This is a genomic window from Klebsiella electrica, assembly GCF_006711645.1.
GTDB lineage: Bacteria > Pseudomonadota > Gammaproteobacteria > Enterobacterales > Enterobacteriaceae > Klebsiella > Klebsiella electrica.
In genome coordinates this window covers 2,699,486-2,755,221 of the sequence record NZ_CP041247.1, presented here as the reverse complement: position 1 = coordinate 2,755,221, position 55,736 = coordinate 2,699,486, and the positions used below count along the sequence as shown (strand labels likewise).

Here is a 55,736-nt window from a genome sequence, read left to right as displayed (position 1 = left end):
TAAAAACCCGCTCGAACGGCAGGTCCTGAATTTACCTGCGGGCTATTTTGGCATGGTGCTGGGCACCATCGGCATGGGCTTCGCGTGGCGCTATGCCAGCACCCTCTGGCCGGTGAGTCGGGCTATCGGCGATGGTCTGGTGGCGCTGGCGACGATGATTTGGGCGCTGCTGACGATAGCGTTTATCTCCCGGGTGATTCGCTTTCCGGGGAGTGTGCTGCGGGAGATGCGCCACCCGGTGGCCAGCAGTTTTGTCAGCCTGTTTCCCGCCACCACGATGCTGGTGGCTATCGGTTTCGTGCCGTGGTTTCGTCCGCTCTCGCTGCTGCTGTTCGGCATTGGCGTGGTACTCCAGTTGAGCTATTCCGCCTGGCAGAGCGCCGGATTATGGCGCGGCACACACCCGGGTGACGCCACCACGCCGGGACTCTATTTACCGACGGTGGCAAACAACTTCATCAGCGCGATGGTCTGCGGGGCGCTCGGCTTTAACGACGCCGGGCTGGTGTTTCTCGGCGCCGGGATCTTCTCGTGGTTGAGCCTGGAGCCGGTGATTCTGCAACGACTGCGCAGCCATGGCGAGCTGCCCGCCGCGATGCGGACCTCGCTGGGTATCCAGCTGGCGCCGGCGCTGGTGGCCTGTAGCGCCTGGCTCAGCGTTAACGGCGCAGAGGCGGATACCTTCGCCAAACTGCTGTTTGGCTACGGACTCCTGCAACTGCTGTTTATGCTCCGTCTGATGCCGTGGTATCTCCGGCAGCCGTTCAATGCCTCCTTCTGGAGCTTTTCATTTGGTATTTCCGCACTGGCCAGCACCGGGCTGCATCTTGGATACAGCCAGCCGAACGGCTTTTTCCATTACTTATCAATCCCGTTGTTTATCTTTACCAATCTGATTATTGGCCTGCTGTTGCTACGCACGTTTCTGCTGCTGATGCGGGGGAAATTACTGATCCGCGTCGACCGGGCCACATTATTCAACACTAAGGACTCACCATGACTATCCGTGACGAAAACTATTTTACTGATAAATACGGACTGACCCGTACCCACTCGGAAGTGCTCTATGCCGCGACCCAGGTGCCGCCGGGAACGGCGCTGGATCTGGGGTGTGGCAACGGGCGCAATAGCCTCTATCTGGCGGCGAACGGCTTTGAGGTGACGGCGTGGGATAAAAACCCGATGAGCATCAAGAATCTGGAGAACATTCGCGCGCAGGAAAATCTGACCAATCTCCAGGCGGCGGTCAAGGATCTGAATAGCTTAAGCTTCGACGGTGAATATGACTTTATTCTCTCCACCGTGGTGCTGATGTTCCTTGAAGCGAAAACCATTCCGGGACTCATCGCCAATATGCAGCGTTGTACCAGACCGGGCGGCTACAACCTGATCGTGGCGGCGATGGACACCGACGATTATCCCTGCACCGTAGGGTTCCCGTTTGCCTTTAAACCTGAGGAACTGCGGCGCTACTACGCCGGCTGGTCGTTCCTCAGGTACAACGAAGAGGTGGGCGAACTGCATCGCACCGATGCCAACGGCAACCGTATCAAACTGCGTTTTGCCACCATGCTGGCGCAAAAACCGGCTTAACGGGCCGCCAGCAGACAGAGTTGTAACGCGGTATGGTACGACGCTTCAAAGGCGCGCAATGGCAAAAACTCAAATTTCGAGTGGAAGTTATGCGCGCCGGTGAAGAAGTTGGGCGTCAGCAGGCCTTTTGCCGAGAGCGCCGCACCATCGGTACCGCCGCGCATCGGCGTCGGCTTCGGCGTCACGCCAATGCTTTCCATGGCTTCGAACATCAGGTCAATGGCCCGCCGATCGTCGCCGATGGCATTGCTGATGTTGCTGTAGGTGTCGCTAAGCGAAAACTCGACGCTGGCCGTCGGGTATTGCGCGGCAATTTTTTCGGCGACGTCGCCAATCTGCCGTTTACGGCGTAAAAAACTCTCGCTGTCGAAATCACGAATGCTGGCCTGCAGCAGAGCGCTGTTTTGATCGCCCTGAATGCCATTGAACCAGACGTAACCTTCGCGTCCGGCGGTGTGTTCCGGCGTCTGCAGGCGATCGAAATGGCTGATGTAATCCGCGGCCATCAGCAGCGGATTGACCAGTACGCCTTTGGCGGACATTGGATGAGCGGTCACGCCGGTGAAGCGAATCTCCGCCGCCGCGGCATTAAAGTTCTCATACACGATCTCGCCGAGTTCGCAGCAGTCGATAGTCCAGGCGAAATCGACGGCAAAACGGCTGAGATCCAGCGCTTTTGCCCCCCGCAGGCCTACCTCTTCATCCGGTACAAAGGCCACTACGATATCGCCGTGGCGCTGTTCCGGCGTCAGGTTTTCCAGCACCGTCATCACCACCGTGACCGCCGATTTGTTGTCGGCGCCGAGCACGCTGGTGCCATCGCTGAAGATAATTTCTTCGTCCCGGTAGGCGAGAATCTCGGGATGCTCGGCGACCCGCAGCCAGATCTGCTGTTCACGATTCAGACACAGATCATCGCCGGTAAAACGCAAAATTTGCGGATGAATGTCCGGGGACAGCCCGACGTCCACAGTGTCGATGTGGGTGATAAAGCCAATCCGCGGCGCGCCTGGAACGTTACCTCTTTTTACCGCGGTGACGGTGGCGTGGTCATCAATCACAATATCGTCCAGTCCGAGACGGCGTAGCTCGTCGGCAAGCTCGCGGGCCATCTCGTGTTGCCCCGGCGTGGTTGGCAGCGTGGTGGCGCGCGGGTCGCTCTGGCTGCTGATGGCGAGATAGCGGAAGAAGCGCTGGGTCAATTGACTGGCGAGTGGAGATGGCATAGTGATTCCTTCTTTATTTATTCTTTCAGGTGTTTGCAATCTGGCTTTAGTGTTATGTATGGACAGGAAAACAACAAGCTATTCATTAGCTGACAAATTAAAAAAGGAAAACGTTATGCAACGCAAACTCACCACGCTTGCTCTGACAATAACGGCGCTCACGTTTGGTTCCGCCGTGAGCGCAAAAACGCTGGTTTACTGCTCCGAAGGATCGCCGGAGAATTTCAATCCTCAACTCTATACCTCGGGTACCAGCGTGGACGCCAGCGCGGTACCCGTTTATAACCGGCTGGTTGATTTTAAGGTGGGCACCACCGAACTGCAGCCGAGCCTCGCCGAAAGCTGGGAGGTGAGCGATGACGGAAAAGTGTATACCTTCCATCTACGCAAAGGCGTGAAGTTTCAAAGTAATAAATATTTCACCCCCACCCGCGATTTTAATGCCGATGATGTGATTTTCTCCTTTATGCGGCAAAAAGATCCGCAGCATCCTTATCACAACGTCTCTGGCGGTAGCTACTCTAACTTTGAAAGTCTGGAGTTTGGCCAGTTAATTACCGCGATTGATAAGCCTGATGAATATACGGTGCGCTTTACGTTGGCCCGCGCCGAAGCGCCGTTTGTCGCGGACCTGGCGTGGTATTTCGCCTCCATTTTATCGGCGGAATATGCGGAGGCGATGCTCAAAGCCGGGACCCCGCAGCGCGTCGATTCCGACCCGCTTGGCACCGGCCCCTATAAGCTGGCGCAATATCAGAAAGATTCGCGCATTCTTTATACCGCCTTCCCGGACTACTGGCAGGGGAAAGCAAAAATCGATCGTCTGGTTTTTAGCATTACCCCGGACGCTTCGGTGCGCTATGCCAAACTGGAAAAGAATGAATGCCAGGTGATGCCGTTCCCTAATCCGGCCGATTTACCGAGGATGAAGGAAAATAAAAACATTACGCTGCTGAGCAAGGCGGGGCTGAATACCGGGTTCCTTGCCTTTAATACGCAAAAACCGCCGCTGGATAATGTTAAAGTTCGTCAGGCTCTGGCGATGGCGATTAATAAACCGGCGATTATTGAGGCGGTATTCCACGGTACCGGCACGCAGGCGAAAAATCTGCTGCCGCCGGGAGTATGGAGCGCCGACGCGGAGCTGAAAGATTATGACTACGACCCGCAAAAGGCCAAAGCGCTGCTGCAGGAGGCGGGCATTAGCGGCCCGCTAACCATCGATCTGTGGGCGATGCCGGTGCAGCGTCCTTATAACCCGAACGCCAAACGGATGGCCGAGATGATTCAGGCTGACTGGGCCAAAATTGGCGTGCAGACCAAAATCACCACCTATGAGTGGGGTGAATATCTGAAGCGGGTAAAAGAGGGCGAACATCAGGCGGCGCTGATGGGCTGGACCACTGCGACCGGCGACCCGGACAACTTCTTCGGGCCGTTATTTACCTGTCAGTCGGCGAACGGCGGTTCTAACTCGGCGAAATGGTGCTATCAGCCATTTGATAAAATTATCGCCGAGGCAAAATCGATTACCGATCGCCCAAAACGCGAAGCGCTGTATAAACAGGCGCAGCAGATGATGCATGACCAAATGCCGGCGGTGATGATTGCCCATTCGACGATTTTCGAACCGGTCCGCAAAGAGGTTTCTGGCTACGAAATTGATCCTTTTGGTAAGCATATTTTCTATCAGGTCGATATAAAATAAACAGCAAATGTAAATCCGCCCGGGGGGCGGATTTATTCTTTCCTGCGTTTGCCATTCCTTTTTTTGCCGCAAAGCTTACCCCGGTATTTTGCTATAAATCGCGCCGACAACTGCATTTACAGGGATTCACTCAGGGGATTGTCAACGGAGTAAGCCTGTCAAATTGCCCGACGGCGCTGCGCTTGTACGGGCCTACAGAGTTTGTGCAAATCTTCGAGGTGACAGGTTTTGTAGGCCGGGTCAGGCGTTAGCTACCACCTGGCAAAACGCGGGCGCCATATGCAAAACGGGCTTGCCATGATGCTCAGGCGGGCACCATATGCAAAACCGGCCTGTCATGGTTCTCAGGTGCGCTTCAGGAGAGCCCCCTGGATGGTCAACGGAGCACGCCTGTTAAATTGCCCGACGGCGCTTCGCTTGTACGGGCCTACAGAGTTTGTGCAAATCTTTGAGGTGACGGGTTTTGTAGGCCGGGTCAGGCGCAGCCGCCACCCGGCAAAACGCGGGCGCCATATGCAAAACCGGCCTGTCATGGTTCTCAGACGCGCTTCAGGAGAGCCCCCTGGATGGTCAACGGAGCGCGCCTGTTAAATTGCCCGACGGCGCTGCGCTTGTGCGGGCCTACAGGGCTTGTGCAAATCTTTAAGGTGACGGGTTTTGTAGGCCGGGTCAGGCGCAGCCGCCACCCGGCAAAACGCGGACGCCATATGCAAAACGGGCTTGCCATGATGCTCAGGCGGGCACCATATGCAAAACGGGATTGCCGTGAGGCACAGGCGCCCTGCTGGAGGGCGCTTTTTATGCCAGCAGGCAGGGTCTAAGCCAGTCTGCGGCGCAGGAACCACTGCTCGGGGCGGGCAAACATCACCAGATTACCCACCAGAATCAGCATCAGCCCGATAACCGCGTTGCTGTGCCAGACGTAGCCTTCGTAAAACGTTGAAATCGTCAGGGCCACCAGCGGGAACAGCAGGGTACTGTAGGCGGCTTTGCCGGCGCCGATCCGCCCAACCAGCGTAAAGTAAGCGCCGAACGCAATCACCGATCCGAACAGCGCCAGGTACAACAGCGCGCCCATATAGCTTAGCGTCCACTGGGGAGTGAAATCATCGCCGCGCACCAGAGCGATAGCCCCCATGACCAGGGTACCGTAGAGCATCGCCCAGCTGTTGGTGGTCAGGGTTTCCAGGCCACGGCGCTGGTGGCGCATACTGAGCATATTGCCGAGGGAAAAACCGTAGGTTCCCAGCGCGCTGAGGCCAATCCCCCACAGCAGGGACGCGTTGAGCCCGTTGCTGAGCAAATCGTCCCAGAACAGCGTGATGATTCCCACAAGGCCGAGCGCGGCGGCAAGCCAGAAACGAGCGGGCGGCTGCTGACGGAAGAAAATAAACCCGTTGACGGCGTTAAACAGAACCGCCATGGAAAAAATAACCGATTCGAGGCCGGTATTAATGTACGCGGCAGCGGTATAAAAGCACCAGAAGTTGAAACAGAAGACGCAGCAGCCCTGTAGCACACAGAACAGATGATCGCGCAGCGCCAGCGGACGCAGACGACGAGTTGCCAGCAGAATCGCCAGCATCGTGACGCTGGCTACCGCAAAACGCCAGAAAATGGAGACCGGCGCGGAGACCGGCCCCTGTTGTAAAAAGATGGCAATCCACGTCGTGCCCCAGATAACAACCACCAGTCCGTACAGTATTGCGTTCAAAACATGTCTCCCATAAGTACACCAGGGAGGCAGTGTGGCGGTTTTTGCGCGCCGTCGCTGTCATCCATGCGGTCTGGACTTGCAAATTCTTGCGCTTATTTTTGCCGAACGGCCGGAGAGATCTGGTATCCGCGGTCGACTCTTCATAGACTAGGGGCTCGCGAAATCAGATGTGTGAAGGTTATGGCATACGGGACGTTCGAAATATTACGCCGACAAAAAGCTGTCCTGCGGGAGACGGTGGAGCTCAACTCCGGTATTCAACTGGCGGCGTGGTATAACAATCGCGATACGGTTACGGTGCGCAGCGACCATCATACGCTGAGTCTGTACGTTGCCGATGGTTACGAAAGTTACCAGAAAACGCCGCAGGGCTGGAAAAACGGCGGCGGCCCGGATCGTTTTTGCCTGATGCCAAAAGGGGCGGAGAGCACCTGGGATATTCGCGGCGACCTCTCGTTCGTACACCTGTACTGTACCGACCAACATCTACGTCGGGTCGGCGAGCAGATCTGGGACCGCAGCCCGGCGTCATTTAGCCTGCAGGAACAGACCTTTTCCCGGGATGATAAAATCACCGCCGTCTATCGCCAGTTTCTGCTCGATTGCGACTGGCAGCAGCAGGCCAACCAGCTGACGCTAAGCTCCGCCAGCACGCTGCTGCTGACCCACCTTATTCAGCACTATTCGAACGTTCAGTGGCGTTTACCCACGGTCTCCGGCGGCCTGGCGCCGCACGTTCTGCGCAATCTGCTGGCGTGGATTGAGGAGCATCTGGATCAGCCGCTGACGCTGGCGGATCTGGCGCAGGAGGCGGCGCTCAGCGAATATCACTTCGCGCGGATGTTCCGACAGTCAATGAACATGGCGCCGCACCAGTATGTGATGCAGCGGCGGATGGTTAAGGCGCAGGCGCTTATCTGCCACAGCGCCCGGTCATTGACCGATATCGCGATGGCCTGCGGTTTCAGCTCCGCCAGCCATTTCAGCAACCGGGTGAAAAGCGTCACCGGCCTGACGCCCTCACAATTACGCGCGGCGCAGCGCTGACAGCAGGGCGAAACTCACCCCGCCGAGCGCCAGTCCCCAGAAGGCCGAGCCGATCCCCGCCAGGGTCACGCCGCTGGCGGTGACCAGAAACGTCACCACCGCCGCGTCGCGCTCATTCTCCTGATTCAGCGCCTGAGACAGACTTCCGCCAAGCGTCCCGAGCAGCGCTAGCCCGGCCAGCATCTGAATCCACGCCGTCGGCAGGGCGGACATCAACGACGTAATCGATCCGCCGAACAGGCCGGCCAGCAGATAAAAACCGCCCGCGGCGGCGGCGGCCAGCCAACGTCGCTGCGGGTCAGGATGGGCCTCCGGACTTTGGCAAATTGCGGCGGTAATGGCGGCAATACAGATCGAATAAACGCCAAAAGGTGACAGTACCAGCGCCAGACCCGCGGTAGCGACAATCAGCGGCGACACGGGCACCCGGTAGCCGGAAGCCTGCATGGTGGCGAATCCGGGGGCGTTTTGCGAGGCCATGGTGACCAGGAAGAAGGGGACGCCGACGCTGAGCAACAGCGAAGGGGTAAACTGCGGCGCGATATATTCCGGGGCGACAAAAGCGAGGCTGATGTGCGTCCCGACGACATCGCCGGAGAACACGGCGATGGCGCCGCCGACCAGCAGCGCTGCCACCACCGCAAAGCGCGGGTACAGCGCTTTACACAGCAGCCAGGCTGCCAGCATCCCGCCGCACAGCAGCAGATGGCCTTCAAGGGTGGCGAAGGCCTGCAGACCGAAGCGCAGTAAAATCCCTGCCAGCATGGCGGCTGCGAGCGAGTGGGGGATGATTTTCATCAGCCGGGCAAAAAGGCCGGTCAGCCCGCATAGCACCATTAAGCCATTCGCAAAGATAAACACGCCGATCGCCTGGTGCAGCGTCACCCCCTGTAATCCGCTGACCAGCAGCGCCGCGCCGGGGGTCGACCAGGCGGTGAGGATCGGCACTTTGCGCCAGAGAGTGAGGGCCAGTGTGCTGACCCCCATTCCCAGCCCGAGAGCCGTCATCCAGCCAGCTATCTGACTCGCGCTGGCGCCAGCGCTGGCGGCGGCTTGCCAGATAATGGCGGCCGAACTGGCGTAGCCCACCAGAACGGCGATAAACCCGGCGAGCAACGTCGGCAGCGGGAGTGAGAATGAGCGCATAGTGACCTCTTGTGCGTTATAGCGTCCGGTAAAATGTAGCACTGTGCGCTATAGCGCACAACCATCTTTCCCCGCTTTGCATGTCGCCGTCAACATCGTCCCGGACGTTCCCGGCGCGTTTCCCGACTAAACTCCCTGTAGAATCATACCAATGCGCGTATAATTTCCGCTGAGCATATCAGGAGGTGGAATGAATATTGCGCAACATCTGGCGACGACCCTGAAAACGCTGCGTCAACAGCGCGGCTGGAGCCTGTCGCGACTGGCGGAAGAAACCGGGGTATCAAAAGCGATGCTCGGGCAGGTTGAACGAAATGAATCCAGCCCGACGGTGGCCACGTTATGGAAAATCGCCACCGGTCTGAACGTGCCGTTCTCGGCGTTTATCGTCACCGATGAAGCGACAGCGCCGACCGCCTTTGACCCGCAGCAGCAGGCGATGGTGGTGACGCCCGTTTTCCCGTGGGACCCGGAACTGCGTTTCGACCATTTTTCGATTACTCTTGCCCCCGGCGCGCTCAGTGAATCCACGCCGCATGAGAAAGGGGTGATTGAACATGTGGTGGTGATAAGCGGTGAGCTGGATCTGTGTCTGCAGGGGAAGTGGCTGACGCTAACGAGCGGAGAGGGGCGGCGGTTTGCCGGAGACATGGCCCATGCCTATCGTAACCGCGGCGCGCAAACGGTCCATTTTCACTCGCTGATACATTATCCCAAAGAAAAAGCCGCGGGCATTTAACCTGCGGCCAATCAAATGATTAATGTAACCACTCACAACGTGACGAGGAAAATCCGGAATACAAGATGACTGTAACTGTAGCCGTTTTGCGAAGGAAATACCTTTTCCTTCAATGCTTTGCTGGAAACTGAAAATTCACCCGTTCCGCGCGATGGAAAATGATTTCGTCTGTGCCCACTTCTGACTACAATAGCCGCCATTTCGACCCCCTATAACGGATAACGACGAGCGTATGCGCCTGCACAACCATCATCTTGAACTTCTTAGCCCCGCCCGCGATGCCGGGATCGCCCGTGAAGCGATTTTACACGGCGCAGACGCGGTTTATATCGGCGGACCGGGTTTCGGCGCACGCCACAACGCCAGCAACAGCCTCAGCGACATCGCCGGACTGGTGCCTTTCGCCCATCGCTACGGCGCGAAAATCTTTGTGACGCTGAATACGATTCTTCACGATGATGAACTGGAACCTGCGCAGCGACTGATTACCGATCTGTATGAAGCCGGCGTTGATGCGCTGATCGTGCAGGATATGGGGGTGATGGAGCTGGATATTCCGCCTGTTGAACTTCACGCCAGCACCCAGTGCGACATTCGCAGCGTCGAGAAGGCAAAATTCCTCTCCGACGTCGGCTTTAGCCAAATCGTGCTGGCGCGCGAGCTGAACCTGCAACAGATTAAAGCGATTTACGACAATACCGACGCGACGATCGAGTTCTTTATTCATGGCGCCCTGTGCGTGGCCTATTCCGGGCAGTGCAATATCTCCCACGCCCAGACCGGGCGCAGCGCCAACCGCGGCGACTGCTCCCAGGCGTGCCGTTTGCCGTATACCCTGAAAGATGACCAGGGCCGGGTGGTGGCGTACGAGAAGCATCTGCTGTCGATGAAGGATAATGACCAGACGGCAAACCTGGCCCAACTGATTGACGCCGGGGTGCGCTCCTTCAAAATTGAAGGTCGCTATAAAGATATGAGCTATGTGAAGAACATCACCGCGCACTATCGGCAGATGCTCGATGCGATTATTGAAGATCGTGGCGATCTGAGGCGTTCGTCCGCCGGGCGCACCGAACACTTTTTCGTTCCCTCCACCGATAAAACCTTCCATCGCGGCAGCACCGACTACTTTGTCAATGCCCGCAAAGGCGACATCGGCGCGTTCGATTCGCCGAAATTTATCGGCCTGCCGGTGGGCGAAGTGCTGAAAGTGGCTAAAGACCACCTCGATGTCGAAGTGAGCGAGGCGCTGACCAATGGCGATGGCCTCAACGTGATGATTAAGCGCGAAATCGTCGGGTTCCGCGCCAATACGGTGGAAAAAACCGGCGAAAATCGCTATCGCGTCTGGCCGAACGAGATGCCGGCAGACCTGCATAAAGTCCGCCCGCACCAGGTGCTGAACCGTAACCTCGACCATAACTGGCAGCAGGCTTTGCAAAAGACCTCCAGCGAGCGGCGGATTGCGGTGGACATCGAACTCAGCGGCTGGCAGGAACAGCTGGTGCTGACGATGACCTGCGAAGATGGTGTCAGCGTCACCCACACCCTCGACGGCGAGTTTGCCGAAGCGACCCACGCGGAGAAAGCGCTGGCGAACCTGCGGGACGGCGTGGCGAAGCTGGGGCAAACTATCTATTTTGCCCGCGATGTGCGGATCAATCTCCCCGGCGCGCTGTTTGTGCCCAATAGCCTGCTCAATCAGCTGCGTCGGGAAACGGCAGAACGGCTGGACGAGGCGCGGGTGAATGCCGCGCCGCGCGGCCAGCGTAAAGCGGTTTCCGTCCCGCCGCCGGTTTATCCCGAAACCCATTTATCGTTCCTTGCTAACGTCTATAACCATAAGGCGCGTGCGTTTTACCAGCGCTATGGCGTCAAGCTCATTGATGCGGCCTATGAAGCGCATCAAGAGAAGGGCGATGTGCCGGTGATGATCACCAAGCACTGCCTGCGTTTTGCCTTCAATTTATGCCCGAAACAGGCCAAGGGCTCGATTAAGAGCTGGAAAGCGACGCCGATGCAGCTCATTCACGGTGATGAAGTGCTGACGCTGAAATTCGACTGTCGTCCGTGCGAAATGCACGTCATCGGCAAGATGAAAAATCATATTTTGAAAATGCCGCTTCCGGGGAGCATCGTCGCCTCGGTCAGCCCGGATGAGCTGTTAAAAACCCTGCCGAAGCGGAAAGGCGCCTGATCGACGGCAGACGCTACAGGCGGAAGTGCATTTTCGGTTTGCGCGCATTCTGCCAGTGGTGACGCTCGCGCAGATCGGCGGCGGCCTCGTCCCGCTGGCTGCGCAGTTCATCACTATCGGCCTCGTGCAGCAGCTGCTGTTCGAGGCTTTGTACCGGGAAGTAGTCATGTCCTTGCTTGCGGGCCAGCAAATGGCCGGAAAATAACGCACACATCAGCACCAATGCCGAAACGCATCTCCTGAGCATATCTATTTCCAGTGACAGACGAGTGGGGCTACTATGCCCTGAATTTCTTGAGCTTTATTATCGGGTTATCAAAGAAGAGCAAAGTCTGCGTCAGTTGTTGCTGACGAAAGGCGAAAAAAAGCCCGATGCGATGAACGCGTCGGGCCTGAGAGCGATGATGGATACTGTCAGCCACTCAACATGGTGATAACCCGGAGTGCCTGGGTATCAGCGTTATCCTGAGCGCTGCGGATTAAACTTTCAGCCCCGCCGCGGTCATTAAAAAGCGAAAGAGCATACTGACTGCGCCCAGCGCCAGCACGCTGGCACCCCATAGTGTGACCATCCATAATAATTGCTTCAGTCGTGACTGATTCATCAATGATACCCCTCACCATGTTGGACTTTGCCGCGGAACACGTAGTAGCTCCAGAAGGTATAGCCCAGGATCACCGGAATAATGAGCAGGGCGCCCACCAGCATAAACCCCTGGCTCTGCGGCGGTGCGGCGGCCTGCCACAGCGTAATACCCGGTGGAATAATGTGCGGCCAGATACTGATCCCCAGACCGCTGAAACCGAGGAACACCAGGCCCAGCGTCAGAATAAAGGGCAGCGCGTGACGCTCAGGGTTGTGCAGATCCCGCCACAGCCAGACGCCGATCGCCACAACCAGCAGGGGAACCGGCAGCAGGAAAAAGAGGTTCGGCAGAGTGAACCAGCGGTCGGCGATGGCCGGTTGCGCCAGCGGCGTCCACAGGCTGATGACGGCGATGGTGACCAGCAGCGCCAGCAGCAGCGTCCGCGAGGTATGACGCATTTTTTCCTGTAGCGGATTTCCGCTCTTCATCACCAGCCAGGTGGCTCCCAGCAGCGCATAGGCGATGGTCAACCCCAGACCGCAGAACAGGGTGAACGGCGTCAGCCAGTCGAGCATGCCGCCGCTGAACGTGCGGCCGCTCACCGGGAAGCCGTTAATGACCGCCCCGACAACCACCCCCTGGGAGAAGGTGGCCAGCAGCGAACCGCAGAGGAATGCGCGATCCCAGAACGGACGATGTGACGGCGTTGCCTGGAAGCGAAACTCAAACGCCACGCCGCGAAAAATCAGGCCGATTAACATTAACGTCAGCGGGATCGCCAGCGCATCGATAATCACCGCATAGGCGAGGGGAAACGCGCCGAACAGCCCGGCGCCGCCAAGCACCAGCCAGGTTTCGTTGCCGTCCCAGACCGGCGCCACGCTGTTAACCATGACGTCGCGGTCTTGCGCATCGCGGGTGGTCGAGAACAAAATGCCGATCCCTAAATCGAAGCCATCCATCACGATGTACATCAGGGTGGCGAAGACGATAATGACGAACCAGATAACTGAGAGATCGATCCCCATTAGTGGGACTCCTTATGCTGAAAACCTTCTGTTGCCGCGGAGAGCGGGCGGGCCGGGGTACCGGATACCGGTGGATTGAAGGTCTGTGGTCCTTTGCGGATCAGGCGCAGCATATAGCTGTAGCCGACGCCAAATACCGAGCTATAGACGACGAAGAAAATCAGCAGACTGATGGTCATATGCATGTCGCCGTGGGCGGAGACGGCATCAGCAGTGCGTTGTACGCCATAGACCACCCAGGGCTGGCGGCCCACTTCGGTCGTGACCCAACCGGCGAGAATGGCAATCAGCCCGGAAGGACCCATCAACAGCGCAAAGCGCAGGAAGGGTTTCGACTGATACAGACGTTTGCGGTAGCGCAGCCACAGCGCCAGCGTACCAAGCAGGATCATCAACATGCCGAGTCCGGCCATCAGGCGAAATGACCAGAACACCACGGTGGCGTTGGGACGGTCCTGCGGCGCGAATTCCTTCAGGGCAGGAACCTGTTTGTCCAGACTATGGGTCAGGATCAGGCTGCCGAGAGCCGGGATCTCCAGTCCGTAGCGGGTGCGTTCCTGCTCCATATCCGGCCAGCCGACCAGCAGCAGGGGCGTCGGTTCGCCCGGAGGGTTTTCCCAGTGTCCCTCGATGGCGGCAATTTTCGCCGGCTGATGTTTCAGGGTGTTCAGACCGTGCATATCGCCGATCATCGCCTGAACAGGGGCAACGATAAGCGTCATCCACAGCGCCATCGAAAACATCGCGCGGATCGCCGGCGTGTTGTTACCGCGCAGCAGATGCCACGCCGCCGAGGCCCCGACAAACAGGGCGCTGCTGAGAAAAGCCGCCACCGTCATATGAAACAGACGATACGGGAACGACGGGTTGAAGATAACCGCGAACCAGTCGACGGGGACCACCTGGCCGTTAACGACTTCGAACCCCTGCGGGGTCTGCATCCAGCTGTTGGAGGCGAGGATCCAGAAGGTTGAGATGATGGTTCCCAGGGCGACCATGCAGGTGGCGAAAAAGTGCATGCCGGGGCTGACACGATTCCAGCCAAAGAGCATGACCCCGAGGAATCCCGCCTCAAGGAAGAAGGCGGTCAGGACTTCATAAGTCAGCAGCGGGCCGGTAATACTGCCGGCAAACTCGGAGAAACCGCTCCAGTTAGTGCCGAACTGGTAGGCCATCACCAGACCGGAGACGACGCCCATGCCGAAGTTAACGGCGAAAATCTTTGACCAGAAGTGGTAAAGCGAGCGCCAGACAGGATTTTTTGTCTTCAGCCACAATCCTTCCAGTACCGCCAGATAGCTGGCCAGGCCAATGGTGATGGCGGGAAAGATAATGTGGAATGAGACGGTAAAGGCGAATTGGATTCGCGCAAGGTGGAATGCATCAAGACCGAACATGCAGAACTCCGCAAGAAAATTGATTCAGCGCAATTATAGGTGCCGAATGGGTAGGGTTGCAGAGGCAGAAAGGGTGTTTTTTGTAATAACAGTTGCCTGACTGTTATGGCTTTTATCGGCTGTTAGTGAGCGATGACCTGTCGCTGTTGGTTTTCCATATAAAGCTCCGCGTCATTAAGTTGAAAGGGCCAGATTCCACGGCGCACGGCCGCGGTCGGAGAGCGCTGCCGCGCCGATTTGCGCTTCGTTACTGACATCCCACGGTGCGACAGTCGCCCCCGTCTTTATACTGCGACAGGCCGTTGCAACTGTCGATACCGACGATCGGGGGCCTGTTTTTCCGTCGCGGGTCGACAGTAGAGCGGGGCGGGCAGAGATATAACAGTTATTATAAACGGCTATTTTTTTATGGCTGATATACTATAGGCATAAACCTGAATCGCGAGACTCCTCATGAAAAAGTATCAGCAGCTTGCGCAGCAGCTGACCGAACAGATTGCGCTCGGTGTCTGGCAACCCGGCGACCGGCTGCCTTCTCTACGCGAGCAGGTGATCAGCAGCGGCATGAGCTTTATGACCGTCAGCCACGCTTACCAACTGCTGGAAAGCCAGGGGCGGATTATTGCCCGCCCGCAGTCCGGCTACTACGTGGCGCCAAAACCGGTCAGGCTTCGCCAGCCGCCACCGCCTGCGCAGGTGACGCGTGATGAATCGGTAGACATCAACACCTACATTTTTGAGGTGCTGCAGGCCAGCCGTAGGGCTGCGATGCTGCCCTTCGCCTCGGCATTCCCCGACCCGCGGCTGTTTCCGCTCCAGCAGCTTAATCGCTCGCTGGCGCAAGTGAGCAAACACGCCACCGCCATGAGCGTGATTGAGAATTTGCCGCCGGGCAATGACGATCTGCGCCACGCGATCGCCCGCCGCTACGCGCTGCAGGGGATGAATATCTCGCCGGATGAAATCGTGATTACCGCGGGGGCCCTGGAAGCGCTGAATCTCAGCCTGCAGGCGGTGACGGAACCGGGCGACTGGGTGGTGGTGGAAAATCCCTGTTTTTACGGCGCGCTGCAGGCGCTGGAAAGGCTGCGCCTGAAAGCACTGTCGGTGGCGACGGATGTCAAAGAGGGGATTGATTTAGCCGCGCTGGAGCAGGCGCTGCAGAGTTACCCGGTCAAGGCCTGCTGGCTGATGACCAATGGACAGAATCCGCTCGGCTTTACGCTTAGCGCGGAGAAAAAGGCGCAACTGGTGGATCTGCTGGCTCGCTATAACGTGGTGCTGATTGAGGATGATGTTTACAGTGAACTCTATTTTGGCCGCGAAAAACCGCTCCCCGCCAAATTCTGGGACCGGCAGGAGATGACGCTGCACTGTAGTTCGTTCTCAAAATGCCTGGTGCCTGGTTTTCGTATCGGCTGGGTCGCGGCCGGTAAACATGCTAAACGGATTCAGCAACTACAGTTAATGAGTACGCTTTCCACCAGTTCGCCGATGCAGATGGCGTTGGTCGATTACCTCTCTACCCGGCGCTATGACGCCCACCTCCGCCGCCTGCGTCGCCAGCTTGCTGAGCGTAAACAGCAGGCCTGGCAGGCGCTGCTGCGCCATCTGCCCGCTGAGGTGAAAATCCATCACAGCGACAGCGGTTACTTTTTGTGGCTCGAACTGCCGGAAGGGGCCGATGCCGGAGAGCTGAGCGCCCGGGCCTTGCGCGATAATATCAGTATTGCGCCCGGGAAGATGTTCTCTATCACCGCCAGCTGGACGTCATTTTTCCGCTTTAATACCGCGTGGGGCTGGGGAGAAAGAGAAGAGCAGGGGGTTAAACGACTCGGCGAACTTATTCGTGAGCAGCTGAGCTGAAACGCTGATTGTTTTATCTACGGCCAAACAGTCGCGGATAAAATAACTAAATAGTATTATCAAACCCGGCCGGTTAATATTTTACCGGCCCTGGTCATAGGAAATACGCATAGCCGTATCCTGCCTCTAACTCCTTGTCTATAATCCATATTGTTGTCAGGCATTCATCGATTTTTGTGGAATGCGCCCCTTGTCACAACCTGAATAAATTTCTCCAGGGGGCGTAAGTGCGCCGTCTATGGTTATTAAGGGAGATATTTTTACGGCATGGCTGCCGCTAATTTTATTGTGACAGGAGTAACACCCGATGAGCAAAAAAATTGCCCGTGGCAGCCTCTATGCGCTGGGGATGGCTATCCTGACGGCGCAGGCCGCTGAGCCGCCCGCTTCACTGGATAAAGGCGAAGGGCGGCTTGATATTATCGCCTGGCCGGGCTATATCGAGCGCGGCCAGACGGATAAAAACTATGACTGGGTGAGCCAGTTTGAAAAAGAGAGCGGATGTCAGGTGAACGTGAAAACGGCCGCCACGTCCGATGAGATGGTCAGCCTGATGGCGAAAGGCGGGTATGACCTGGTCACCGCCTCGGGTGACGCCTCGCTGCGCTTAATTATGGGCAAACGGGTGCAGCCCATTAATACGGCGCTGATCGGCAACTGGTCTACCCTCGATCCCCGCGTTGAAAAAGGCGCCTGGTTTAACGTCGGCGGTAAAGTCTACGGCACCCCGTACCAGTGGGGACCCAACCTGCTGATGTACAACACTAAAATATTCCCGACGCCGCCGGACAGCTGGAACGTGGTCTTTGTGGAGCAGAAACTCTCCGATGGTAAAAGTAATCAAGGGCGCGTCCAGGCCTACGACGGCCCTATCTATATTGCCGATGCGGCGCTGTTCGTGAAAGCAACCCAGCCGCAGCTGGGCATTACCGACCCCTACCAACTGACCGAAGCCCAGTATCAGGCGGTACTGAAGGTGCTGCGCGCGCAGCATGGGCTAATCCACCGTTACTGGCATGACACCACCGTTCAGATGAGCGACTTCAAAAACGAAGGCGTGGTGGCCTCCAGCGCCTGGCCATATCAGGCCAACGGCTTAAAAGCCGACGGCCAGCCGATAGCCACCGTCTTTCCGAAAGAGGGCGTCACCGGCTGGGCGGATACCACAATGTTACATAGCGACGCCAGACACCCGGTGTGCGCCTATAAATGGATGAACTGGTCGCTGACGCCGAAGGTACAGGGCGACGTGGCGGCGTGGTTCGGCTCGTTGCCGGTGGTACCGCAAGGCTGTAAGGCGAGTACGCTACTGGGTGACAAAGGGTGCGAAACCAATGGCTACAACGAGTTCGCTAAAATTGCATTCTGGAAAACGCCGGTGGCCGAAGGGGGGAAATATGTGCCCTATAGCCGCTGGACGCAGGACTATATCGCGATTATGGGCGGCCGGTAATCGGCCGGAGGCAGAACATGACGTACGCGGTAGAGTTTCACAATGTCTCTCGTTTCTATGGTGACGTTCGCGCGGTGGACGGCGTCAACATGGGGATCCGTGATGGCGAATTTTTCTCCATGCTGGGGCCATCCGGCTCCGGCAAAACCACCTGCCTGCGGCTGATTGCCGGATTCGAACAGCTCTCGGGCGGGGCGATTGCCATTTACGGTCACAAGGCCAGCGAGCTGCCGCCGTGGCAGCGCGATGTGAATACCGTCTTTCAGGACTATGCGCTGTTTCCGCATATGTCGATCCTCGATAACGTGGCCTACGGGCTGATGGTCAAAGGTATCGGCAAAAAGGAGCGCCATTTTCGCGCGCAGGAGGCGCTGGAAAAGGTGGCACTCGGGTTTGTGCACACCCGCAAACCGTCGCAGCTCTCCGGCGGACAGCGGCAGCGGGTGGCGATTGCCCGCGCTTTAGTGAATGAACCGCGGGTGCTGCTGCTTGATGAGCCGCTTGGCGCGCTGGACTTAAAGCTGCGCGAACAGATGCAGGTCGAGCTGAAAAAACTTCAGCAGACGCTGGGGATCACCTTTATCTTCGTCACCCACGATCAGGGCGAAGCGCTGTCGATGTCCGATCGGGTGGCGGTCTTTAATAACGGGCGTATCGAGCAGATTGATGCCCCGCACGACCTCTATCTGCGTCCGAAAACCGCGTTTGTTGCCGGGTTTGTTGGTACCGCTAACGTATTTGATAGTGAGCTTGCCGCCCGCCTGTGCGGGATGCGCGGGGTCTGGTCGCTGCGGCCGGAACATATTCGTCTCGACAGCGGTGGAGAAGTGCAGGTTCAGGGCGTGGTGCAGGCGGTCCAGTACCAGGGGGCCGCGACGCGTATCGAACTGAAGCTGGCGAATGGCGATAAGCTGCTGGTCAGCCAGGCGAACAGCGATGGCGGGATGGTATCCAGCGCGCCGCAGACCGGACAGACGGTGCTGGCTTCGTGGTCACGTTCGGCGATGGTGCCTTTGGAACAAGGGGGCTGAGATGACGATGGTCATTCCGCGCGCGCCGTCCGGGCGTCTGTCCGGACTCTTCTGGCGCAGGCCATCGCTGGGCCTGTTCTTACTCCTGCTGGGTCCGTTGATGTGGTTCGGCATCGTCTATCTGGGGTCGCTGCTGACATTGCTGTGGCAAAGCGTCTACACCTTTGATGATTTCACCATGTCGGTCACCACCGAGCTGACGCTCGCCAATCTCAAAGCGCTGTTTAATCCGGCGAACTACGACATCATTGTCCGCACGCTGGTGATGGCGCTGGCGGTGACGGTGGCCAGCGCGGTGCTGGCTTTGCCGATGTCGTGGTATATGGCCCGCTATACCCGCGGCAAAATGAAAGCGTTCTTCTATATTGCCGTCATGCTGCCCATGTGGGCGAGCTATATCGTAAAGGCCTACGCCTGGACGCTACTGCTGGCGAAAGATGGCGTGGCGCAGTGGTTTCTCGGGCATCTCGGGCTGGAGGGAGTGTTAAACCTGGTGCTGACGATTCCGGCGGTCGGCGGAAATACGCTGTCGACCTCGGGCCTCGGCCGTTTTCTGGTGTTCGTCTATATCTGGCTGCCGTTTATGATCCTGCCGGTACAGGCGGCGCTGGAACGTTTGCCGCCTTCGCTGCTACAGGCTTCCGCCGATCTCGGCGCCCGCCCGCGGCAGACCTTCCGTTACGTGGTGTTGCCGCTGGCGATACCCGGCATTGCCGCCGGGTCGATTTTTACTTTCTCCCTGACGCTGGGGGACTTTATCGTACCGCAACTGGTGGGGCCGCCCGGCTTCTTTATTGGCAATATGGTCTATTCCCAGCAGGGGGCTATCGGCAACATGCCGATGGCGGCCGCGTTTACCCTGGTGCCGATTGTGCTGATTGCCCTCTATCTGGCGTTCGTGAAGCGCCTGGGAGCGTTCGATGCACTCTGAACGGGCACCGTTGTTGCTGAAAGTGGCCACCTGGGGCGGGGTGGTATTCCTCCATTTTCCGCTGCTGATTATCGCGCTGTATGCCTTCAATACCGAAGATGCCGCCTTTAGCTTTCCGCCTCAGGGCCTGACGCTGCGCTGGTTCAGCGAGGCGGCGGGGCGCAGCGATATTATTGATGCCGTGACGTTGTCACTTAAAATTGCCGCGCTGTCGACGGCGATTGCGTTGGTACTTGGCACGTTGGCTGCAGGCGCATTATGGCGCAGTACGTTTTTTGGTAAAAACGCCGTATCGCTCCTGCTGCTGTTGCCGATCGCGCTGCCGGGGATTATCACCGGACTGGCGCTGCTGACGGCCTTTAAGGCCGTCAATCTGGAACCTGGCCTGCTCACTATCGTCGTTGGGCATGCCACGTTTTGCGTGGTGGTGGTGTTCAACAATGTCATCGCCCGTTTTCGCCGGACGTCGTGGAGTCTGGTGGAGGCATCAATGGACTTAGGCGCGACGGGCTGGCAGACCTTTCGCTACGTCGTGCTGCCGAATCTGGGTTCGGCGCTGCTGGCGGGGGGAATGCTGGCCTTCGCCTTATCGTTTGATGAAATTATCGTCACCACGTTTACCGCCGGGCATGAGCGTACTTTGCCGCTGTGGTTGTTAAACCAACTGGGGCGCCCGCGCGATGTGCCGGTAACCAACGTGGTTGCACTGCTGGTGATGCTGGTGACGACGATACCCATTTTGGGCGCCTGGTGGCTAACCCGTGATAGCGACATGAGCGCTGAAAACAGTAAATAATTCATTTCTACAGGATAATGCTATGCAACATAACCTTTTGATTAACGGTGAGTTAGTGGCGGGTGAAGGCGAAATGGTGCCGGTATTCAATCCTGCTAATGGTGAAGTCATTCTGCAGATTGCGGAAGCCTCGGAGGCCCAGGTCAACGCGGCGGTTGAGGCGGCGGATCGGGCCTTTGTCAACTGGAGCCAGACGACGCCGAAAACCCGCGCCGAGACTCTGTTAAAGCTGGCGGAGGCGATTACCGACCACGCTGAAGCGCTGGCGAAGCTGGAATCCTTAAACTGCGGCAAACCCCTGCACTGCGTGATAAACGACGAGATGCCCGCCGTTGCCGACGTGTTTCGCTTTTTTGCCGGCGCGGCGCGTTGCCTGCCGGGCATGGCGGCGGGCGAATACCTGGAAGGGCACACCTCGATGATTCGCCGGGATCCGGTTGGCGTGGTGGCCTCTATCGCGCCGTGGAACTATCCGTTAATGATGGCGGCGTGGAAGCTGGCGCCAGCGCTGGCGGCCGGCAACTGCGTGGTCATCAAACCGTCAGAGATTACGCCGCTGACCGCGCTGAAACTGGCGGAGCTGGCCAGGGATATTCTCCCCGCCGGCGTGCTGAACGTGCTGTTTGGTCGCGGCAAAAGCGTAGGCGATCCGCTGACCGGTCATCCGAAAGTGCGCATGGTGTCGCTCACCGGGTCGATTGCCACCGGCGCCCACATTATCGGCCATACCGCCTCGTCGATAAAACGCACGCACATGGAGCTGGGGGGCAAAGCGCCGGTGATCGTGTTTGACGATGCGGATATCGCTGCCGTTGTGGAAGGGGTGAGAACCTTCGGTTTTTATAATGCCGGTCAGGATTGCACCGCCGCCTGTCGCATTTATGCCCAGCAGGGGATCTACGATCGGCTGGTGGAGAAGCTGGGTGCGGCCGTGGCCACGCTGAAAATGGGCCAGCCGGACGACCCGTCCACCGAACTGGGGCCGCTGAGTTCGCAGGCGCATCTCGAGCGGGTCAGCGCTGCCGTTGAGGCTGCACGCGCGTTACCGCATATCCAGGTGGTGACCGGCGGAAGCCAGGCGGCAGGTAAGGGATATTTCTATCAGCCGACGCTGCTGGCTGGCGCAAAGCAGGATGATGATATTGTTCAGCGCGAGGTGTTTGGCCCGGTAGTCAGCGTGACGTCGTTCAACGATGAAGATCAGGTGCTGGCATGGGCCAATGACTCGCAGTACGGGCTGGCTTCGTCGGTATGGACCCGCGATGTGGGCAGGGCTCATCGCCTGAGCGCGCGTCTGCAGTACGGCTGCACCTGGGTCAATACCCACTTTATGCTGGTCAGCGAGATGCCGCACGGTGGGCAGAAGCTCTCCGGCTATGGTAAGGACATGTCGATGTACGGTCTGGAAGACTATACCGTCGTGCGCCATGTGATGATCAAACACTAATACCCAGGTAAGCGGTTGTAATGTATTCATATTCCGACCGCTTACTTGTGGGGCATAGATGGGGGATTGAAAGCAAAATTAGTGTTCAGGAGAGCAAGCCGATCGCTGTTTTGTTCCGACACTCACTTTCCGTAAACATTGAAAACCATCTGGCCATTCGTATGCGCTGGCTGGCATGCAAATGTATGACGGGAGTCATTCCATCACTCCTCCATCATCCACATATCCGCCTCTTCAAACATCTCTTGTACAACCCGGCTGATTTGCTCCTTTTCGTGTTTGCTGGCATCCGTATTGATCGCGGGTAAGGTCGTCATCGGTTTTACGCATACGTCGGCATCGGGAAAAATTCTATGAATACGCTGAGTTAATTCTGCCGTAATGGTCTCCTTTGCTCCGTTCAGCCCTTCAAAGTTTCTCTTGTCATAAATCAGTTCCACAAACATTTCTCGCCCTCTTTACTGGATATAATTACAGTATATATACTGTATGCATGACCAGTGTCAACATGAGAGGTGGGCATTATGAAGTTTTATACACCGACTGAGATCCGCGAAGTCCTTTTCATTCCGCTATTTAGCGACCCGGTGCCGTGTGGTTTCCCCAGCCCGGCGCAGGATTATGTTGAGCAACGTATCGACCTCAACGCGTTGTTGATCAGTCACCCCAGCGCGACGTATTTCGTTAAGGCCGCCGGAGACAGCATGATCGAGGGCGGTATCAGCGAGGGCGATCTCCTTGTTGTCGACAGTTCGCGTAAAGCGGAACATGGCAATATTGTGATCGCCTCCGTAGCAGGGGATTTTACCGTCAAAAAGTTGCAGTTGCGGCCGACGGTGCAGCTTAACCCAATGAACAGCGCCTATTCCCCGATTATCATCGGGAGCGAAGATACGTTAGATGTGTTCGGTGTCGTCACGTACATCATCAAGTCCGCAGGCTGAACAATGTTCGCGCTATGTGATGTGAACTCGTTTTACGCGAGTTGTGAGACGGTCTTTCGACCCGATTTGAAAGGGCGACCGGTGGTTGTCCTGTCGAATAACGATGGTTGCGTGATAGCACACTCTGCGGAGGCAAAGAAATTTGTGAAAATGGCGGCGCCGTTTTTCAAACAGCAGGATATTTTCCGCCAGCACGGCGTCATCTGTTTCAGCAGTAATTACGAGCTATATGCGGACATGTCGAACCGGGTCATGACAACGTTAGAGGAGCTTTTGCCGCGGTGCGAAATTTACAGTATCGATGAAGCCTTTTGCGACCTGACTGGCGTGCGTAACTGTCGTGACCTGACCGATTTTGGCCGGGAGATACGCGAAACGGTACGGCGAAGGACGCATCTCACCGTGGGTGTCGGTATCGCCCAGACTAAAACCCTCGCAAAGCTGGCCAACCACGCGGCGAAGAAGTGGCAGCGGCAAACGGGCGGGGTGGTGGACCTGTCCAATATCGACAAACAGCGTAAGTTGATGGCTGTACTGCAAATTGATGAGGTCTGGGGCGTTGGGCGCCGCATCAGTAAAAAACTGGAAGCCATGGGCATCAAAACGGTACTTCAGCTGGCGGATACCGATATCCGCTTTATCCGGAAGCATTTCAATGTGGTGCTGGAGCGCACGGTGCGCGAGTTGCGCGGCGAGCCATGTCTTGGCCTCGAAGAGTTTGCCCCGGAAAAACAGGAGATCGTCTGTAGCCGTTCGTTCGGCGGCCGCATTACGGAATATCATGAGATGCGGCAGGCGATATGCAGCTATGCATCGCGCGCAGCGGAAAAACTCCGCAGTGAACATCAGTACTGCCGGTTTATCTCGGCATTTGTCAAAACCAGCCCATTTGCGCTGAATAAGCCCTATTACAGCAACAACGCATCGGTAAAACTACTGACCCCGACCCAGGATAGTCGGGACATCATCGCTGCGGCCAGCAGGTGCCTCGATGGCATCTGGAAAGATGGACACCGTTATCAAAAAGCGGGTGTGATGCTCTGCGACTTCTACAGCCAGGGCGTGGCCCAGTTGAACCTGTTCGACGACAATGCGCCACGAAAGAACAGTGAAAAGCTGATGGCGGTTCTGGATCATCTCAATGCCAAAAACGGCAGAGGATCTCTGTACTTTGCCGGACAAGGGATACAGGCGGGATGGCAGATGAAAAGGAACATGATATCTCCACGCTATACGACACGATATAGCGACTTGCTGCAGGTCAGGTGAACGCTGACTGCCAAAATTTTTTGCCCGGCAGCCATGTAAGGAGGTTATGAGCGAGACAGGAAAGTGGTTTTTCCCATAAATTTGGTAGAATTTGCGAATAATTTCCTTTTTAAGAAACTTGCGAACACATGAAAAAATTACTTCTGCTGCCAGTCCTGCTTTTCTCAACTCTTGTTTCAGCGGGCAATGACCTGGATCTTTATGACAATCAAGGCGACCCAGTCGCTTACATTGCTCTCGATGATGATTTAACTATATATAGCTGGGATGGTGAACCTGGCGCCTACCTTAAACGCAGTCAGAACAATGAGTTTGATGTTTATGGATTCAATGGCAGTCATTTAGGCTGGTTTACTAAAGGTATGTTGGTTGACCACGATGGTTATGTGGCTTGTGCGGTAAAGAATTTGATTGCGGCACCTAATTTGCCATCGCTGAAGTCACTTAAGAATCTCAAGCCTCTAAAATCGATACCGGAAATTCCACCGATTTTCCCGCTGCTTAACAATGAATTTGGCCAGACAAATTGTTCGTTGTTAGTCGCTTCAGGCGCGGCATAAATGCACAACGAATGCACCCCTTATAGATAGCCAGGATGCACCTGATTAAAATGAGCGCAGTAAGTAATCCGGAATCAAGTTTAACCGTGCTCGTAAATAAGAATTACAAAAATTGACAGTTGCTTCATATTTGTATGAGATTTAAACTACATCTGCAACTTATGGAATACCTTTTGCCTATGGGAATAAAAATGAAAAAAAGTACTGTTGCAGTAATGATGATGGCCACGCTTTCAGGAACTACTTATGCAGAATCAACGCAGTTAACTCCGAATTTCTCTCCGGAAAGTTTTTCTGTATCAACCTCTGCAGGGATGCTAAGCGGAAAGTCTCATGAGATGGTTTATGACGCGGGTACAGGTAGAAAAATCAGTCAGTTGGACTGGAAAATCAAGAATGTCGCCATTCTGAAAGGCGATATTTCCTGGGATGCATACTCCTTTCTGACACTGAACGCTCGCGGGTGGACATCTCTGGCTTCTGGGTCTGGTCATATGGATGATTACGACTGGATGAATGACAACCAATCCGGATGGACTGATCACTCATCTCACCCTGCCACGAATGTCAATTATGCCAATGAATACGACCTCAATGTAAAAGGCTGGATCTTCCAGAATGAAGCTTATAAAGCCGGTGTAATCGCAGGTTATCAGGAAACTCGTTTCAGCTGGACGGCTACCGGTGGTTCATACAACTATGATAACGGTGCTTATACTGGAAATTTCCCGACAGGAGAACAAGGAATCGGTTATAGTCAGCGGTTCTCTATGCCATACATTGGCCTTGCTGGTCAGTATCGTATCAATGATTTTGAATTTAATGCCTTGTTTAAATTCAGCGACTGGGTTCGGGCACATGATAACGATGAGCACTACATGCGGGATCTCACTTTCCGTGAGAAGACGACTAACTCGCGTTATTATGGTACGTCTATTGATGCCGGATATTATGTCACACCTAATGCCAAAGTTTTTGCTGAATTTACATACAGTAAATATGAAGAAGGCAAGGGCGGCACTCAGATCATTGACACCAATAGCGGCGAGTCGGCCTCCATTGGTGGAGACGCTGCCGGCATTTCAAATAAAAACTATACCGTGACCGCTGGTCTGCAATATCGATTCTAAGTAGTACCGTTCGTAGATATATCTCTCTTTGAACATAAAGCCCCAAATGGGGCTTTTCAGTTAATTCACTCGAGAGGCTCCGTCAATTCCAGCCCTGATTATTTACGTCCGCTATTGCCGGGTGCAACCTGCAAGCGTCTCCTGTGAATATGGGGCTATGCCTCGGCGAAGGTAGTGGCGCGGTCGCAAGCTTGTTACGGATGAGATAATCACATTTTTTATACATTAGCCTGCTAATAGTCTCAATGGCAGTTATTGCTAAAACAGAGGCGGCGAAATATGAGAGGATTCTTATGCCCCTTCAAGAGCTAAGCCAGAATGAGTGCCGGAGATAAGCGCCGGGTGGGGCGCGTAACATGCCGTTCAGCGCGGACAAACAGAGACATAACCCTGATTAATATCTGTCGCTGCCAGCAAGTGACAAGAAAACCCCTGTTTTGAGTACAGGGGGTTTTTTGTTCGTGCGCGCCAAACGTCGAGACAATAACTGAGAGAAAAGTGAAGGCAGACCGCGACTATCTATTTTCCACATAGACTATAATGTTATTTATCGCGTATGAAGCCGCAGTGAGCAAAAGGTTTTCTGGCGCATGCGTATGCTGTTGTCAGCAGCGCGTAGTTCTATCGCTTTGATTTTTTAGTTGGTAACCCAGACTGGCGACGGTCGCGAATGTAAGAAACCAGATTATACGCTGCAATTACCAGCAACAGCAGTGCCACAATAAGCACAATAATTCCAGACATATACCACCCCAAAATAAATGAGTAACAGAAAAAATCAAAAATATGTAATTAAGAATGTAATTTCTGAAAAACGGTAACGCAAATAATATTTACTGATAAGTGCATTGTCAGCCAGTACTGAAAATACAGCCTGTATTTAATTTTGGTTTGTAAAACAATATCTTGCGGTTTTTTGTTTGCTGGCTTTGTGGTTGGTTTCTTAAATCCTCTGCGCATTTTTAGTCAACTTGTGGGCGGTTGTTTTATTATGCGTTATTAATTCTCCGTGGGATTTATGCTGCTTTTTAGGTTTATTCTTATACACTATTTTTATTATCCATCGAATCTTCGTAACATCATGTCAGGTATCAGGCATTTATTTCCTTTGTCATTTCACCTGATCAGATTGTTTCTATAGGGATAAATGACGACTACTTGTTCATATTGTCCAATAACCTGCTGCGGTTAAAGATGGAGAATGAAAAGGGAGCGGCAGGGACATTGTTTGAACCACGCTATTGTGTGGAATAAAAGTTAAAAAACCCTGTCTGGCCGCGGCGGCCAGGGGGAAAAGGCGGTTGAGGTTTGACTTTACCGACTGGCTCATGCGAACATTTGTTATAGTTTGTTACTTTGACGTTGATCTTGTTTTGAAAAAGATAGCTTTTTTTCTGCCAGTGGCCTGCGCCACGGCAATTCTGTACGGTCATTTACCCGCCCAGCGTATTAGTCTTTGTGAACAGCAGGGGGTCAGCGAGCCCATCTGTATGGCGGCTGAGTGGGATAATGAAAGAATTAATCTGCTGCCCGGCTATAACCCTGAGAATATAAAGGCTATTGCTGTGCTACAGGCGCAGAGCCGCGCGGATAACACCGTCGCGATTAAATCGTAAAAAAGCAGCCCAGGGAGGCTGCTTTTTTAGGTCTCTTTGCTGAATAAAATCAGTAAAACCAACCAAAACGAACAGATAACAGGCTGATAAGCGCGAAAGCTACGCCGACATTAATCAGAATTACGGTTTTGCTGGAAACATCCATAACGCCACCTTTATGAGTAAGCCTCTACATGTATAGTACGGGGAGAAAGGAAGTGCTATCAGACAAGGATGAATTGGTTGTTTTCCGCTGATTAAGCGCGCGATTCGTTGTGTGATTTTGCGGGCTGTGTCGCACTCCTTGTGCCGCTCATCTCCGTATCATAATGGGGCTTATCAGGGAAGGAATAATAATGACCTTATACCAGAAAATGCTGGTTTTTTATGCAGTTATGGGATGTATTTGTGCGATCATCAGCTGGTTTCTGACCAAAGAAAGCCGTTTGATTCGCCTGCTGGCCGCGCTGCTGATCGGGGCCACCTGGCCGTTTAGCTTTCCGATGGCGCTACTGATCTCTTTATTCTGACAGCATAAAGCGATGGCAACCGTCGCTGTTTTACTGTATAAAAATACAGTAATCCTGGGCGGAGCAACCTGATGAATAGCTATTTTTCCTTATTCGCTGGCGCTAACGTGCGCTGGTTCGATTTCCCTGGGTACGGCGACCCGCTGGTCTTTATTCACGGGCTGGGTTGCGCGTCCTCTTATGACTATCTACGCGTGGTGACCGATCCGGCTTTTCCCGGGCAGCGGGTTTTGCTGATCGACCTGCCTGGCTTTGGCTATAGCGGTAAGCCTGACTCCTTTGGCTACGGTACCAGTGAGCAGGCGCGGGTTGTTGTGGAACTGCTTGACAGTCTGCAACTGACCCGCTGCTCTCTGTTCGGGCATAGCATGGGCGGCAGTATTGCCATTGAAACCGCTGAGCTTCTGGGCCACCGCGTCCAGGCTCTGCTGGTCTCTGAACCCAATCTTTATGCCGGTGGCGGCATGTACAGTCGGGCTATCGCCGCCCAGTCGGAAGCCGGGTTTATCGCGCAGGGCTTCGCCGATCTGCTGGCGGCAGAAACGTCTCCCTGGGCCGGGTGCCTGCAAAACAGTGCCCCCAGAGCCGTATGGCGAGGGGCCCGCAGCCTGGTTGACGGGGTGTCGCCGTCCTGGTTCGCGCGCTTTCAGCAATTATCCTGTCGCAAGGCGCTGATCTATGGCGAATTGTCGCTCCCGGCTCAGGAAGCTGACGACGTTGTCGCCGCCGGTATTCCGCTGCTGGTAGTGCCGGATGCGGGCCACTCTATGGCCTGGGAGAATCCCGTTGCGCTGGCCGATTGCATGGCGCAATTTTTCGCCCCCGCTCAGGCAAACGCCTCGATATCACCGTAGTGAAGCGTTTGCCTGTCCGCGTCCGATGGCAAGCGACCCTATGTGGCATGCCGATGGCGATCGCTTGCAGTGGGAACCGCGTTATCTGCTGGCCTGAACGCTAAAACGGCAGTTCGCGCGGGGTGGTCTGCAATGTCATCCAGCGTAGCTCGGTAAACTCAGCAATGCCTGCGCGGCCGCCAAAGCGTCCGTAGCCGGAGGCTTTACAGCCGCCAAACGGCATCTGCGCTTCATCGTGTACGGTAGGGCCATTAATGTGGCAAATGCCGGTTTGTAACCCCTGGGCTACGTTCCACGCCCGGGCGGTGTCGCGGCTGTAGACCGCCGAAGAGAGCCCGTATTCACTGTCGTTGGCTACCGCCAGCGCTTCCTGCTCGCCGTGCACCCGAATAATGGCTTTTACCGGACCGAAGGATTCTTCCTGCCATATCCGCATGCTGCGGGTTACCCCATCAAGCAGCGTGGCGCGCATCTGCGTGGTGTCGGCTTTACCTCCGGTTAAAAGGCGGGCCCCTTTTGCCAGCGCGTCATCAATGAGTTCATTGCAGCGCGTGACGGTTTTCATATCGACAACCGGTCCCATCAGCCCGGCAGGCAGCGTTGCCGCGCGGCGGCTGAGCAGGGCGATAAAAGCGTCGGCTATTGATTCGTCGACGATAATGCGCTCGGTTGACATACAGATCTGTCCGGCGTTAGCGAATGCGCCAAAGAGGGCGCCAGCCGCCGCTTGCTCGAGATCGGCATCGTCGAGGACCAGTAGCGGCGCTTTGCCGCCAAGTTCCAGCACCGCCGGTTTCAGATACTGCCCGCAGGTGCGGGCGATAATGCGCCCGACCGGCGTGGAGCCGGTAAAGTTAACGCGGCGCACCGCCGGATGGGCGATAAGCGACTCCACCAGCGCGGGCGCATCCGCCGGCGCGCAGGTGAGATAGTTCACGACGCCGTCCGGTAATCCGGCCGCCGCCAGCGCATCAATAATCAGCGCCTGGCTGGCGGGCGACATTTCCGCCCCTTTGAGGATCACCGTATTCCCACAGGCGAGCGGCGTCGCAATCGCGCGAGTAGCGAGGATCAGCGGCGCATTCCACGGCGCCATTGCCAGTACCACGCCAGCCCCCTGACGGACGGCCATCGCCAGATTACCCGGGACATTCGACGGAATAATCTGCCCCTCAATCTGGGTGGTAAGGGCGGCGGCTTCACGCAAAATGTCGGCGGCCAGATGGACGTTAAAGCCCGCCCAGTGTGCCGTCGCACCTGTCTCCGCCGACATGGCGGCGATGAATTTGGCTTCACGACGCTGCATTTGTTCCGCCGCCCCCAGCAGCAGGCGACGGCGCTCGGCGGGGGCGGTGTCGCGCCATTGCGGGAAGGCGGCAGCGGCGGCTTCGACGCTGTGCCGGGCATCGGCCAGGCTCGCAGCCGCTGCGATGGACGCGGGCTGTTCGCTGAGCGGATTAGTGCGGGTAAAGGTGGCCTGGCCTTCAGCATCATGCCACTGGCCACGGGTATATAAGTTGCAGGTTATTGTCATGGGAAAACCTCGTTGTACTGCGTTCTGCGGTTTTCCGAGTGTATCGGGCGCCGGGGCCGCGTGGGGCAGGCAGGGCGGTTATCGCACGTTTTTTTTCTGGTTTTATAAGCAGTTCACAACTTCAGCAGGTTGACCCGGTCTGGAGAATAAATCGGCAAAAAAAGCGCTTTCAGCATAACCTGATAGCGATTGATTATTTGCTGGTTGAATGCTGTTGTGTTGTTATTAGAACACTTATAACAAATTGATAAGGTTTATAACCATGTCTACCAGGAAAACGCTGATTGCGCTGGCGTTAAGCACCTTGCTGCCCGCCGGAGCCGCGTGGGCGGCCGGTAACGATACGCTGGTCTATTGCTCCGAAGCATCGCCGGAATCATTTAACCCGCAGATTGCCAGCTCCGGACCTTCTTTCGTCGCCAGCTCCCAGGTGCTCTACAACCGTCTGATTACCTTTGATCCGGTGAAAAATACGCCGATTCCTTCACTGGCGACTGACTGGACCGTTTCCCCGGATGGTAAAACCTGGACTTTCACGCTGCGCAAAGGCGTTCAGTTCAACAGCAATAAATATTTTAAACCGACCCGCGATTTTAACGCGGATGACGTGATCTTCTCGGTCCTGCGGCAGAAGGATGCGAATCATCCATATCATAAAGTCTCGCAGGGTAATTATGAGTATTTCCACGACGTCGGGCTGGATAAGCTGATTAAAGAGGTGAAAAAGGTCGACGATTATCATGTCCAGTTCGTACTGACGGAACCGAATGCCGCCTTCCTCGCCGACTGGGGAATGGATTTTGCCTCAATACTGTCGGCGGAATACGCCGATGCGATGATGAAGAAAGGCACGCCGGAGTATGTTGATACCTGGCCTGTCGGCACCGGCCCGTATGCGCTTCAGCAGTATAAAGTCGATTCGCTAATCCGTTACATTGCCAACCCGCATTACTGGGAAGGTGACGTGCCGACAAAACATCTGATCTTCTCCATCACCCCGAATGTCGAGACCCGTCTGGCGAAACTGCAAACCAACGAATGTCAGATTATCCCGGCACCGTCGCCGGTACAGTTCGCCGTTATCAAGGGCAATAAAGATCTGGCGCTGCATGCTGTTGAAGCGCTGAACGTCGGCTATCTGGCGTTTAATACCGAGAAAAAACCGTTTGATAACGTGCTGGTCCGTCAGGCGCTGAACTACGCCACCGACAAACAGGCCATCGTCAACGCGGTGTTTATGGATTCTGGCGCGGTGGCCAAATCTCCGCTGCCGGCAAATATGCTCGGTTATAAGAAAGATCTGCCGGATTACGACTACGATCCGCAAAAGGCCAAAGCGCTGCTGAAGCAGGCCGGGCTGGAAAAAGGGGCAGAGGTGACCTTGTGGTCGATGCCGGTACAGCGCCCCTACAACCCTAACTCGCGGCGCATTGCCGAAATGATTCAGAACGACTGGAGCAAAGTGGGCATCAAGGCCAAAATCGTCACCTATGAATGGGGTGAATATCTCTCCGGCATGCGCAAAGGTGAACACGACAGCGCCCTGTTTGGCTGGATGTCGGACAATGGCGACCCGGACAACTTCGCCGGCACATTGCTGAGCTGTGATAATATCAAGACCGGTTCCAACGTTGCCCGCTGGTGCGATAAGTCATATGACGCGCTGGTCAAAAAAGCGATTCTGGTCAGCGATCCGCAGCAACGCGCCAAACTGTATGGTCAGGCGCAAGAGATCTTTTATCAGCAGGCGCCATGGATTACCCTCGCGACCGGGAAAACCTTCTACGCCACGCGCAGTAACGTCAGCGGCTATAGCGTGAGCCTGATGGGTAGCGATTTTTCGAAAGTTAAATTGAACTAAGCCGGGGAAGCATACATGGCACATCTGGATGACGTTATCGCCCGCGTCGATGCGGCGATTGCCGAGGGGGTGATTACTCACATGAACGAACTGCTGGTGGCGTTGAGTGACGATGCTGAGCTGACCCGCGACGAGCGTTTTACCCAGCAGCAGCGTTTACGGACCACGATTGCCCATCACGGCCGTCAGCAGCATGAAGAGCAGGAAGCGCGCCGCGAGCAGTTGAACAAAGGCGGCGCCATTCTCTGATATTGCGCGCTAAAACTGGCGTCTGGCAACCAGCCAGGCGCCTGCCACCAGCATGACTGCGCCGCACAGCGGCCCTAGTAACGCCCGCCACGGCACGCCGTGAGCGCGAATAATATCCATCGCTAATCCTCCCACCAGTTGACTGGCAACCAGTACCGCAATGGTGGTGGCCGCGCCAACGTTCTGATAACCGCTGATGCTGGCGAAGACAAAAAACGACCCCAGCAATCCGGGAATCAGCGTCCACCATTGTATGTTGAGCGCCAGCTCCTGAAAGCCTGCCGCACCGTGACGCAGGAGCAGGATGGTAACGAAAATCACCATTCCGACCAGTGAGTTCAGCAGCATCGCAATGAGTATTGTCGAGGCGGACTGCGTAATACGTACCATCAGCGTATTTTGTACGACCAGTCCGACGCCTGCGGCAATCAGACAGGCGAGGGTCAAAGAAGCGTTCATGCGCTGGCGTCCGGATCGCGACGATCGTCGAGCTGGAGCTGCATAAAGGTCAGATCCAGCCAGCGGCCAAATTTTGTGCCGACCTGCGGCATCTGCCCGCTGATCACAAATCCGAGCGTTTCGTGCAGATGCAAAGAGGCCTGGTTTTGCGCTTCGATACCGGCCACCATGACATGTTTGTTCAGGCGACGGGCTTCTTTAATCAGCGCCACCAGCAGGCTGCGGCCTAATCCTTTACCCTGATGATCGGGGTGGACGTAGACCGAATGCTCGACGGTATGGCGAAAGCCATCAAAGGCGCGCCAGTCGCCAAACGAAGAGTAGCCGGTGACGACGCCGTTTTCTTCGCTCACCAGAACCGGGTAGCCTGCCAGCTGACGTGCTTCAAACCAGGCGATGCGATTATCGGTATCGACGGTTTTGTCATTCCAGATGGCGGCGGTATGCAGCACCGCGTGGTTGTAAATTTCGGCAATCGCCGCGCAATCTTCTTTGCTGGCATAACGAATGGTCATAGCAAACCTCAACTCAATCTCTGTACACTATAGTAGTACGATATTATTACAATAATGTACGCGATGCTGCCATCTGTTTTCGCAAGAAATTTATCATGGCCGGTGGTTACCAGGCAGATGCAGCGGGGCCGCCGCTCCTCAGGGGACGGCGCAGGCGTCGCCTTGTCGGGGATTGATTCATACACTATAGTACTACGCTATGAATACTATTGAAGACAATATGAATCAGCGCATTAGCGCCCGTATCCGCATTGAACGCGAATCTCGCGGCTGGTCACTCAGCGAACTGGCCGAACGCGCCGGTGCCTCACGCGCGATGATCCACAAGATCGAACGCGGCGAGAGCAGCCCGACGGCGTCGATGCTGGGGCGGCTTTCCGGCGCGTTCGGGATCAGTATGTCGACGCTGATCGCCCGCGCGGAGATGCAGGAAGGCAAACTGCTGCGCTTTGCCCAGCAGCCGGTATGGCGCGATCCGCAAAGCCACTATTTACGGCGTCATGTTTCGCCGCGCAGCGATCTGCCCATTGATCTGGTGCAGGTAGAGCTGCCGGCAGGCAGCGATGTGTCGATGCCCGCCTCCTCCTACGCGTTGGCGCGTCAGCTTATCTGGCTGCAACAGGGGGAGCTGGTTTTTGTCGAGGGCGCGACCCGGCATGAGATGCGGGCCGGCGATTGCCTTGAGCTGGGGCCGCCTGACGACTGCCGTTTTATCAATGAGTCCAGCGCATCGTGCACCTATCTGGTCGTGCGCTTAAATCAATCTGCCTCATAATGCCAATGTGCGCGGCAGCAATTGCGACTAGCCTCATTACAGGTCTTAAACAAGAGGAGTTTGTTATGGCTTTTCATCCACAACGTCACCGCCGCTGGGTGCTGGCCTCTCGCCCGCACGGCGAGCCGACGGGGGATAATTTCCGTCTGGAAGAGAGCGATGCCCCGACGCCCGGTCCCGGGCAGGTGCTTCTGCGCACGGTTTATCTTTCGTTAGACCCCTACATGCGCGGACGCATGAGCGACGCGCCGTCCTACTCGCCGCCGGTTGCCATCGGTGCCGTGATGGTCGGCGGAACGGTGAGTCGCGTTGAAGCGTCTGACCATGCTGACTTTAAAGCGGGAGAGTGGGTGCTGAACTACGGCGGCTGGCAGGATTTTGAACTCTCCGATGGCAACGGGCTGGTCAAGCTGGGCGAGCATCCGCAACACCCCTCGTGGGCGCTCGGTATTCTTGGGATGCCTGGTTTTACAGCCTATATGGGGCTGCTGGATATCGGCCAGCCGAAGGCGGGAGAAACGCTGGTCGTGGCCGCGGCTACCGGTCCGGTTGGCGGCACGGTCGGCCAGATCGCGAAACTGAAAGGCTGTCGCACGGTGGGAATTGCCGGGGGCAGCGAGAAGTGCCGTTATGCGGTCGAAACCCTTGGGTTTGATATCTGCCTCGATCATCATGCCGTTGACTTTGCCAGCCAGCTGGCCGAGGCCTGCCCGCAGGGTATTGATATCTACTACGAAAACGTCGGCGGCAAGGTGTTTGATGCCGTACTGCCGCTGCTCAACACCTCGGCGCGGGTTCCGCTGTGCGGCCTGGTCAGTGGCTATAATGCGACCGGCCTGCCGGAAGGCCCGGATCGTCTGCCGCTATTGATGGCGACGCTGCTGAAAAAACGTATCCGGATGCAGGGCTTTATCATCGGCCAGGATTACGGGCATCGTATTGCCGAGTTCCAGGCGGAGATGGGGCGCTGGGTACAGGAAGGTAAAATCAAATACCGCGAGCAGCTTGTCGATGGCCTGGAACAGGCGCCCAATGCGCTGATTGGCCTGCTGAAGGGTGAAAACTTCGGTAAAGTGGTGGTGCGCGTCTCCCCGGACGATTAATCAATATTACCCCGGCAGTTCGGCACATGCCGGGGCTTGCCCGTTGATTCAGCAGGAAAAGCACAGCGCGTGCTTTTCCTGAGAACAGAGCCAGCAGGCTCTCCGTTAGCCATAAAACGCCAGCCGCTCGGCTAACAAATCCACGAACCCTTGTCTGTCGACATCCAGCAGGAGCGTCGTATTTGGCGGATTGCCGGTCAGGAAATAATAATCGACCACCGTCATCCCCTGGGTATATTTTCCCTGTGTTTCCACGCCCACCCAGCGTTCAATGCTGGTGAACAGCTCCGGCTTCAACAGCCAGGCGATAGTACAAGGATCGTGCAGCGGCGCGCCGACAAAGCCCCATTTCTCGTCTCTGTGGTATGCCATAAAGAAATCGAGCAGCCCGGCAACGACCGTCGCCACCGGGTTGCCCAGCTGGCGAAAACGCGCGATATCCTGATCATGGATCTGCGCTTTATGCGTCACGTCCAGCCCGGCCATGACTATCGGGATGCCGGACTGAAAGACGATCTCCGCCGCTTCCGGGTCGACGTAGATATTAAACTCGGCGGCGGGCTGCCAGTTGCCCAACGCCATCGCGCCGCCCATCAGGACAATGCGGGCAATCTTGTCATGCAGTTCCGGGTGGCTGTTGAGCAGCAGGGCAACGTTGGTTTGCGGGCCGGTCGCGACAAGGGTTATTGGCTGCGGGCTTGCGCGTAACGTGCTCGCCATCAGTTCGACGGCGGTGCAGGTCTGCGGCGCAAAATCAGGCTCCGGCAGCGCCGGGCCATCAAGCCCGCTTTCGCCGTGAACGTTGTCGGCGATGATCAGCTCCCGCATCAGCGGTTTGCGCGCGCCGCTGGCCACCGGAATATCCTGCCGTCTCAGTAGCGTCAGCATACGCAGCACGTTGCGCAGGGTTTTGTCCGGTGTCTGGTTGCCCGCGGAGGCGGTGATCGCTTTGACGTCAAGTTCGGGTGAGGCGAGGGCGAGAATCATCGCAATGGCGTCATCATGACCGGGATCGCAATCGAGAATGATCGGCAGTGCCATAGCAGCTCCTTGTTGGCGGTTATTTGTGACAAGAGTAACGCTCGGGAGCACAACAGACGAGAAAGGATAAAACAAAGCGTGAAGTAAGCCGCAATAAGACGGGAGTGAGAGCGTTTCCCCGGTGGTGCTACGTTTACCGGGGCGACAATTGATGCCGGGCCGTAGCCCGGGCAAGGGATGTATCCCGCCGCCCGGGAACCTCTCCCCGGTGGCGCTACGCTTACCGGGGCTACGGAATGGTGCGGTTTGTCTCCCCGGTGGCGCTACGCTTACCGGGGCTACGGGGTGGTGCGGTCTGTTTCCCCGGTGGCGCTACGCTTACCGGGGCTACGGGGTGGTGCGGTCTGTTTCCCCGGTGGCGCTACGCTTACCGGGGCTACGGGGTGGTGCGGTCTGTCTCCCCGGTGGTGCTGGGGTTATTCAAAACGCCAGGCGAGGTTCAGGCCGACGCCATAGTTACGTCCCGGGGCGGGCTCGTAGTAGCGCCCGTTGGACTCGTTGACAATCACCGAGCCGACGTAGCGGCGATCGAAGAGGTTATCGACGCGGCCGAACAGATCCATGTCCATCTTGCCGTAGCTCCACTTATAGCCTGTGGTGAGGCCGACCACCGTCCAGGACGGCGCTTTGGCGCTGTTCTTATCGTTAGCCATGATATCGCTCAGATAGCGAATATCGCTGCCGGCGTACCAGCCGTGTTCCGGCTGATAGCCGAACGACGCGTAGCCCATATTGCGCGCGATACCCGGAATACGGTTACCGTTGCAATCGGCATCGTTACAGACGTTGGTCCGGTAGGTGGCATCCAGCCAGGTCCATGCGGCTTTCAGTCGCCAGCTTTCGCCGAACTGCTGATCCAGCCCCAGCTCCATGCCCTGACGACGCGTTTTACCGGCGTTTTTGTAGCTGGTACGCCCGCCGCTGCTGGCATCCACCACAATCTCGTTATCGGTATTGGTCTGGAAGAGCGCGGCGGTAAACAGGCCATTGCCAACCCGCGTCTTACTGCCTACCTCGACCGTATCATTGGTCGCAGGCTGCAGGCCGAAATTCAGGCCGCTCTGGTTACCGGAACGGTAGGAGAGCTCGTTAATGGTCGGCGTTTCAAAGCCGCGACCGGCGGAAAGATAGACATTCCAGGCATCGGTGAGCGCATATTTCAGCGAGCTGGCGGGCAGCCATTTGTGGTAGCTGGCATCGCCGCTGTCATCGCCGTTACCCGGCGTCACGTAATAATCGTTGGAGTCGAACCACACCGAGCTGTAGCGCACCCCGGCATCAAGGGAGAGTTTGTCCGTCAGCTGCCACTGGGTCTGCAGATACGGGTCGATGTTCCACATCAGATTACGTTCATTACGCCGCAGGCTGCCCTCTTCGCCATACTGCGGCGCGCCGTTGCTCATAACAAAGTTTTCGTAACCCTTACGGCGCTCGCTCATGTTTTCATAGTCGAGACCGGTGGTGAAGGTGACCGGCACCAGCAGCTCGCCGCGGTGGGTCCAGCGGGTATCAATCCCCTGATAATGACGCGTCAGGTCGATAACGCCGCCCGCATGGCCTGGATTGAGCTGCGGCGCGCGCGGGATTGACTGATATTGTGTGGTTTCACGCTCGCCGGCGTACATCATCACGCTCAGGTCATCTTGTTCGCTCAGTTGACGTTCATAACGTAACCCGGCCTGGGTCTGCTTCGTCGACTTACGGGTATTGTACTGATCGCCGCGCGGCGACTGGCGCGGGTTATTCTGCCATTCATCGTAGCTCAGGCCGCCGGCGTCATTGGCTTTAATATCCACGCTGTTAAACAGCAGAGTCAGCTTACTGACCTCATTGATGCGCACGCCCAGTTTGGCGTTGGCCAGATTTTTACGGGCGCCGCTGTGATCGCGGTAGCCGTGGGTGGTAAAGCGGTTGGTCGATACGGTGTAATCGACATCTCCGGCGTGGGTGCCGTCGCCGACGGCACCGGTCGCTTTCATACCGTAGTGCCAGCTGCCGAAGCTGCCGTAATAGCTGCTGGCTTCGAGGGTTGGCGGCTGACTGCCGGTTTGCGTCGTCACGTTAATGACGCCGCCGGAGGAGTTGCCGTACAGCGCAGAGAACGGTCCGCGCAGGACATCGAGCGTCTCTATGCTGCCAATATCAATATTTGAAGTCTGTCCCTGGCCATCGGGCATGGTGGCCGGAATGCCGTCAACATAAATGCGCAGTCCGCGCACGCCAAAAGTGGAGCGAGAACCGAAGCCGCGAATCGATAATTGCAGATCCTGAGCGTAGTTCTGGCGGTTCTGAACCTGTAGCCCCGGTACGGCGCCCAGCGATTCCGAGAGATTCACCCGCGGCGCCGCCTGACGCATCTCATCCCCGTTAACGACGCTGACCGCCGCAGGGGTATCGAGTTCGGAGACCGCGGTCGGGGCGGCGGTCACAACCATAGTTTGTTCATCGCTGGCGTTAGTCTGGGCCACCGCGATCAGCGGAAAGAGGAGGGCAGGTAGTGCAGCCGTGCGCACGGAATGGATTTTCATAAAGCTACTCGTAAAACGAACCAAACGGAACATATGTCGATATGTTAACTCTTTTGTAATTTTTTGAAAATTATTAACGTTATTTTCGTTAAATAATGGCACCGAATGGTTATTTTCAGCGTCGGTTGCCATAAATAACGCTCCACTTCATGTCAAATAATGATTACTATTCGCATTTGAAAAAGAACGCAAAGCCAGGACTTTGCGTCAGGGAAGCAATGTCAAGCAGGCACATAGGTGTTTTATTCAAGGGAGTCGTCATGTCATTACGTCATCTGTCCGCGCCGCGTCTGCGCCGTTCACTGTTATTAACCTCTTTACTGCTGGCGGGGAGCTTCAGCGCTCACGCGGCAGAAGAAATGTTGCGCAAGGCGGTCGGTAAGGGCGCGTACGAAATGGCTTACAGCCAGCAGGAAAATGCGCTGTGGGTCGCTACTTCGCAAAGCCGTTCACTGGATAAGGGCGGGATTGTTTATCGTCTTGACCCGACCACGCTGGAGGTGACGCAGGTTATTCATAACGATCTGAAACCGTTCGGCGCGACGATCAATAACGCGACGCAAACGCTGTGGCTGGGTAACACCACTGACAGTACCGTTACCGCCATTGACGCCAAAACCGGCGCGGTGAAAGGCCGCCTGGTGCTCGACAATCGTCAACGCAGCGAAACCGTGCGCCCGCTGGCGCCGCGTGAACTGGCCGTCAATGAAAAAACCAATACGGTCTACATCACCGGGTTGGGTAAAGAGAGCGTCATCTGGGTGGTGGATGGTGAAAAGCTGACGCTGAAAGAGACCATCACCAATACCGGGGCCATGGCGACCGGGCTGGCGGTGGATGCTGATGCGAAGCGTATTTACACCACCAACGCCGACGGTGAACTGCTGACCATCGACAGCGAGAGCAACAAAATTCTGAGCCGCAAGAAGTTGCAGGATGACGGTAAAGAGCACTTCTATCTGAACCTGAGCCTGGATACCGCGGGTCACCGCGCCTTCATTACCGATAGCAAACAGCCGGAAGTGCTGGTTGTTGATCTGCGCGACGGCAAAGTGCTGCAGAAAATCGCGGCGCCGGAATCCCTGGCGGTGCTGTTCAACCCGACGCGCAATGAAGTCTACGTGACGCATCGTAAAGCCGGGGAAGTCAGCGTGATTGATGGTAAAAGCAACAAAGTGGTCAAAACCTTCAAAACGCCAACCCACCCCAACAGCCTCGCGCTCTCCGCCGACGGTAAAACGCTGTACGTCAGCGTGAAGCAAGAATCAAGCCGTCAGAAAGAAGCGACCCAGCCGGATGACGTTATCCGCATTGCGCTGTAAACCCTGATTGAGGAGGGGGAAACCCCTCCCGCCTGCCGGAATCACCCTCTGTTACAAACACTTATTGGCCCTACGGCGATTATGGTTTTACACTTATCGTTTTGCCGCCTGCTATCGGGCGGAATGAATCATTCTGGAGGATGTATGAATAAGCCATTTATGGCTCTGTGCGCTGGCGTGATGCTGGCACTGCTTGCCGGTTGTACTTCAAACTATGTGATGACGACGAAAAGCGGGCAGACCATTGTGACTCAGGGTAAGCCGCGTCTGGATAAAGAGACCGGTATGACCAGCTATGTGGATGAATCCGGCAACCATCGCCAGATTAACAGCAGCGATGTATCGCAACTGGTGGAAGATAACTAAGCCGCAAGAGGCGGTTTGCCCGGAAACGGACAAACCGCGATAGCGTTATTTTTTCGCGGACTGTGCGCCCGGCGCAGTACTATGAATAGCATGAACGCGCTTACGTACGCCGAACCAACCGGCCACCAGCAGTACCGCAATCAGCGGAATGGAGCCGATGGTATAGGTCCCGTTCGGGTAATCGAAGGCCATCAGCACCAGCACGCTGAACAGGAACAACAGGGTCAGCCACGAGGTGAACGGTGCACCCGGCATCTTGAAGCTGACATCCGCCGCTTTCCCTTCCTTGATGGCTTGACGCAGGCGCATCTGGCACACCACGATAAAGCCCCACGATGCAATAATCCCCAGCGAAGCCACGTTGAGGACGATTTCGAAGACCTGCGACGGCACCAGATAGTTCAGGAACACCCCGACGATATACACCGCCAGCGTAGCCAGAATCCCGGCATAAGGCACGTGATGACGGCTCATCTTCGACATAAACTTCGGTGCAGAACCGCCCATCGACATCGAACGCAGAATACGCCCGGTGGAGTACAGACCCGAGTTGAGGCTGGAGAGCGCGGCGGTGAGCACCACGATATTCATCACGCTACCGATATACGGCACGCCCAGCTTCGAGAAGAAGGTCACAAACGGGCTCTGTCCGGCCTGATAGGCATTCCACGGCAGCAGCAGCACCAGCAGCAGCACGGAACCGACGTAGAACAGGCCGATACGCCAGATAACGCTGTTGATGGCGCGCGGCACCATCGTCTGCGGCTCTTTACACTCACCGGCTGCGGTCCCGACCAGTTCGATGGAGGCAAAGGCAAACACCACCCCCTGTACCAGCACCAGCGCAGGCATCAGTCCGTGCGGGAACAGGCCGCCGTTATCGGTAATCAGGTGGAAGCCGGTGGCATTGCCGTCCAGCGGTTTGCCGCTGCCGAGGAAAATGGTCCCCACCACCAGGAAGGCGACAATCGCCAGCACTTTGACCAGGGCGAACCAGAACTCCATTTCGGCGAACCACTTCACGCCGATCATGTTCATGGTACCGACAATCGCCAGCGCCCCGAGCGCGAAGACCCACTGCGGGACATCGCCAAAGGCGCCCCAGTAGTGCATATACAGCGCCACGGCGGTGATATCGACAATCCCGGTCATCGCCCAGTTGACGAAGTACATCCAGCCGGCGACGTAGGCCGCTTTTTCACCCAAAAACTCGCGGGCGTAGGAGACGAAACTGCCGCTGGAAGGCCGATGCAGAACCAGTTCGCCGAGTGCGCGTAAAATAAAGAATGAGAACAGGCCGCATACCAGATAAACCAGCGCCAGCGCGGGGCCAGCCATCTGTAAACGCGCGCCTGCGCCGAGAAACAGCCCGGTACCGATGGCGCCGCCGATGGCAATCATCTGTACCTGACGGTTGCCCATCGCTTTGTGATAGCCCGATTCCTGAGAATTGAGCCAGTGACGTCTGGCGGCATGGTGCTCCGCCGTCGAGTTTTGCTTTGTATTCATTGATGTACCCATTTTCCTGTCAATGTCCATGAGTGGTTCTTCGCACCGCCAAGTCGCAGTACGTTATGCTGGCTTTCCCATCATTCTGACGTAGGAGATAAGCAGAGCATGGCGCAGCATCCTACACGTATCGAGATAGTCACGCACGTAAAACATTTATCGACCGCACTTGCTTAAATATCAATGAGTTCGACGACGAAGGGCGTCCATCAGCAGGCGGAAGGTCGTGGTATGGTGACGGCGGCTGGAGAAAAAGAGGGGCTAACCGGGGAAAGAGGGGGTCCGCTCATCAAGGGCCCGGGTGAGCCATCCTTCCGCCAGCACCCGTTGCACGCTATCTTCCGGCACATAGGCTAGCCTACTCCGGACTCTGCGGCATGCTCGCTGGCCCTCAGGCGCGTTCTCCGGGCCAGCCGGTAGCGCCAGCCCGCTGTTTCGGGCTATGATTCCCGGCAAAGCAATGGCTGAGAGATAACGATGAATATCAACGTAGTGGGTACCAGCGGCGTCGGCAAATCGACGCTGGCGCGACGGCTCGCGCAGATCCTGTCCGTTCCCTGTATTGAGATGGACAGGCTTTACTGGCGCGCGGACTGGCAGGGCGCGCCGGATGAGACGTTCTTCGCCGACGTGGCCGCTGCCATCGAGGCTCCTGGCTGGGTGCTGGACGGCAATTACAACCGCAGTCGCCCGGTGAAGTGGCGCGACGTCGATCTGGTGGTGTGGGTGGATTACAGTTTTGCCCGAACCCTGCGACAGGCCGTCTGTCGGGCCATCTCCCGGGCCAGCCGCGGTCAGGAGCTGTGGCCGGGAACCGGCAACTGTGAAAGCTTCCGTCGCGCCTTCTTCAGCCGCGACTCGATTATCGGCTGGACCATCAAAACCTGGAAGAATAATCGCCAGCGTTATCAGTCTGATATGACTGACCCGGCGTACCGGCACATTCGCTTTGTACGCCTGCGCCATCCGCGGCAAACCGAGGATTTTATCCGCCAGCTACAGCGGCAGGTGGCGGCGCGTTAACGGCGTATATCTATTTTCCGGCAGAGTACATGTAAATAAATTGTTTCTCAGTGGCCGCAGCAGATTCTAATAATGCAGGTATGTTAATTAATACGAGCCTGCGAAATGTCTTATCGAATCAGTATCCTGGATAAAAGTCCGCTGGCGGCGGGAGAAACGGCCGCTCAGGCGCTGACGCGTACATTAACGTTGGCGCAACAGGCGGAAGCCTGGGGCTATCATCGCTTCTGGATTGCCGAGCACCACAACACCGATCAATTAGCCAGCCCGTCGCCGGAAGTGGTGATCGCCTGGATCCTCGGCCAGACCCGGCAGATTCGCGTCGGATCCGGCGGCGTCATGCTGCAACACTACAGCCCGTACAAAGTGGCGGAAAACTTCAATCTGCTGGCCTCGATAGCGCCTGGACGTGTCGATCTTGGCGTCGGGAAAGCGCCGGGCGGCCTGCCGCTGTCAACGCGGGCGCTGCAACTGGGGGTTCATCCGGCGGAGAAAGGAACATTTGCCGACAGCCTCGCGCAGCTGGATAACTGGCTGTCGCTCACCGATGCCGAGGGGGAAGAGAGCCTGCGCGCCACGCCAATCCCGCCGCGCCGCGCCGACGGATTTCTGCTCGGCGCCAGCCTGGAGAGCGTTGAGCTCGCCGCCCGGCTGGACTGGAATTTTGTTTTCGCCGCCCATCTTAACGGCGACAAAACGCTGCTGCGCGAGGTGTTAACCCGCTGGCGGGCGCTGAGTCGCCGCGACGCCATCGTCGCGATTCAGGTCATCGTCGCCGAAGAGCGCGCCACGGCGCTTGAGCTGGCGCAACAGGTTGAAGTCTGGGGCGTTGAACTGGAAAACGGCCAGCGGGTGACGGTGGCGAGCGAAGCGCAGGCGGCCGCCTTTGCCCGCCAGGCCGGAAGTCCGCCGGTGCGCATCGCCCGTCGCGATGCCTCGCTGCTGGCGGGAACCGCTGATGAGGTAAAAGCGCAGCTCGACGCCCTGCATGCTGCCTGGCATATTGACGAATTTATCATCGACACGCCGGTCAGCGAAGGGCAGGCGCGCCTCGACTCACTCCGCCTGCTGGCTCAGGCCCATCACGGCGCGGAGGTGTTGCCATGAGCTTTGAACAACAGCTGATTAGCTGGCGGCGCGAGCTGCATCAATATCCGGAACTCTCGTTGCAGGAGGTGGCGACGACGGCGCGCATTCGCGACTGGCTTGAAAGCGGCGGCCTGCGGGTGCTGCCCTATGAGCTGACAACCGGGCTGGTCGTCGAAGTGGGCAGCGGCGAGAAGATTATCGCCCTGCGCGCGGATATCGATGCGCTGCCGATTGCCGAGACTACCGGCCTGCCGTATCGCTCGCAATACGAAGGGGTGATGCACGCCTGCGGCCATGATATTCACACCAGCGTGATGCTGGGGGCGGCGCTGCTGCTCAAAGAACGCGAAGCGACGCTCCCTGGACGGGTACGGATTCTGTTCCAGCCGGCGGAAGAGAATTTTGGCGGGGCGAAAACCCTGATTCGCGCCGGGGCGCTGGAGGGGGTCGCGGCTATCTTCGGTATGCATAATGAACCCGGCCTGCCGGTGGGCGAGTTTGCTACCCGCGGCGGGGCGTTTTACGCCAACGTCGATCGCTTCGTCTTTAAGGTCACCGGCAAAGGGGCGCATGCCGCCCGGCCGCACGAAGGCAAAGATGCGATTTTGCTGGCCAGTCAACTGGTCACCGTCCTGCAGAGCGTGGCCAGCCGCGAGGTGAATACCCTCGATTCGGTGGTCCTGAGCGTAACGCGGATTCAGGGCGGCAATACCTGGAACGTACTGCCGGAAAGCGTGGAGCTGGAAGGGACCTTGCGTACCCACAGCAGCGAGGTGCAGCAGCGGGTCAAGGCGCGGGTCAGCGACATTGCCGCCGGTTTTGCCAGTGCTTTTGGTGCCCAGATTGATGTGTTCTGGTACGCCGGACCGACGGCGTTGGTCAATGACTCGCGCTGGGCGACATTTGCCGGCGATGTTGCCGCCCACTCCGGCTACCGTACCCGGCATGCGGATCTGCATATGGGCGGCGAGGATTTCGCCGTCTATCTACAGCATATTCCCGGCGCGTTTGTCAGTATCGGCAGCGCCAGCGAATTTGGCCTTCACCACCCGGCCTACAATCCGGACGACAGCTTAATCGCCCCGGCGGCCCGCTATTTTGCGGCGCTGGCTGAGCAGGCTTTACGCCAGATCTGACGCCTGAGCGTTCGGGTTTCTGTTTTCATTTTCGACAAGGAAAGGGGTTGCTATGTCTGAAAAACGACAATTGCGTCTGGGCACAATATTACACGGCGCATCGGGAAATATGTCCGCCTGGCGTCATCCGGCCGCCCAGGCGGATGCCAGTATTAATTTTGAGTTCGTTAAACAGACGGCCTTAAAAGCCGAAGAGGGCAAGCTGGACTTTTTATTTGTCGCCGATGGTTTATATATTAATAAGAAATCTATCCCGCATTTTTTAAACCGTTTTGAACCGCTGACCGTGCTCTCGACGCTGGCGGCGGTCACCCGCAATCTCGGGCTGGTGGGCACCTTATCCACCTCCTACAGCGAGCCTTTCACCACCGCGAGGCAGTTTGCCAGCCTTGACCATCTGAGCCAGGGACGCGCGGGCTGGAACGTGGTGACCTCACCGCTGGAAGGTTCGGCAAAGAACTTTTCGCGCGCGCAGCATCCCGACCACGCGCTGCGCTACCGCATTGCCGATGAATATTTACAGGTGGTGAAAGGCTTATGGGATTCCTGGGAGGAGGATGCCTTTGTCCGTAATAAAGCCAGCGGACAGTTCTTCGATAAAAATAAGCTGCACACCCTCGACCATCGCGGTGATTTTTTCCAGGTTGCCGGCCCGCTGAATATTTCCCGCACGCCGCAGGGGCGGCCGATTATTTTTCAGGCCGGGGCCTCCGATGACGGCAAAAAACTGGCGGCCCGCCATGCCGATGCCATTTTTACCCACCAGGCATCGCTGGCGGAAGCGCAGGCGTTTTATCGCGATGTGAAAAATCAGCTGGCGGCCTGTGGTCGTCAGGATAACCAATTACATATTTTCCAGGGCGTCAGCGTGATTGTCGGTGACGATGCCGACGATGTCGAACAGCAATACCAGACCACCGCCGCGCTGGTATCGATTGAGGATGCCCTCAACTATCTCGGGCGTTATTTCGAACACCACGACTTTGCGCAGTACCCGCTGGATGAACCGTTCCCCGATATCGGCGATCTGGGGAAAAACAGCTTCCGCAGTACCACCGATGAAATTAAGCGCAACGCCCGCGAACGCGGTCTGACCCTGCGTCAGGTCGCGCTGGAAGCCGCCAGTCCGCGCCCGCTGTTCGCCGGTACGCCGCAGGAGGTTGCCGATGGCTTGCAGCAGTGGTTCGAACAGCGGGGGGCCGACGGTTTTATCATTCAGGGCGGCACACCGGATACCTTCCCGCGCTTTGTCGATCGGGTGGTGCCGCTTTTGCAAGCGCGCGGGCTGTTCCGCCGGGAGTATCCGGGAACGACGCTGCGTGAAAGCCTGGGGCTGACGTTGCCGGTTAATCAATTCCAACAACAATAACAACAGAGAACGTTTGCTATGCAGAAAAAGTCACTTTTACTGGCCTTTGCGCTGGGTTTCAGCGCGCCATTATGGGCGCAGGACGTCAATATCAACGGGACCGGCGTGAGCGTGGAGGCCAATAAAGCGCCGGTGCACACGGCAAAAAATCCGCAGGCTATCGCCCGGTTGCCGGCCAATTATCACTTTGCGGTGCCGGGGAAATTTACCGTGGCGGTCGCGGCACTGAACTCGCCGCCGCTGACCGTGTTCTCGGACGATAACAAGACCTTGCTTGGCAGCGAAGTCGATATCGCCCGCCTGGTCGCCGACAGTCTGGGACTGGAGCTGAACGTCGTACCGACCTCCTGGGAGGACTGGCCGCTGGGCGTCTCCTCCGGCAAATATGATGCCGCGATCAGCAATATTACCGTCACCAAAGAGCGCAAAGAGAAGTTCGACTTCGCCACCTATCGTAAGGACTCGCTGGGTTTCTACGTCAAGAGTACCAGCCCGCTGAATAAAATTGACCAGGCGCAAGAGATTGCCGGGCTGCGGATTATCGTCGGCTCCGGCACCAACCAGGAAGCCATTCTGCTGGCGTGGAATGCGGAAAACCTGAAAAAGGGGCTGAAGCCCTTTACGCCGGTCTACACCAAAGATGATGCCGCCCAGACGCTGGCCATTCAGTCCGGTCGCGCCGACGCCTTTTTTGGCCCGAACGTGATCGGCGCCTGGAAGGCCGCGCTGACCGGGAAGACCAAACTGGTGGGCAGCGTGGATGGCGGCTGGCCGAAAGCGGCGCACATTGCGGTCACGCTGAAAAAAGGCAGCGGGTTGGTTGAGGCTGTGCAGACCGCGTTGAACGGCACCATTCAGAATGGCGACTATGCCAAAGTGCTTACCCGCTGGGGGGAAAGCGTGGAGAGCATCCCGCAATCTGAAATTAACCCGGCCGGGCTCGGCGATTAACAGGAGGCAATATGAGCGCAGCATTCCGCGATATCTCACCTGAAGCGCCGGAACTCCAGCCAATTATTCACGGCCTGTTCGCCGAATACGCGTCGCGCTATGGCGACTATTTTTCTCGCGATGCGGAGGTCGAGCTGACCGAGTGGTATCTGCCGCCGCAGGGGCTGTTTATCGTCCTTGAACGTGACGGCGAGATTATCGCCACCGGCGCCTATAAGCCCAAGGATAGCCGCACGGCGGAAATCAAACGTATCTGGACCCATCCGGCCCTGCGCCAGCAGGGGCTGGCGGCGAAGGTGGTCCAGGAACTGGAGCGGCGGGCGGTGCTGGCAGGCTACAGCCATATCTACCTGACGACCGGCTTTCGCCAGCCGGAAGCGGTCAGGCTCTATCTGAGCCAGGGCTACGATGCGCAGTTTGACCTGGCGCGCAACCCGGAGGAGTACAGCCAGCCGCCGTTTGATGGGCGACTGCGCTTCACTAAAGCGCTGGCGATAAGCATTTTAAGCCACAGCGCCTGAGGAGAGAACATGAACAGAACGGAAACGATTAAAGTGGTCCCGGCGCGCTATCCGCTGCGCGCCGTTGGCGCGGTAGCGGCGCTACTGGTGTTGGCGGTCGTCGTGCAGTCGGTGGCCTTTAACCCGCGTTGGGAGTGGGCGGTTTTCGCTCGCTGGTTCTTTGCCCCGGTTATCCTGGAAGGACTGGGACAAACGCTGCTGCTGACGCTGCTGGGTACCGTACTGAGCGTGATACTCGGCGGTCTGCTGGCGCTGGCCAGGCTCTCGTCTTCATGGCTGCTGAGCAGCCTGGCCTGGGGCTATATCTGGCTGTTCCGCTCGCTGCCGCTGATTGTGGTGCTGATCATCCTCTACAACTTCTCCTATCTCTACGACACGCTGTCGCTCGGTATTCCGTTTACCGGGATCAGCTGGGGTAATTATCAGACCATCAACGTGCTGGGGCAGTTTTCCACGGCGGTCGTGGGGCTGACGCTGGTGCAGAGCGCCTATACCGCGGAGATCATTCGCGGCGGCTTCCTCGGCGTCGACCACGGTCAGTATGAGGCTGCCGCTGCGCTGGGGCTGCCGGCGTGGCGGCGTACGCTGCGTATTATTCTGCCTCAGGCGCTGCGCACGATTTTGCCTGCGGGTTTCAATGAAATTATCAGCCTCGCCAAAGGGACCGCGATGGTTTATGTGCTGGCGATGCCCGAGCTGTTTTACACCATCCAGATGATTTACAACCGGACCCAGGAGGTGATCCCGCTGTTGATGGTCGGGGCCGTCTGGTATCTGGCGATCACCAGCGTCCTGTCGCTGATTCAATATCTGGTGGAACGCGCCCTGGCACGCAGCGAACGCCGTTCGGCGGTCAACTCGCCGCGCCGCGCGCGCGCCGATGAATCCTCTCGTCAACCGCAGAAATCGCAGGAGACCATTCATGCCCAACTCTCGTAACGGCCATATCTCGATTACCGGCGTCAGCAAGTATTTTGGCCGCCATACAGCGCTGGATGATGTCTCTCTGGAGATCCCTCCCGGCACGGTGACGGTGATCCTCGGGCCGTCCGGTTCGGGGAAATCAACCCTGCTGCGCGCCATAAACCATCTGGAACGGGTAGATGAAGGGTTTATTCAGATTGATGGCGACTACATCGGCTATCGACGTCAGGGCGATAAGCTCTATGAGCTGAAGGAGAGGGAGATTCTGCGTCAGCGCGTTAACGTGGGCTATGTCTTTCAGAACTTCAATCTGTTCCCGCATCTGACGGTGCTGGAAAACCTGATTGAAGCGCCGATTGCCCACCGGCAGACGAGCCGCAAAGAGGCCATCGCCAACGCTTACGAACTCCTGGAAGTGGTGGGGCTGCGCCACAAAGCCGATGCCTGGTCGCGCCATCTCTCCGGCGGCCAGCAGCAGCGTATTGCTATCGCCAGGGCGCTGGCCCTCAAGCCGCGAGTGCTGTTGTTTGATGAACCCACATCGGCGCTGGACCCGGAACTGGTGGGCGAAGTGCTCGATGTGATTAAAAAGCTGGCCCGCTCCGGCACTACGCTGGTGGTGGTGACGCATGAGATTGGTTTTGCCCGCGAAGTGGCCGATCAGGTGGTGTTTATGGTCGAGGGGAAAATTATTGAGCAGGGCAGCAGCGACGCGGTGCTTAATCATCCGCAGCATCAGCGTACGCGGCAATTTTTATCAAAGGTGCTGGCATGAGAAAATGGTTAGTTGTTATGGCGCTGGGCGCCCTCTCTGCGCAGGCGCAGGCGAAAATTGATCTCCGGGCGAATGAACAGCCGCTGCCGGTAACGGTTGACAACGCGGCGATCGCCAGGATCCCGCCCGGCTATCGTTTTGTCGAGCCCGGTACGCTGACGGTGGCGATTTCTGCGCTTAACTCACCGCCGCTGGCGCTGCTGGCCAGCGACAACCGGACGCGCATCGGTAGCGACCCGGATATTGCCCGTCTGCTGGCGGGCAGTTTAGGGCTGAAGCTCCGGCTGGTGCCGACGGCATGGGAAGACTGGCCGCTGGGGATCACCTCCGGGCGCTATGACGTGGCGCTGGTCAATATTGCCGTCACCGAACAGCGCAAAGAGAAATTCGATTTCGCCACCTATCGCGTCGATTCGCTGGCATTTTCCGTTAAATCCACCAGCGCCATCGAGAAAATCAGCGGCGCGGCGGATCTGGCCGGGCGTAAGGTGATCGTGGGATCCGGCACGAATCAGGAGCGTATTTTGCTGGGCTGGAACGAGGAAAACAACGCGGCGGGGCGGCAACCGGCGTTGCCGATCTATTTGACCGATGACGCCTCCGGCAACCTGTATATCCAGTCAGGACGCGCCGACGTCTTTTTTGGCCCGCAGTCTGCGGCAGCGTATAAAGCGGCGCTGAGCGGGACAACCAAAGTGGTCGGGCTGGGGCCGAAAAAAGCGTGGGTCGCCACCACCACCAAAAAGGGCAGCGGGCTGGTGTATGCGCTGCAGGCGGCGCTCAATGGCGCGATTGCGCGCGGGGAGTACCAGCAGGTGCTGGAGCGCTGGGGCGAACAGGGAGAGGCGGTGGCACAATCGCAGGTGAATCCGCCGGGGATTACCTACTAAAAAAACGCTGTTTCGCCGGAGTACAGGGCGAAACAGCGGGGGCGAATCTTCGCCAGCGATATGACATCAGGCGGCGATGTTGTTAGTTGACTGGGCAGAAGGCTATGGCGAAGGCGCCGCGATTATTGATATCGGCTTTCATCGCGTTGTTCACCAATCGGCAAAGATGATGCCAATGCCACTTTATGCGTTGTGTGGCTGATTTAGCTTTCGACAACGTATTTAATATGATAAACACCCCCTGATTTTCAGCTCGCCGGTTTTTAATTCCAAAGATTAATATGATGATAATTTTGATTTTTATCAAAACTCGTAGGTTTTTCGTATGATTAATATTTTCACTTCGTAGTTCTGCTGGGACCATCTCTTTACATCAATAATCATCAAGGGATTGAAGTGAATATATTATCAGAAGTTATTATACCCTTATCGGGCGTGGTGTTTCCTGCTGTTGTCGCATTTATTCGTGCTGTTTATAATCGCTGGGGAGAAGGCAGGAAGCTTCATCGTGACAGTCAGTTTGATAAAGTGAATGTGGAAAAGCGCCTGGCAACGTTTCGCCGTATTAATCAATTGAAAAATAAAAACGATCTTACCCCGTTTGATTTACTGGCTATCAAGGCGTTATATGAAGGTATCGGCATAAGATATCCGGTGACCATCAGTCATAAAATTCTTGAGTATATTGCCAGCAACAATATCGATTTCAATGAGCCAACCCTGAATAGCTTTCTTCGGATGTCGAGGCTGCTGAATGTTACGGATTCAGGCGTGACGCAAACGTCCAGTAAAAGGAAAAAGGCGCGCCGGGAGATAGTTATTTTCGGCGGGCTGATGATTGCCGCTATCATATACGGATTCTTTATGTCGGTGCCCGATGTAGTAGCCGAAATGTCAGGCGCGGCCGCGGTAGCCTGCTTTGTCGTTTTATTTCTTGTTTACCTGGCGATGTTTATTCTGATTGTCAGTGCCGTGGTTAACAGCTTATATGACATTCAGTGTGCCAAAAAATTCTGGAAGACATTTTCACCCTTTCTCAATCGTCAGCCATGAATAATGCTTGCAACGCCGCGAGTATTCTGCGGATAAACGGTAAGGTATGAGGTATTGAAAAGCAGGGCGTCGCTACGCTAAACGTAGTGCTACCGGTCAAAGATCATCGCGGATAACGCCTGTTCTGTAGCATCTTGCGCCGTACTGCTGCCCGATACCTCCTGCCTGTCACCCCGGTTTTCTGCCTAAACTTAAGCTTTATCGTGGAGGCAGATGATGATTACCGTCTATGGCGTTCCCGGCTGGGGATCGGCGATTAGCGAGCTGATGCTGACCCTGGCCAATATTCCTTACCATTTCGTCGACGTGGCGGGTTTCGACCAGCCTGGCCCGCAGCGCGACAGTCTGATGCAGATAAACCCGTTGTGTCAGGTTCCCACTTTACGACTGGCGGACGGCAGCGTGATGACCGAATCCGCCGCTATCGCCCTGATGATCCTCGATAGCCGTCCGGATCTGGCGCCTGCGCCGGGCACAGCGCAGCGCCATCAGTTTCAGCGTCTGTTGATCTGGCTGGTGGCCAATGTTTATCCCACCTTTACCTATGCCGATTATCCGCAGCGCTGGGCCGCCGACGCGGCGGAACAGCTGCGGGAAAACTGCATCCGCTATCGTCAATCGCTGTATCTGTGGCTGGAGCAGCAGCTGGCGGCGGCGCCTTATGCGCTGGGGGCGGAGATAACCCTGCTGGATTGTTATATCGCGACGATGTGCCGCTGGGGCCCGCGGCGGGAGTGGTTTGCCGAACATACGCCGAAGTTTATCGCCGTGGCTGACAAGGTCTGCCAGCGCCCGGAGCTGCAGCGGGTACTGCGTGACAACGAGTTGATTTAAAGCACAAAAGGCCAACCGACTGGCTACCGCTATGCTAGTTTATCGATCTCACAATAAGGAGCCTGCTATGCCGCATGTTGATATTAAATGTTTCCCCCGCGAACTGAGCGATGAACAAAAAAGCGCTCTGGCCGCCGACATCACCGAGGTGTTGATCCGCCATCTGAACAGTAAAGACGGGGCGGTGAGCGTCGCCCTCACTCTGGTTGAGCAAAGCGACTGGCAAAAAGTCTGGGACAGCGAAATCGCCCCGCAGATGGCGCAGTTGATTAAGAAGCCAGGTTACAGCATGTAGTCGCGCCCCCCGGGGTGGTGCGCTTGCACCGCTCCGGGCTCCCTGCCTTCAGTCGGCCGCCTGTGCTTATCAAATGGCGGTTATCACTTCCCGGGCAATCTCCGGCCCGTTTTCCCCGGCGAAGACCGGCGTGGTTGGCGGTGCTGAGGAGGCCATTATTTCAAGGCGACATGCTGTTGTTTCGCCCACTTGCGCAGGCGCGCGCTGGCGTTGGCATAAGGCGACGAGGTGTTAAGTGAAATCATCCGCCCCAGCGTCCATTTCCCGTACCACGGTCGGCCATAAAGCGTGTCATCATTCCGCGCCTCGATGTGGGCGATAATCTGCCGTTTAGCCTGATGCAAAGAGACGAGCAGAGTGGGGTAGTCCTGCGAGGGGTAATCGAGGTAGAACTTTTGCGCCAGCAGCCCAAGCTGGTTCCACTGAAAACCGGTTTCCGGGAAGTCGATGGGTTGCTGCGCTTCGTCGTGAGCCAGCCATTTGAGCACCAGATCCTGCCATCCCAGAAGGTAACAGACCAGATCGCGAACGCTCATTTCGCTTCCCTGGACATGACCGGGGAGGGTCTTTTGCTCCGCGATCTCCGGGGGAATATGCGCCAGATAACCGGCTAATTTATCGTAGTTTTTATTGATGGCTTGCAGAAGTTGCGCCTGGGTTTGCGGTACGCTCATAGTGAGTTCCTTGCCGTGTCGATGGTGCGGCTATACGGTATATGTCCAAAGAATGAGGCTGGTCGCCAGCGTCGCTCCTCAGATTAAATTTCGCCTCGCGCGCTGGCAAATACGCAAGATGGCGGGTGCAGAGGTGTCTGCCAGCCATTGCGCGTATAGCGATTGTACCCGCTGCCGATTCTCTTTACCCGCGTCATTCAGCCAGTTGGCTACGGAATCCTGGACATATTTCGACGGGTCTGCGCGCAGGGGGGAAAGGATTGCCAGTTTCAGCTCGCCGATATGCGCGCACCAGACGCCGCGCGGACGCAGAGACTCGCAGGCGAAACGGCGAATATTTTCCGAAGCGCAAGAGGTCCAGGGGGGAGCAGGGCAACAGTGAGATCCAAATCGTGCGCCAGATGCGGGCGCAGCGCCAGCCAGGCCCATTCGCGAATGCCAAAATTGCCGGGTGGCGGCTGACGCCTTACCCGGCCTACCGGTTGGGCTAGCGGTGGTTGCGGATTTGCTTGCGTAATGAGTGATGGGCCCTTGTGCTGGCCTGGACGGCGTACCGGTATTTTGCCGGGTGGCGGCTGACGCCTTACCCGGCCTACCGGTCGGGCTAGCGGTGGCTGCGGATTTGCTTGCGCGATGGTCCTGACGGGTGAGGGCGTTGATGTTATGCGCCGATCGCGTAGGCCCGCGCCAGCGAAGCGCCGCCGGGCTATTTTCCTGAAACGCACTGTGCAGTCAGCCATCCGGGCAGGCCGTGAAATCCTGCCGCTACCGGCTTGCGGGCTTTACTCTTCCAGAGTATTGGCGCGCACGTGGCGGCCGCTGGCGACAAAGTTGCCGGTGCCGAGATGATGCAGCGTATTGAGCTTATCGTCGTCGAACTGCCAGCGCCCGGTAACGAAAACGCGCTCATCGGCGGCGGCGGAAACCACCTCGCCAAACAGCGTATCGTACTGCTCCTGAGCTGCCGTTGGCGGCAACAGTCGGCACTCCATCCACGCCAGGCACTTCTCTTCAATCAGCGGTAGTCCCAGCTCCGGCCCCTGCACGACGGGAATGCCGTAAGCGTTAAATTTATCCTCATCGCGTCCGCTGATGCTGCCGACCGCGTAGGTCCAGCTGGCGGCCTCGACACCGGGTACGACGATGCCGAAAGTGCCGTTGCGCTCAATGATTTCCCGTGTCCAGGCGCTCTTATCCACCACGATGGCGAGCCGGGGCGGCGCAAACTCGACCGGCATCGACCATGCGGCGGCCATGACGTTACGGCGCTGCGAAGCGGCATCGTAGCTGGTTATCAGAATGGTCGGCCCATGATTGAGCAGGCGGCTGGCGTACTGGAGTTCCACATGGCGAAAACGGCTCATAAGCGTTCCTTGGTAAATGGGTCTGGTGCCAGACAACACGTTAATCCGCAATGAAAATGTAATCAATACGTCATACAGGCTCCCTATAGTCGGCACCACTAAATCCCAAAGAGGATAACAATATGTTAGCTCTCCTGTCTTTATCACAGGTGAGTGCGGCCCGTCGGCTGTTGACGGCGGGCGGAGCAACGCTTTCCCGGCAGGGAGGGCGATAATGCGCGCGCTTACCGGCATCAAACTCGACGGCGTTTCGTTCGCCTTCGGCACTCATACCGTTCTGAATCAGATAGACCTGCATATCGATGCTGGCAGCATCGTGGCGCTGCTGGGGCCGTCTGGCTGCGGCAAAAGCACCCTGCTGCGCCTGCTGGCGGGGCTCAGCGTCCCGGCTGGCGGCGAAATACGCTTTGGCGATCGTCTGGTGGCGAAACCCGGCTGGGGCATGCCGCCGGAGCAGCGTGATATCGGCATGGTTTTTCAGGATTACGCCCTGTGGCCGCATATGACGGCGGCGCAGAATGTCGCCTTTCCTCTGCGTATGCGCGGCGTAGCGCGCGATGCCCGACAGCAGCGGGTGAATGACGCGCTGGCGATGGTTGGTCTGAGCGGCTTTGCCGATCGTAAACCCTCCGGCCTTTCCGGCGGCCAGCAGCAGCGCGTGGCGCTGGCTCGCGCCATCGTCGCTGAACCTCGCGTGCTGCTATTTGACGAACCGCTCTCCAACCTCGATAGCGAACTGCGCGAATCGCTGTGCGTGGAGATGAGCCGTCTGCTGCGCCAGCTGG

The 55,736-nt window shown here is 56.8% G+C and carries 55 protein-coding genes and 1 pseudogene (2 of these 56 running past the window's edge); 38 read left to right on the top strand and 18 right to left on the bottom strand.

The window, feature by feature from the left end:
• Together tehA and tehB are read left to right on the top strand one after the other, a co-directional pair.
• Window positions 1-1,000 carry the 3' portion of a dicarboxylate transporter/tellurite-resistance protein TehA gene (gene tehA, locus Electrica_RS13155; RefSeq protein ID WP_141964667.1) on the top strand. Its footprint begins 5 nt before the window's first position, so the window shows 1,000 of its 1,005 coding nt (coding positions 6-1,005); its start codon lies beyond the left edge, outside the window; its stop codon occupies window positions 998-1,000.
• On the top strand, window positions 997-1,593 hold the full coding sequence (gene tehB / locus Electrica_RS13150; RefSeq protein ID WP_141964666.1) for a tellurite resistance methyltransferase TehB: 597 nt from the start codon (window positions 997-999) through the stop codon (window positions 1,591-1,593). The genes tehA and tehB overlap by 4 nt, the downstream gene beginning before the upstream one ends.
• Here the strand turns inward: tehB and pepT are convergent.
• On the bottom strand, window positions 1,590-2,819 hold the full coding sequence (gene pepT, locus Electrica_RS13145) for a peptidase T (protein WP_131049013.1): 1,230 nt from the start codon (window positions 2,817-2,819) through the stop codon (window positions 1,590-1,592). The two genes, tehB and pepT, sit on opposite strands and share 4 nt — an antisense overlap.
• A gap of 115 nt (window positions 2,820-2,934) precedes the next feature.
• On the opposite strand from pepT, the gene Electrica_RS13140 reads away from it, so the two are divergent.
• Entirely contained in the window at window positions 2,935-4,527 is a 1,593-nt protein-coding gene (locus Electrica_RS13140; RefSeq protein WP_167686236.1) for an ABC transporter substrate-binding protein, read from the top strand.
• 817 nt (window positions 4,528-5,344) lie between these two features.
• Here Electrica_RS13140 and Electrica_RS13135 read toward each other — a convergent pair.
• Complete coding sequence (locus Electrica_RS13135) at window positions 5,345-6,241, bottom strand: DMT family transporter (protein WP_100686330.1); 897 nt, start codon at window positions 6,239-6,241, stop codon at window positions 5,345-5,347.
• Window positions 6,242-6,424: 183 nt separating this feature from the next.
• Between Electrica_RS13135 and Electrica_RS13130 the strand changes: the two genes are divergently transcribed.
• On the top strand, window positions 6,425-7,291 hold the full coding sequence (locus tag Electrica_RS13130; RefSeq protein WP_141964665.1) for an AraC family transcriptional regulator: 867 nt from the start codon (window positions 6,425-6,427) through the stop codon (window positions 7,289-7,291).
• Here Electrica_RS13130 and Electrica_RS13125 read toward each other — a convergent pair.
• On the bottom strand, window positions 7,271-8,437 hold the full coding sequence (locus tag Electrica_RS13125; RefSeq protein ID WP_141964664.1) for a benzoate/H(+) symporter BenE family transporter: 1,167 nt from the start codon (window positions 8,435-8,437) through the stop codon (window positions 7,271-7,273). The two genes, Electrica_RS13130 and Electrica_RS13125, sit on opposite strands and share 21 nt — an antisense overlap.
• 190 nt (window positions 8,438-8,627) lie before the next feature.
• Between Electrica_RS13125 and Electrica_RS13120 the strand changes: the two genes are divergently transcribed.
• Both Electrica_RS13120 and Electrica_RS13115 read left to right on the top strand, forming a co-directional pair.
• Entirely contained in the window at window positions 8,628-9,176 is a 549-nt protein-coding gene (locus tag Electrica_RS13120) for a helix-turn-helix domain-containing protein (RefSeq protein ID WP_141964663.1), read from the top strand.
• 232 nt (window positions 9,177-9,408) lie between these two features.
• Entirely contained in the window at window positions 9,409-11,373 is a 1,965-nt protein-coding gene (locus Electrica_RS13115) for a peptidase U32 family protein (protein ID WP_100686326.1), read from the top strand.
• A 13-nt stretch (window positions 11,374-11,386) separates the two neighbouring features.
• Here Electrica_RS13115 and Electrica_RS13110 read toward each other — a convergent pair whose 3' ends face one another.
• From Electrica_RS13110 to Electrica_RS13095, 4 genes are all read right to left on the bottom strand, one after another.
• The gene (locus Electrica_RS13110; protein ID WP_131049017.1) at window positions 11,387-11,620 is read right to left on the bottom strand and encodes a DUF2554 family protein; all 234 of its coding nucleotides are present in this window, start codon (window positions 11,618-11,620) and stop codon (window positions 11,387-11,389) included.
• Window positions 11,621-11,852: 232 nt separating this feature from the next.
• Window positions 11,853-11,978, bottom strand: coding sequence for a DUF2474 domain-containing protein (locus Electrica_RS13105; RefSeq protein WP_131049018.1), 126 nt, complete (start codon window positions 11,976-11,978; stop codon window positions 11,853-11,855).
• Window positions 11,978-12,988, bottom strand: a complete 1,011-nt coding sequence (gene cydB, locus Electrica_RS13100) for a cytochrome d ubiquinol oxidase subunit II (RefSeq protein ID WP_131049019.1) — start codon at window positions 12,986-12,988, stop codon at window positions 11,978-11,980. The genes Electrica_RS13105 and cydB overlap by 1 nt, the downstream gene beginning before the upstream one ends.
• A complete protein-coding gene (locus Electrica_RS13095) occupies window positions 12,988-14,385 on the bottom strand; it encodes a cytochrome ubiquinol oxidase subunit I (protein ID WP_141964662.1) in 1,398 nt (465 codons plus the stop codon). Before Electrica_RS13095 ends, cydB begins: the two co-directional genes overlap by 1 nt.
• Window positions 14,386-14,838: 453 nt before the next feature.
• Between Electrica_RS13095 and Electrica_RS13090 the strand changes: the two genes are divergently transcribed.
• The 6 genes from Electrica_RS13090 (at window position 14,839) to patD (ending at window position 21,909) form a co-directional block, all read left to right on the top strand.
• On the top strand, window positions 14,839-16,251 hold the full coding sequence (locus Electrica_RS13090) for an aminotransferase-like domain-containing protein (protein ID WP_141964661.1): 1,413 nt from the start codon (window positions 14,839-14,841) through the stop codon (window positions 16,249-16,251).
• A 307-nt stretch (window positions 16,252-16,558) separates the two neighbouring features.
• Window positions 16,559-17,704, top strand: coding sequence for a putative ABC transporter substrate-binding protein YdcS (gene ydcS / locus Electrica_RS13085; RefSeq protein ID WP_131049021.1), 1,146 nt, complete (start codon window positions 16,559-16,561; stop codon window positions 17,702-17,704).
• Between the two features lie 17 nt (window positions 17,705-17,721).
• The gene (locus tag Electrica_RS13080) at window positions 17,722-18,735 is read left to right on the top strand and encodes an ABC transporter ATP-binding protein (protein ID WP_141964660.1); all 1,014 of its coding nucleotides are present in this window, start codon (window positions 17,722-17,724) and stop codon (window positions 18,733-18,735) included.
• A 1-nt stretch (window position 18,736) separates the two neighbouring features.
• A complete protein-coding gene (locus tag Electrica_RS13075; RefSeq protein ID WP_141964659.1) occupies window positions 18,737-19,666 on the top strand; it encodes an ABC transporter permease in 930 nt (309 codons plus the stop codon).
• Window positions 19,656-20,462 carry an ABC transporter permease gene (locus Electrica_RS13070; protein WP_141964658.1) on the top strand — a complete coding sequence of 269 codons (807 nt, stop codon included), beginning with the start codon at window positions 19,656-19,658 and terminating at the stop codon, window positions 20,460-20,462. The genes Electrica_RS13075 and Electrica_RS13070 overlap by 11 nt, the downstream gene beginning before the upstream one ends.
• Window positions 20,463-20,484: 22 nt before the next feature.
• Window positions 20,485-21,909, top strand: a complete 1,425-nt coding sequence (patD, locus tag Electrica_RS13065; protein WP_141964657.1) for an aminobutyraldehyde dehydrogenase — start codon at window positions 20,485-20,487, stop codon at window positions 21,907-21,909.
• 203 nt (window positions 21,910-22,112) lie between these two features.
• Here the strand turns inward: patD and Electrica_RS13060 are convergent, their stop codons facing one another.
• Window positions 22,113-22,355, bottom strand: a complete 243-nt coding sequence (locus Electrica_RS13060) for a DinI-like family protein (RefSeq protein WP_100686315.1) — start codon at window positions 22,353-22,355, stop codon at window positions 22,113-22,115.
• Window positions 22,356-22,433: 78 nt separating this feature from the next.
• Between Electrica_RS13060 and Electrica_RS13055 the strand changes: the two genes are divergently transcribed.
• From Electrica_RS13055 to Electrica_RS13040, 4 genes are all read left to right on the top strand, one after another.
• Complete coding sequence (locus Electrica_RS13055) at window positions 22,434-22,853, top strand: translesion error-prone DNA polymerase V autoproteolytic subunit (protein ID WP_100686314.1); 420 nt, start codon at window positions 22,434-22,436, stop codon at window positions 22,851-22,853.
• Between the two features lie 3 nt (window positions 22,854-22,856).
• The gene (locus Electrica_RS13050) at window positions 22,857-24,122 is read left to right on the top strand and encodes a Y-family DNA polymerase (RefSeq protein WP_141964656.1); all 1,266 of its coding nucleotides are present in this window, start codon (window positions 22,857-22,859) and stop codon (window positions 24,120-24,122) included.
• Between the two features lie 128 nt (window positions 24,123-24,250).
• Window positions 24,251-24,682, top strand: coding sequence for a 4-fold beta flower protein (locus Electrica_RS13045; RefSeq protein ID WP_141964655.1), 432 nt, complete (start codon window positions 24,251-24,253; stop codon window positions 24,680-24,682).
• 191 nt (window positions 24,683-24,873) lie between these two features.
• Entirely contained in the window at window positions 24,874-25,812 is a 939-nt protein-coding gene (locus Electrica_RS13040; RefSeq protein ID WP_131049030.1) for an omptin family outer membrane protease, read from the top strand.
• A 621-nt stretch (window positions 25,813-26,433) separates the two neighbouring features.
• On the opposite strand, the gene Electrica_RS13035 is transcribed toward Electrica_RS13040, so the two are convergent.
• Window positions 26,434-26,556, bottom strand: coding sequence for a small membrane protein (locus Electrica_RS13035; protein ID WP_086816685.1), 123 nt, complete (start codon window positions 26,554-26,556; stop codon window positions 26,434-26,436).
• Between the two features lie 557 nt (window positions 26,557-27,113).
• On the opposite strand from Electrica_RS13035, the gene Electrica_RS13030 reads away from it, so the two are divergent.
• Window positions 27,114-27,428: a hypothetical protein gene (locus Electrica_RS13030; protein ID WP_227699356.1), complete on the top strand. Its 315-nt coding sequence runs from the start codon at window positions 27,114-27,116 to the stop codon at window positions 27,426-27,428.
• A gap of 49 nt (window positions 27,429-27,477) precedes the next feature.
• Here the strand turns inward: Electrica_RS13030 and yncL are convergent, their stop codons facing one another.
• The gene (yncL, locus tag Electrica_RS13025) at window positions 27,478-27,573 is read right to left on the bottom strand and encodes a stress response membrane protein YncL (RefSeq protein WP_064610873.1); all 96 of its coding nucleotides are present in this window, start codon (window positions 27,571-27,573) and stop codon (window positions 27,478-27,480) included.
• A gap of 190 nt (window positions 27,574-27,763) precedes the next feature.
• Between yncL and Electrica_RS13020 the strand changes: the two genes are divergently transcribed.
• Window positions 27,764-27,937 carry a GhoT/OrtT family toxin gene (locus Electrica_RS13020; RefSeq protein WP_100686312.1) on the top strand — a complete coding sequence of 58 codons (174 nt, stop codon included), beginning with the start codon at window positions 27,764-27,766 and terminating at the stop codon, window positions 27,935-27,937.
• A gap of 71 nt (window positions 27,938-28,008) precedes the next feature.
• Window positions 28,009-28,791 carry an alpha/beta fold hydrolase gene (locus tag Electrica_RS13015; RefSeq protein ID WP_141964654.1) on the top strand — a complete coding sequence of 261 codons (783 nt, stop codon included), beginning with the start codon at window positions 28,009-28,011 and terminating at the stop codon, window positions 28,789-28,791.
• A gap of 100 nt (window positions 28,792-28,891) precedes the next feature.
• On the opposite strand, the gene Electrica_RS13010 is transcribed toward Electrica_RS13015, so the two are convergent.
• Window positions 28,892-30,325: an aldehyde dehydrogenase gene (locus Electrica_RS13010; RefSeq protein WP_141964653.1), complete on the bottom strand. Its 1,434-nt coding sequence runs from the start codon at window positions 30,323-30,325 to the stop codon at window positions 28,892-28,894.
• Window positions 30,326-30,587: 262 nt separating this feature from the next.
• Here Electrica_RS13010 and Electrica_RS13005 point away from each other — a divergent pair, with 262 nt between their 5' ends.
• Both Electrica_RS13005 and Electrica_RS13000 read left to right on the top strand, forming a co-directional pair.
• Complete coding sequence (locus Electrica_RS13005; RefSeq protein ID WP_100686309.1) at window positions 30,588-32,186, top strand: ABC transporter substrate-binding protein; 1,599 nt, start codon at window positions 30,588-30,590, stop codon at window positions 32,184-32,186.
• A gap of 15 nt (window positions 32,187-32,201) precedes the next feature.
• Window positions 32,202-32,435 (top strand): YdcY family protein, encoded by a 234-nt coding sequence (locus Electrica_RS13000; protein ID WP_100686308.1) that lies wholly within the window; start codon window positions 32,202-32,204, stop codon window positions 32,433-32,435.
• Window positions 32,436-32,444: 9 nt separating this feature from the next.
• Here the strand turns inward: Electrica_RS13000 and Electrica_RS12995 are convergent, their stop codons facing one another.
• Both Electrica_RS12995 and Electrica_RS12990 read right to left on the bottom strand, forming a co-directional pair.
• Window positions 32,445-32,894 (bottom strand): DMT family transporter, encoded by a 450-nt coding sequence (locus tag Electrica_RS12995; RefSeq protein WP_141964652.1) that lies wholly within the window; start codon window positions 32,892-32,894, stop codon window positions 32,445-32,447.
• A complete protein-coding gene (locus tag Electrica_RS12990; protein WP_100686306.1) occupies window positions 32,891-33,409 on the bottom strand; it encodes a GNAT family N-acetyltransferase in 519 nt (172 codons plus the stop codon). The genes Electrica_RS12995 and Electrica_RS12990 overlap by 4 nt, the downstream gene beginning before the upstream one ends.
• 199 nt (window positions 33,410-33,608) lie before the next feature.
• Between Electrica_RS12990 and Electrica_RS12985 the strand changes: the two genes are divergently transcribed.
• Together Electrica_RS12985 and Electrica_RS12980 are read left to right on the top strand one after the other, a co-directional pair.
• Entirely contained in the window at window positions 33,609-34,184 is a 576-nt protein-coding gene (locus Electrica_RS12985) for a helix-turn-helix domain-containing protein (RefSeq protein ID WP_100686305.1), read from the top strand.
• 65 nt (window positions 34,185-34,249) lie between these two features.
• Complete coding sequence (locus tag Electrica_RS12980) at window positions 34,250-35,287, top strand: NADP-dependent oxidoreductase (protein ID WP_100686304.1); 1,038 nt, start codon at window positions 34,250-34,252, stop codon at window positions 35,285-35,287.
• A gap of 105 nt (window positions 35,288-35,392) precedes the next feature.
• Here the strand turns inward: Electrica_RS12980 and rihA are convergent, their stop codons facing one another.
• Window positions 35,393-36,328: a pyrimidine-specific ribonucleoside hydrolase RihA gene (gene rihA / locus Electrica_RS12975; protein ID WP_141964651.1), complete on the bottom strand. Its 936-nt coding sequence runs from the start codon at window positions 36,326-36,328 to the stop codon at window positions 35,393-35,395.
• 416 nt (window positions 36,329-36,744) lie between these two features.
• Window positions 36,745-38,856, bottom strand: coding sequence for a TonB-dependent receptor PqqU (gene pqqU, locus Electrica_RS12970; RefSeq protein ID WP_160703413.1), 2,112 nt, complete (start codon window positions 38,854-38,856; stop codon window positions 36,745-36,747).
• A gap of 260 nt (window positions 38,857-39,116) precedes the next feature.
• On the opposite strand from pqqU, the gene yncE reads away from it, so the two are divergent.
• Window positions 39,117-40,178, top strand: a complete 1,062-nt coding sequence (yncE, locus tag Electrica_RS12965; protein WP_100686472.1) for a 7-bladed beta-propeller protein YncE — start codon at window positions 39,117-39,119, stop codon at window positions 40,176-40,178.
• Window positions 40,179-40,322: 144 nt separating this feature from the next.
• Window positions 40,323-40,544, top strand: a complete 222-nt coding sequence (locus Electrica_RS12960) for a YgdI/YgdR family lipoprotein (RefSeq protein WP_141964650.1) — start codon at window positions 40,323-40,325, stop codon at window positions 40,542-40,544.
• 45 nt (window positions 40,545-40,589) lie between these two features.
• On the opposite strand, the gene ansP is transcribed toward Electrica_RS12960, so the two are convergent.
• Window positions 40,590-42,053, bottom strand: a complete 1,464-nt coding sequence (gene ansP / locus Electrica_RS12955) for an L-asparagine permease (RefSeq protein ID WP_131049035.1) — start codon at window positions 42,051-42,053, stop codon at window positions 40,590-40,592.
• Between the two features lie 477 nt (window positions 42,054-42,530).
• Between ansP and Electrica_RS12950 the strand changes: the two genes are divergently transcribed.
• The 12 genes and pseudogenes from Electrica_RS12950 to pptA all read left to right on the top strand — a co-directional run bounded on the left by Electrica_RS12950 (window position 42,531) and on the right by pptA (window position 52,913).
• Entirely contained in the window at window positions 42,531-43,076 is a 546-nt protein-coding gene (locus tag Electrica_RS12950; protein WP_100686475.1) for a P-loop NTPase family protein, read from the top strand.
• Between the two features lie 105 nt (window positions 43,077-43,181).
• A complete protein-coding gene (locus Electrica_RS12945; RefSeq protein ID WP_141964649.1) occupies window positions 43,182-44,183 on the top strand; it encodes an MsnO8 family LLM class oxidoreductase in 1,002 nt (333 codons plus the stop codon).
• Window positions 44,180-45,301: an amidohydrolase gene (locus Electrica_RS12940; RefSeq protein ID WP_141964648.1), complete on the top strand. Its 1,122-nt coding sequence runs from the start codon at window positions 44,180-44,182 to the stop codon at window positions 45,299-45,301. Before Electrica_RS12945 ends, Electrica_RS12940 begins: the two co-directional genes overlap by 4 nt.
• A gap of 52 nt (window positions 45,302-45,353) precedes the next feature.
• Window positions 45,354-47,621: pseudogene (locus Electrica_RS28430) on the top strand (NtaA/DmoA family FMN-dependent monooxygenase).
• A gap of 11 nt (window positions 47,622-47,632) precedes the next feature.
• A complete protein-coding gene (locus Electrica_RS12925; protein WP_141964645.1) occupies window positions 47,633-48,142 on the top strand; it encodes a GNAT family N-acetyltransferase in 510 nt (169 codons plus the stop codon).
• Window positions 48,143-48,151: 9 nt separating this feature from the next.
• Window positions 48,152-49,081, top strand: a complete 930-nt coding sequence (locus Electrica_RS12920; protein ID WP_141964644.1) for an amino acid ABC transporter permease — start codon at window positions 48,152-48,154, stop codon at window positions 49,079-49,081.
• Window positions 49,065-49,841 (top strand): amino acid ABC transporter ATP-binding protein, encoded by a 777-nt coding sequence (locus Electrica_RS12915; protein ID WP_141964643.1) that lies wholly within the window; start codon window positions 49,065-49,067, stop codon window positions 49,839-49,841. The genes Electrica_RS12920 and Electrica_RS12915 overlap by 17 nt, the downstream gene beginning before the upstream one ends.
• 17 nt (window positions 49,842-49,858) lie before the next feature.
• Entirely contained in the window at window positions 49,859-50,731 is an 873-nt protein-coding gene (locus tag Electrica_RS12910) for a transporter substrate-binding domain-containing protein (protein ID WP_160704021.1), read from the top strand.
• A gap of 76 nt (window positions 50,732-50,807) precedes the next feature.
• Complete coding sequence (locus Electrica_RS29140; protein WP_255493167.1) at window positions 50,808-50,933, top strand: hypothetical protein; 126 nt, start codon at window positions 50,808-50,810, stop codon at window positions 50,931-50,933.
• 194 nt (window positions 50,934-51,127) lie between these two features.
• Window positions 51,128-51,784: a hypothetical protein gene (locus Electrica_RS12905; protein WP_141964642.1), complete on the top strand. Its 657-nt coding sequence runs from the start codon at window positions 51,128-51,130 to the stop codon at window positions 51,782-51,784.
• 216 nt (window positions 51,785-52,000) lie between these two features.
• Window positions 52,001-52,618 carry a glutathione S-transferase family protein gene (locus tag Electrica_RS12900; protein ID WP_131049040.1) on the top strand — a complete coding sequence of 206 codons (618 nt, stop codon included), beginning with the start codon at window positions 52,001-52,003 and terminating at the stop codon, window positions 52,616-52,618.
• A 67-nt stretch (window positions 52,619-52,685) separates the two neighbouring features.
• Window positions 52,686-52,913: a tautomerase PptA gene (gene pptA / locus Electrica_RS12895; protein WP_131049041.1), complete on the top strand. Its 228-nt coding sequence runs from the start codon at window positions 52,686-52,688 to the stop codon at window positions 52,911-52,913.
• Between the two features lie 155 nt (window positions 52,914-53,068).
• On the opposite strand, the gene Electrica_RS12890 is transcribed toward pptA, so the two are convergent.
• Both Electrica_RS12890 and Electrica_RS12880 read right to left on the bottom strand, forming a co-directional pair.
• The gene (locus Electrica_RS12890) at window positions 53,069-53,587 is read right to left on the bottom strand and encodes a ClbS/DfsB family four-helix bundle protein (protein ID WP_100686487.1); all 519 of its coding nucleotides are present in this window, start codon (window positions 53,585-53,587) and stop codon (window positions 53,069-53,071) included.
• Between the two features lie 782 nt (window positions 53,588-54,369).
• Window positions 54,370-54,951, bottom strand: coding sequence for a flavin reductase family protein (locus tag Electrica_RS12880; protein ID WP_100684285.1), 582 nt, complete (start codon window positions 54,949-54,951; stop codon window positions 54,370-54,372).
• A gap of 211 nt (window positions 54,952-55,162) precedes the next feature.
• Between Electrica_RS12880 and Electrica_RS12875 the strand changes: the two genes are divergently transcribed.
• Window positions 55,163-55,736: the 5' portion of an ABC transporter ATP-binding protein gene (locus tag Electrica_RS12875; protein ID WP_160704019.1), read on the top strand. 131 nt of this gene lie beyond the right edge of the window; 574 of the gene's 705 nt are visible here — the first part of the coding sequence; its start codon is at window positions 55,163-55,165; its stop codon lies beyond the right edge, outside the window.

Excerpts from the sequence above, each read along its gene's own strand:
- tehB (WP_141964666.1), top strand. The coding sequence starts at position 997 with ATGACTATCCGTGACGAAAACTATTTTACTGATAAATACGGACTGACC.
- pepT (WP_131049013.1), bottom strand. The coding sequence starts at position 2,819 with ATGCCATCTCCACTCGCCAGTCAATTGACCCAGCGCTTCTTCCGCTAT.
- Electrica_RS13140 (WP_167686236.1), top strand. The coding sequence starts at position 2,935 with ATGCAACGCAAACTCACCACGCTTGCTCTGACAATAACGGCGCTCACG.
- Electrica_RS13130 (WP_141964665.1), top strand. The coding sequence starts at position 6,425 with ATGGCATACGGGACGTTCGAAATATTACGCCGACAAAAAGCTGTCCTG.
- Electrica_RS13125 (WP_141964664.1), bottom strand. The coding sequence starts at position 8,437 with ATGCGCTCATTCTCACTCCCGCTGCCGACGTTGCTCGCCGGGTTTATC.
- Electrica_RS13120 (WP_141964663.1), top strand. The coding sequence starts at position 8,628 with ATGAATATTGCGCAACATCTGGCGACGACCCTGAAAACGCTGCGTCAA.
- Electrica_RS13115 (WP_100686326.1), top strand. The coding sequence starts at position 9,409 with ATGCGCCTGCACAACCATCATCTTGAACTTCTTAGCCCCGCCCGCGAT.
- Electrica_RS13110 (WP_131049017.1), bottom strand. The coding sequence starts at position 11,620 with ATGCTCAGGAGATGCGTTTCGGCATTGGTGCTGATGTGTGCGTTATTT.
- Electrica_RS13105 (WP_131049018.1), bottom strand. The coding sequence starts at position 11,978 with ATGAATCAGTCACGACTGAAGCAATTATTATGGATGGTCACACTATGG.
- cydB (WP_131049019.1), bottom strand. The coding sequence starts at position 12,988 with ATGGGGATCGATCTCTCAGTTATCTGGTTCGTCATTATCGTCTTCGCC.
- Electrica_RS13095 (WP_141964662.1), bottom strand. The coding sequence starts at position 14,385 with ATGTTCGGTCTTGATGCATTCCACCTTGCGCGAATCCAATTCGCCTTT.
- Electrica_RS13090 (WP_141964661.1), top strand. The coding sequence starts at position 14,839 with ATGAAAAAGTATCAGCAGCTTGCGCAGCAGCTGACCGAACAGATTGCG.
- ydcS (WP_131049021.1), top strand. The coding sequence starts at position 16,559 with ATGAGCAAAAAAATTGCCCGTGGCAGCCTCTATGCGCTGGGGATGGCT.
- Electrica_RS13080 (WP_141964660.1), top strand. The coding sequence starts at position 17,722 with ATGACGTACGCGGTAGAGTTTCACAATGTCTCTCGTTTCTATGGTGAC.
- Electrica_RS13075 (WP_141964659.1), top strand. The coding sequence starts at position 18,737 with ATGACGATGGTCATTCCGCGCGCGCCGTCCGGGCGTCTGTCCGGACTC.
- Electrica_RS13070 (WP_141964658.1), top strand. The coding sequence starts at position 19,656 with ATGCACTCTGAACGGGCACCGTTGTTGCTGAAAGTGGCCACCTGGGGC.
- patD (WP_141964657.1), top strand. The coding sequence starts at position 20,485 with ATGCAACATAACCTTTTGATTAACGGTGAGTTAGTGGCGGGTGAAGGC.
- Electrica_RS13060 (WP_100686315.1), bottom strand. The coding sequence starts at position 22,355 with ATGTTTGTGGAACTGATTTATGACAAGAGAAACTTTGAAGGGCTGAAC.
- Electrica_RS13055 (WP_100686314.1), top strand. The coding sequence starts at position 22,434 with ATGAAGTTTTATACACCGACTGAGATCCGCGAAGTCCTTTTCATTCCG.
- Electrica_RS13050 (WP_141964656.1), top strand. The coding sequence starts at position 22,857 with ATGTTCGCGCTATGTGATGTGAACTCGTTTTACGCGAGTTGTGAGACG.
- Electrica_RS13045 (WP_141964655.1), top strand. The coding sequence starts at position 24,251 with ATGAAAAAATTACTTCTGCTGCCAGTCCTGCTTTTCTCAACTCTTGTT.
- Electrica_RS13040 (WP_131049030.1), top strand. The coding sequence starts at position 24,874 with ATGAAAAAAAGTACTGTTGCAGTAATGATGATGGCCACGCTTTCAGGA.
- Electrica_RS13035 (WP_086816685.1), bottom strand. The coding sequence starts at position 26,556 with ATGTCTGGAATTATTGTGCTTATTGTGGCACTGCTGTTGCTGGTAATT.
- yncL (WP_064610873.1), bottom strand. The coding sequence starts at position 27,573 with ATGGATGTTTCCAGCAAAACCGTAATTCTGATTAATGTCGGCGTAGCT.
- Electrica_RS13020 (WP_100686312.1), top strand. The coding sequence starts at position 27,764 with ATGACCTTATACCAGAAAATGCTGGTTTTTTATGCAGTTATGGGATGT.
- Electrica_RS13015 (WP_141964654.1), top strand. The coding sequence starts at position 28,009 with ATGAATAGCTATTTTTCCTTATTCGCTGGCGCTAACGTGCGCTGGTTC.
- Electrica_RS13010 (WP_141964653.1), bottom strand. The coding sequence starts at position 30,325 with ATGACAATAACCTGCAACTTATATACCCGTGGCCAGTGGCATGATGCT.
- Electrica_RS13005 (WP_100686309.1), top strand. The coding sequence starts at position 30,588 with ATGTCTACCAGGAAAACGCTGATTGCGCTGGCGTTAAGCACCTTGCTG.
- Electrica_RS13000 (WP_100686308.1), top strand. The coding sequence starts at position 32,202 with ATGGCACATCTGGATGACGTTATCGCCCGCGTCGATGCGGCGATTGCC.
- Electrica_RS12995 (WP_141964652.1), bottom strand. The coding sequence starts at position 32,894 with ATGAACGCTTCTTTGACCCTCGCCTGTCTGATTGCCGCAGGCGTCGGA.
- Electrica_RS12990 (WP_100686306.1), bottom strand. The coding sequence starts at position 33,409 with ATGACCATTCGTTATGCCAGCAAAGAAGATTGCGCGGCGATTGCCGAA.
- Electrica_RS12985 (WP_100686305.1), top strand. The coding sequence starts at position 33,609 with ATGAATACTATTGAAGACAATATGAATCAGCGCATTAGCGCCCGTATC.
- Electrica_RS12980 (WP_100686304.1), top strand. The coding sequence starts at position 34,250 with ATGGCTTTTCATCCACAACGTCACCGCCGCTGGGTGCTGGCCTCTCGC.
- rihA (WP_141964651.1), bottom strand. The coding sequence starts at position 36,328 with ATGGCACTGCCGATCATTCTCGATTGCGATCCCGGTCATGATGACGCC.
- pqqU (WP_160703413.1), bottom strand. The coding sequence starts at position 38,856 with ATGAAAATCCATTCCGTGCGCACGGCTGCACTACCTGCCCTCCTCTTT.
- yncE (WP_100686472.1), top strand. The coding sequence starts at position 39,117 with ATGTCATTACGTCATCTGTCCGCGCCGCGTCTGCGCCGTTCACTGTTA.
- Electrica_RS12960 (WP_141964650.1), top strand. The coding sequence starts at position 40,323 with ATGAATAAGCCATTTATGGCTCTGTGCGCTGGCGTGATGCTGGCACTG.
- ansP (WP_131049035.1), bottom strand. The coding sequence starts at position 42,053 with ATGAATACAAAGCAAAACTCGACGGCGGAGCACCATGCCGCCAGACGT.
- Electrica_RS12950 (WP_100686475.1), top strand. The coding sequence starts at position 42,531 with ATGAATATCAACGTAGTGGGTACCAGCGGCGTCGGCAAATCGACGCTG.
- Electrica_RS12945 (WP_141964649.1), top strand. The coding sequence starts at position 43,182 with ATGTCTTATCGAATCAGTATCCTGGATAAAAGTCCGCTGGCGGCGGGA.
- Electrica_RS12940 (WP_141964648.1), top strand. The coding sequence starts at position 44,180 with ATGAGCTTTGAACAACAGCTGATTAGCTGGCGGCGCGAGCTGCATCAA.
- Electrica_RS12925 (WP_141964645.1), top strand. The coding sequence starts at position 47,633 with ATGAGCGCAGCATTCCGCGATATCTCACCTGAAGCGCCGGAACTCCAG.
- Electrica_RS12920 (WP_141964644.1), top strand. The coding sequence starts at position 48,152 with ATGAACAGAACGGAAACGATTAAAGTGGTCCCGGCGCGCTATCCGCTG.
- Electrica_RS12915 (WP_141964643.1), top strand. The coding sequence starts at position 49,065 with ATGCCCAACTCTCGTAACGGCCATATCTCGATTACCGGCGTCAGCAAG.
- Electrica_RS12910 (WP_160704021.1), top strand. The coding sequence starts at position 49,859 with ATGGCGCTGGGCGCCCTCTCTGCGCAGGCGCAGGCGAAAATTGATCTC.
- Electrica_RS29140 (WP_255493167.1), top strand. The coding sequence starts at position 50,808 with ATGTTGTTAGTTGACTGGGCAGAAGGCTATGGCGAAGGCGCCGCGATT.
- Electrica_RS12900 (WP_131049040.1), top strand. The coding sequence starts at position 52,001 with ATGATTACCGTCTATGGCGTTCCCGGCTGGGGATCGGCGATTAGCGAG.
- pptA (WP_131049041.1), top strand. The coding sequence starts at position 52,686 with ATGCCGCATGTTGATATTAAATGTTTCCCCCGCGAACTGAGCGATGAA.
- Electrica_RS12890 (WP_100686487.1), bottom strand. The coding sequence starts at position 53,587 with ATGAGCGTACCGCAAACCCAGGCGCAACTTCTGCAAGCCATCAATAAA.
- Electrica_RS12880 (WP_100684285.1), bottom strand. The coding sequence starts at position 54,951 with ATGAGCCGTTTTCGCCATGTGGAACTCCAGTACGCCAGCCGCCTGCTC.